We start from the raw sequence: 57671 nt of genomic DNA, 5'->3' as shown, positions 1-57671 counted from the left end.
TAAACAATTAAAATTATCAAAAATAATCATGTTACCTCTAGTTTGAATAACCATTATTGAACAATAAGTCATCAAGATTAGATAGGTAAGCAATAGTTATTTGGAATCGATTACATTTATGGTGAGTAAAGGTTTATCCACCAAATATGTTGCACTAATTCAACATCGAAATGACAAAATAGTTTGGTCAATAGAAGGCGGGCGAGTCAGTTTAATCGGAGCGATTTACTGGTCGGATAATTGTCGCTGTTGTTGTTAGTAAGACAAGGTTTAGTGTTTATCCTTTAAACATGATAGCTGTTTTTTGCTAAAACGTAGGGTAAATCTGAAACTTCTTGACAAGTTGGTAGGCGGTATTGGAATAATTTTTCAGGTTTTACGATAAGATAACTTGCTTTGTCATATATTACAGACGCACAAATCATCTTATCGTTACTGTTACTGATTATTGGTGATGTTTATTCGTTTTTCAAACTCTGCCCAAGGGTAATAACCGTCAGCATTTAAATTGGCATTTTTTAATTTCAATTCAAAGTGCGCTGGTGGATTATTGATATCGAGTGCTTGACCGGTATGCAGTTGTTCGAACGTTTGATAGACATATTCCGCTTTGAAATAGTATTGCCCGGTTTGACGATGACAGAAACGTTGAAAAATCACTTTACCGCCAATTGGGGTGGTTTCAAATTGATTCGGCAGACTATAACTTTCAAAATCTAATGCGCCTAATAAAGAAGCGATAGTACTATCATGTCCAACTAGCAAGCTTACTTGATATTGATCATTGGCAACTACCGAATTTATCATTTTAATCAATTTGTTGGCCGCACGGTCAGCTATCGTTTTGGTATGACAGATGAGATTAATGTATTGATTACGAATTTGGGTAATTTGTTGCCATTGTTCAAGACTGTCTATTCTTCCCCATGCGATTTGATCTTTGGGAAATGCGGAATAGTATTGCAGTAAAAATGAGTCAACAGCACAAATACCCACCGCTAAAGCCCCGAGTAGTGCCGGCTCTTGATGTTTTTCAAAATAGAGTGATTGGGGAATATCGGCTAGGGCACATTGATGAGTTGCATATAATTGCGAGTTTTTATAATCCAATATGTCCGATAAAATCTGATAAGCAGGCGCTAAATTTTTAAAAATGTCGTGGGTTTTGTCTTCCAGTTCAATATCGTTTAACACCGCTTGCTTAAATTCGGGCGAATTATCTTCTAAAGCTGGATCAAAGATAGGATCCATTTTTTCAATCGGGTATTTGTGATTGATTGTAATGTCATGACCAGCATAGGCACCCATAATTAAAAATTGGGCTGTTGCGACTGTTCTTTGCAAACTGTTGGCATAAACAAATAATTGCGGATTTTCTGGCGAAAATGAGATATTTTGTTGCTCAAGCCATTGTGATAGATAGTGACCAAAGTAGGTTTCGAGTGCGCCTCCGCGTGTGGTTAAATATCCATAAGGGTGATCCCATTTGGGCCATGTGAAAGATGTTGCTTGATCAAGAAACTCAAGCGTATTTTGCAAAGGTGTACGAATACCATGACGGCTTAAAATTACAACTTTGTCCAATTGGTAGTGATTGTTCCTCATTTTCTTATCCAGCCTTGTCTATGTAAATAATCTAAAATAAAATCTCGTTGTCCTTTAACGATTGTCTCAGCAATTTTGTCACTCCAGCCACCGCCTTTTTGGTTAGTATCACGATGCCCATAATAATCGTGCATCTGTTTATCATACTGTGTTAATAATGCACGGTCGATCGGTTGATAGCTATTTTCAAAAAAGATTAATTGTTTCGGTAATCTTGGTTTAATTTGTGGATCTTGCGCCGGATATCCCAGACATAGCCCAAACAGGGGCAGGACGTATTTAGGCAGTTCAAGTAATGCCGTGACTTTATCAATATTATTGCGTAAGCCACCGATATAAACCGTACCTAAACCTAAAGACTCAGCTGCAATAACGGCATTTTGTGCCATAAGTGCCGTGTCTATACAACCAACTAACAGTTGTTCGGCTTTTTCAAGGGGTATGCTGGGATCTATCTGAAAATGCCGGTTAAAGTCGGCACAAAAGACCCAAAATTCCGGCGCTTGAGTAACATAACTTTGATCACCAGCGTAGTGGGCGAGTTGTTTACGTTTATCGACATCGGTAATGCGGATAATTGTTCCGCACTGGAGAAAATTAGAACTGGAAGCCGATTGTGCAGCGCTAACAATTGCTGTGATTTGTGCTTGGGTCAAGGCTGTCGCTTGATAAGCACGGATTGAGCGATGATGACAAATTGTCTTTATTGTTTCGTTTTGCATAATGGCTCCTTAAGGTTACTATTTTCGGATAAATTGCAGATCCCACACGCCATGACCTAAATTTTGACCGCGTTTTTCAAATTTGGTAATCGGTCTATCTTCAGGTCTTGGTACATAGTCATTCGTCGGTGATAGGTTGGTAAATGCGTCGGCATTACTCAGCACTTCTAGCATATGTTCAGCATAATGCTGCCAATCGGTGGCTAAATGTAAAATGCCGCCAGATTTTAATTTTTGACTAATTAGATTAACAAATTCAGGCTGAATGATACGGCGTTTATTGTGCCTTGCTTTATGCCATGGATCGGGGAAAAATATTTGTACTTTATCCAGTGAGTTATCCGGAATCATATTTTCTAACACTTCCACTGCATCATGACACATCACTTTTAAGTTAGATAATTGATTGTCTTCAATTGCCATTAAACACGCACCCACTCCCGGTTTGTGCACTTCAATCCCTAAAAAATTTTTATTTGGTGCCGCTTTAGCCATTTCAACTAATGAAGCGCCCATTCCAAATCCGATTTCTAAAACTGTAGGTTGCGAGTGATTAAACTCAATGTTGGTGCCACTTTGGTAGTCAATGCCAAAAATTGGCCATAAATGGGTCAAAGCGTGCTCTTGCCCTTTGGTTAAACGACCTTGTCGTAGTACAAAGCTACGAATCGTTCTTTTAGGTTTGATTTGTTGATTATCAGTGGTGTTTATTTGTTCATTCATTAGGTTATCTACTTGTGTTTTAAAATTGATTGAAGTCAACGATTAATGATTCTCAGCAATTATTTTACTCGATTTTATCTTTACTTCACAAAATATATTATCGTTTGATTTTTCAATTTATTACGATTGTTGATAAAAAAAATTTTGATAAAATTTGATAAATTTTTATAATCTGGTTGAGCAAAATCTGTAAATGATTATATAATTATCACTCCGATTCAACCGATTACGATTTTTAAGTAATCATAATAACATGCTTGAGGTTTTCTCGTGCCTGATATGAAGCTTTTTGCTGGTAATGCCACACCCGAACTAGCAAAACGTATAGCTAATCGTCTTTACACATCTTTGGGTGATATTGTTGTAGGTCGTTTTAGCGATGGTGAAGTAAATGTCCAAATTAATGAAAATGTCCGTGGTGAAGACGTTTTTATTATCCAATCAACTTGTGCCCCTACTAATGATAATTTAATGGAATTACTGGTTATGATCGATGCAATGCGTCGGGCATCTGCTGGTCGTATTACTGCGGTTATTCCTTATTTTGGTTATGCAAGACAAGATCGTCGAGTGCGTTCTGCGCGGGTACCAATTACCGCTAAAGTTGTTGCTGACTTTTTATCTACAGTCGGTGTTGACCGTGTATTAACCGTTGATCTTCATGCTGAACAAATTCAAGGCTTTTTTGATGTTCCGGTGGATAACGTTTTCGGTAGCCCGGTTATTTTAGAAGATATGTTACAACGTGATTTTGAACGTCCGATTGTGGTATCTCCTGATATTGGTGGTGTGGTTCGAGCACGAGCAATTGCCAAACTGTTAAATGATACTGATATGGCTATCATCGATAAACGTCGCCAACGAGCTAATGAAGCTGAAGTGATGAACATTATTGGTGATGTTGCAGATAGAGATTGTATCTTAGTTGATGACATGATCGATACTGCCGGAACACTTTGCAAAGCCGCTGATGCCTTGAAAGCCAGAGGTGCTAAACGAGTTTTTGCTTATGCAACTCATCCAATTTTTTCTGGCAAAGCCGTTAGCAATATTAAAAGCTCGGCGATTGATGAAATAGTTGTTTGTGACACAATCCCATTAACTGCCGAAGTGAAGGCGTTAAAAAATGTCCGTCAATTAACATTATCAGGTATGCTTGCTGAAGCTATTCGTCGTATTAGTAACGAAGAATCAATTTCAGCAATGTTTCATCAATAACCTATTTTTAAATATTGATTCAAATGCCCCTTTATGGGGCATTTTTACAGATAAATTCTCATATACAGTTAATAGCAATCATGACAACGATAAAACTTATTGTAGGATTGGCCAATCCGGGAAATGAATACGCAGCAACTCGCCATAACGCTGGTGCATGGTATGTCGATCAATTAGCGGATCGATACAATCAACCATTAAAAAGCGAGCCAAAATTTTTTGGTTATACTTCACGTATTAATATTCAAGGGCATGATGTGCGCTTACTGGTACCAACCACTTTTATGAATTTAAGTGGGAAAGCTGTGCAAGCAATGGCTAACTTTTATCAGATAAAGCCAGAAGAAATTTTAGTTGCCCATGATGAACTTGACCTTAACCCCGGTGTGGCTAAATTAAAATTTGGTGGTAGTCATGGTGGGCATAATGGTTTAAAAGATATTGCCAATAAACTTGGCAATAACTTAAATTTTTATCGGCTCAGAATTGGGATCGGTCATCCCGGCGATAAAAATAAGGTGGTTGGTTTTGTATTAAATCAGCCGTCAAAACCGGAGCAAGAATTGATTGATAAAGCGATTGATGAAGCAGTTCGTTGCACTGATATCCTCTTATCTGACGGGGTTGAAAGTGCTATGAATCGGTTACATTCATTCAAAGCATAACTGAGCAATTTCGCTTAAGTCAATTCGACTGACAACAAACTTTTAATCCACCCTTATCACCTAGGTGGATTAAAAATTTGCTAATAATATTAGAACTAAGAAAATAGGTGTGTGACATTTCCGCCTTTTTCGGCAATTTTTTTCATCACTTCTTTAATAAGCCACATATTCATCGCAGCAGTATCATCAGTACTACCGGTATAGTTAAGCTCTTTAGCTAATTTTTTTCGTGCATCTAAACTATTATCAATGCCTAATAGTTTTAGTAGATCAACAATTGACGTTTTCCAATTAAGTTTTTCAGGAAACTTTTTCGCTAAATTATCCAAAATAGACATCACATCTACATTAGATATTGGTGCATTATTAGCGGAATTAGATTGATCTTGATTCTGATTTTGGTTTGCATTGGTTTGATTTTGATCTGAATGTGGTGAAAATATATCTTTCACTGAATTGGTTACTTTTCCGACTTGATCTTTAACCGCATCTGTTGCATTACCTACTGTGGCTTGTGCGCTTGGAAAGATTTTAGAAAAAATGTTATTTAAGATACCCACGTTACACCCCCTTAAGTTTAAACTGATTTATTAAAAAACGGCTAAACGATACAGATGTACAAAAAATATCCTTTCTAGTATAACGTTTAATCACTAAGAATGTCAAAACCGGAATAAAGTTCACCTCTTTTTATTTGTTTTTAAAATCAGGCTACCAATTAAGTATGGGTTTTATTTACTCTATATATCACCTTTTCAAATAGCATTTCTTATATCGATTTGAATATATTATATTTATTTTATTGATAATTAAATTGCTATTTTAAATCGACTGATTTGTTATACCAATATAGTATAAACTGTGATCACTTTCACAATTATGATCTAATTTGGAATACTGCAACCAAAATTAATTGTAATATTTGGTTTACCAATTTGAGGGGTTAATCAAATTTATGTTTTAGAGAATTAATTTACAATTAGAGGTTACTATGAATGCCATATTTAAATCAAAGGGTTATATCCGTTGGCTAATGATCATTTTATTTGCAACGGGTGTTATCCTTAACTATGTTGACCGCAACGCTTTGGGTATTATGGCGCAAGAAATTATCAATGATTTGCAAATCACACCTAAAGAGTACTCCTATATTACCGGCGCCTTTCAATTGGCTTACACTATCTTTCAACCGATTGTGGGTTGGTTTGTTGATGTCATTGGTTTGCGTGTCGGCTTTGCTATCATGGTCATCATATGGTCATTAATGTGCATGTTACACGCGGGCGCAGGCGCTTGGATTCACTTAGCCATTTTACGTTTTGTTATGGGGGGCGCCGAATCAGTTGTTGCGCCGGCTAATGCTAAAGTGATTAGTTCATGGTTTCCTAAAAAAGAGCGTGCGATTGCCAATGGCTGGAGTATGGTAGGCTTTTCGTTAGGTGCGATGATTGCACCGCCGTTAATTTATTTTATTCATCAATTTGGTGGCTGGCAGTTGGCGTTTTTAATTCCGGGCTCGATTGGTATTATATGGGCTGGGATTTGGCTCTACTTTTTTAGTGAACCAGCAAAAAGCCGTTTTGTTACTGATGCTGAAAGAAAATACATTCTGTCTGATCAAGATATCGGTCAAGCACAGCAAGATAAAAATGTTTGGCATGCTATTAAACAGGTTGTCACGCAAAAGAAATTTTATGGCATTGCCATACCGGCGTTTTTAGCTGAGCCGGCTTGGGCAGCGGTTAACTTTTGGGTGCCATTTTACTTATTATCAGAGCGTGGAATGCAATTAAAAGAAATGGCGATGTTTGTTTGGATCCCATTTTTAGCTGCCGATTTTGGCGGGTTATCTTCCGGTTATTTTTCTCGTATGCTCGATAAATATTTCGGTTTGTCTCGAATTAATGCTGCCTGCATCACCTATCTTGGCGCTGCTTTTTTCATGCTTTCAATGGTTTTTGCCTCTTTAGCCGAAAGTCCTTATTTAGCCATAGCGTTAATTGCAATAGGCGCATGGGGACACCAAATGTTATCAGCGATGTTGACCATTCAAGTTATTGAGAATTTTGACGGAAAAGAAGTATCTACCGTAAATGGTTTACGGGGTAGTTCGGCTTGGATTGCCAGTTTCTTATTTACCATTATCGTTGGGCAATTTGTTGAAAAAATTGGATTTAAGCCATTCTTTATTACGATGGGGTTTTTAGATATTATCGGGGCGATAATCATGTGCGCTTTACTATTTCAGCGTAAACCTAAAGGGAATTAAGGTTATTGTTTGTTAACTGGTAAAGTTAGAAAAACTGTTTTTAATAGCGTGCATGTCACGCTATTTTTAGATAAGTTTAAAATAAAAAGTGCATCTAATCAGCAAAGAAAATGCCCATATTCATGGGCATTTTCAATTGGATTGGGATGATTTAGCTAAAAAAAGCACGCTTTATGGCGTATTCTACGCCACGAATTTCAGCTAATCCTCTTAAGCGTCCAATGCCGGAATAACCCGGATTGGTTTTTTTCTTAAGGTCATCTAACATTTGGTGACCATGATCGGGGCGAACAGGAATCGGGCGTTTAATGCCTGCTTGTTTGCGTCGCTCCTCTTCAGTAACAAGTGCTTTGATAACCGCATACATATCCACATCACCGGCTAAATGGTCACCTTCGTGGAACGATAACGGGTTATCTTCACGTACGGTTGCACGTAAATGGATAAAGTGGATACGGTCAGCAAACTTTTCTGCCATGGTGGCTAAATCGTTATCGCTGCGCACGCCATAAGAGCCGGTACAGAAACAAAAACCGTTGTGAATGCTATCGACGGTATCTTTTATCCATTGCATATCTTCAATGGTTGAAACAATACGGGGTAGACCTAAAATGGGGCGAGGAGGATCATCGGGATGAACAGTTAATACTACGCCAACTTCTTGCGCTACCGGCACAATCGCTTTTAAAAAATAAGCATAATTTTCACGCAGTTTTTGTTTATCAATACCATCATAAGTGGCAAGGTGGGCACGGAACTGATCAAGTGAATACCCTTCTTCGGCGCCCGGTAAGCCGGCAATAATATTGGCAACTAATTTATCTTTATCCGCTTGGGTCATTTGTTCAAAATAGTTATTGGCGGCAATGACGTCTTGCGCTGAGTAATCCTGCTCGGCGTTAGGGCGCTTTAATAGATGAATATCAAACGCCGCAAAAGCGATTTGGTCAAAACGCAGCGCTTTTGAACCGTCTGGCAATTGGTAAGCAAGGTCAGTACGGGTCCAGTCTAAAACCGGCATAAAATTGTAACAAACAGTATCAATGCCGCATGCGGCTAAGTTGCGAATTGATTGTTGATAATTTGCGATGTGCTTAGCAACGTCACCTGAGTGGGTTTTAATCTCTTCATGTACAGGAATACTTTCGACTACAGACCAAATTAAGCCTTTTTCTTCAATGAGTTTTTTCCGTTTTTCGATCTCCTCAACTGTCCATACCTCACCATTTGGAATATGGTGCAAAGCTGTCACAATTCCTGTTGCTCCAGCTTGTCTGATATCGTCTAGTGATACGGGGTCATTTGGGCCAAACCAACGCATTGTTTGTTCCATATAAAATCTCCTCAATGATTTTTATTTTTTCAAATTTTCCTCAGTGAAAGAAACCGAAAACAATGCGCATTTTATATTATCTATTGGTTAACAATTGTCACCGGTATAGAGTCAAATAAATAACCATCAAAATTAGGATCTTCACTATCAGAAACAGTCATTAATGTTTGTTTAACATTTTCCAAATGTTGCCACATCGCATGGCGAGCAGCCATGGCATCTTTTACCTGTAAGGCTTGCAGAATTTTTTCATGATCATAAAGCCATTTTTTGCGATAACTATGATCAGTGATTCGGCTATGTAACTGGTCCCACATTTTACTGGCGTAACGTTTTTGCCATAGATCATTCAATAAGCCTTCAAGTATTGAGTTTTTGGTCGCTTTAGCTATGGCTATATGGAACATTTCATCAGCACTGTAATCATCTAAAATGCCTTGTTCTAATATTTTTCTTTCTTGTTCGAGTATCGCTCGAAGTTCGACAATATCTGACTTGACTATTTGTGAAGCAGCAAAAGCAGCAATATTGCTTTCAATTAATTGTCTGGCTTGCAACAATTCAAACGGGCCATAATCTTCTTCTTCCAGTTTTTTATCTTTTTCTGATAATTCATCATCCGGTAAACCAATTACATACACGCCAGAACCTTTTTTAACGGTCACTAAATTTTCCAGTTCAAGCATAATGAGCGCTTCGCGGACAACTGTTCGACTAACATTGAATGTTTCAGCAATATCTCGTTCAGGCGGTAATCGGTCACCAATTTTATAAGTGCCGCTTTTTAATAATGATTTAAGCTCATTACCAATTTCCCGATATAGCCGATTAACCGTTAGCATTAATTATTATCCTCATTCTAATCTCTTGTTTAATGAAAATAATTATACGCTACTTATCTGCTTTTTAGCCAATAATAATACATTACCGTTTATCGATTAATTGGAATACCAATATGACGTTGTATTATAGATGTTTTGCGACTTCTCCCTATAAAATAAACCAAAAAATGTGATTTTAATCACAAAAAATAAAAAATAGAGATGAAAAATTTATTAACAAGTGAAAATATGTCTAACCAATAAAGTCATTAACCTGTTAAGTGCGGTAAGCAAAATGTTAAATCTAAGCAATCTTCCTCAATCAATCGAACATAAACCTTTATACAACCGGCAAGATATGGTCGCCCGTATTGTTCATTTAGGCTTTGGTGCCTTTCATCGTGCGCATCAGGCGCTATTGACTGATCGGTTATTGAATAAAGGTGCTAGCGATTGGGGAATTTGTGAAGTCAACATTGTGGGGGGCGAAGCGCTTATCAATGATATTCGTCAGCAAGACCATTTATATACCGTACTTGAAAAAGGCGCCACATCAAAACAGGCTTTTATTATTGGCAGCGTCAAAGAATCACTGCTAGCGCCTATTGACGGGATCGAGGCAATTTTACAAAAAATGGCAGATCCTACCGTTGAGATTGTCTCTTTAACCGTGACCGAAAAAGGTTACTGTATGCTACCCGGTGGGGTGGGGCTTGATTTAAATAATCCTTTAATTAAAGCCGATTTAGCTAATCCCTCACAACCTTGTTCGGCACCGGGTGTGATTGTTGAAGCGTTGTATCGAAGGATGCAACGAGGGGTTTCATCCTTCACCGCCATGTCTTGTGACAACATGCCGGAAAATGGTTTAGTGCTTAAAAAAGCCATATTGGGTTTAGCCAATGCGCGCGATCCTAGTTTAGCTAAATGGATTGAAAACAACACCACTTTTCCATGCACTATGGTTGATCGCATCGTGCCTGCTGCTACGCTTGATACATTAAATGAGATTCAAGATAGCCTAGGTGGCATGTTTGACCCTTGCGGTATTGCCTGTGAGCCATTTATACAATGGGTTATAGAAGACAATTTTGTGACGAATCGACCCAATTGGGATGAAGTTGGCGCCGAATTTGTTGATGATGTTGTGCCGTATGAAGAGATGAAACTTAGAATGTTAAACGGTAGCCACTCTTTTCTGGCTTATTTGGGGTATTTAGCCGGTTATGAGCATATCAATGATTGTATGAATGATGCCAACTACAAAAATGCCACGTTAAATCTCATGATGCAACAACAAGCGCCAACGCTTCATGTTCCAGATCATGTCGATTTAACCCAATATGCCAACAAACTGATTGAGAGATTCAGCAATCCAGCCCTTAAACATCGAACTTGGCAAATTGCGATGGATGGCACACAAAAATTACCGCAACGTATGCTTGATTCCATTCGTTGGCATATTGAGCATAATTCTGATTTTTCATTACTTGCATTAGGTGTGGCGGGTTGGATGCGTTATGTGGGCGCAATAGATGATAATCATCATAAAATTGAAGTTTGTGATCCCATGTTAGAACAAATAGCGGCATTAGTCGGCGCAAGTAAAGACGGGGTTGAACGGGTCGAGGCGTTACTTAGCTTAAAAGCGGTATTTAATACCGATCTACCAAATAACCCTTTATTTAAACAAAAAGTGACTGAACATTATCTGACTTTAATGCAAAAAGGCGCTAAACAGACGATTAAAGAGCTTGCAATTGCGTTTTAGTTCTAACAGCTTGTCACTAAACGTGTTTTGACAATGCATGATTGGCAAAAAGTGACCACTATTTTTCGCCACTGTAAAATATAACTAGAATAAAAATAATCTAGATAATAGAGATGATATATAGGAAAGATATTTGATTTCGGTAGGCCGTGACTAAATATTTTGCCAAAGTAGATACTGATTTTGAGGTTATCGATGAAAACATTAAAAAAATGGAAGTTTAAACAGCAACAACATAATTGCATTGAGCTATTAATTGATGATAAATACCATTTTTGCTTATACGTGTTGGAACAAAAACTGTTTCGAGTGTTAATCAAACGTCATGATAGTTTATCATTAGACCGAACGTGGAGTATCGCACCAAATAAAGATGTACCGCTAGAAGGGCGTGATAGATTAAGTACTGAGGGATTTTCTTTACCTCATTACCAATTAACTCAAAATGATAACCAACTAATTGTCAGTACCGAACAATTACGCGTTACCGTAAATCAACCACTTTCGCTTACTTGGGAGTACAAAGATCAAGAAGGGCAATGGCAACTGTTGGTCGAGGATCGAAGTACCAGCGCTTACTTAATTAATCCACATGGTGATGGTATTGCGCATTATCAGCGCAGATATCAAGATGAACACTACTACGGATTGGGTGATAAAGCCGGTGATCTGAATCGTGCCGGCCGGCGATTTGAGATGCGAAACCTTGATGCTATGGGATACAATGCCAAACATACCGATCCGCTATATAAACATATTCCTTTTACTATCACGCATCGTAATAATGTCAGTTTTGGACTGTTTTACGATAATTTAAGCAGTTGTTGGATCGATCTGGGTACTGAGCATGATAACTATCATCTTCCTTATCGTCGTTATCAGGCTGAAGCGGGCGATATTGATTACTACTTCTTTGTCGGCCCTAAAATTATTGATGTGACCAAATCATTTGTCCAATTGACCGGCAAAACCTTTTTTGGCCCTAAATGGAGTTTAGGTTACAGTGGCTCTACCATGTTTTATACCGATGCCCCCGATGCCCAACAACAGATGCAACATTTTATTGATTTATGTAAAGAACATGGTATTGCCTGTGATTCATTTCAATTATCTTCCGGTTATACCTCTATCAATGGCAAGCGGTATGTATTTAATTGGAACTACGATAAGTTCCCCGATCCTAAAGCTTTTACCCAATCTTATCATGAAGCTGGGCTAAAAATAGCGGCGAATATTAAGCCGTGCCTGTTACAAGATCATCCCAAATATCAGCAAGTGGCTGAACAAGGTCTTTTTATTAAAGATTCGGAAAGTGATGATCCGGAACGTTCTATGTTTTGGGATGATGAAGGGTCGCATTTAGATATGACCAATCCAAAAACCTATAATTGGTGGAAGCAAAACGTCACAACACAACTTCTTGAAATGGGCATTGATGCTACATGGAATGATAATAATGAATTTGAAGTATGGGATAATCAGGCTCGTTGTCATGGTTTTGGAAAAGAAATTGCCATTAAGCATATTCGCCCGGTGATGCCATTACTAATGTGCCGTGCGTCGCTCGAAGCGCAACAAAGTTTTAATCCAAATATTCGTCCTTATTTAATTTCTCGTTCTGGCTGCGCCGGTATTCAACGTTATGTTCAAACCTGGTCTGGCGATAATCGAACCAGCTGGCAAACCCTTAAATACAATATTCGAATGGGATTAGGGATGAGTTTGTCCGGTCTTTATAATGTGGGGCATGATGTTGGCGGCTTTTCGGGCGATAAACCGGAGCCAGAGCTTTTTGTCCGTTGGGTACAAAATGGGATTATGCATCCTCGTTTTACCATTCATTCGTGGAATGATGATCATACCGTCAATGAACCATGGATGTATCCCCATGTCACGCCAATTATTCGTCAAATGATATGTCTTCGTTATCAATTATTGCCGTATTTTTACAACTTGCTCTGGCAAGCGCATTGCAATGATGAACCGATGTTAAGACCGACCTTTTTAGACCATGAGCATGATAAGAATACCTTTGCTGAAACTGATGATTTTATGATTGGTCAATATTTGCTTGTGGCTAATGTGGTAGAGCCGAATCAACGTGAGCGAGAGGTTTATCTACCTGATAATCAAACGGGTTGGTACTGTTTTTATACTCATCAATGGTTTGCCGGTAAACAATCCATTACATTACCTGCTCCATTGGAGTCTTTTCCGTTATTAGTTAAAGCCGGATCAATTATTCCGACATCTAATCGTATGGCTTATGTTGATCATAAACTGGATGAATATCGGGAATTTAACGTTTTTCCTGCTAAAGGTGTAAATGCAACAAGCGGTAGCTTTTTCGAAGATGATGGTGAAAGTTATGCTTATCAAGGCGGCAAAGGGCTGTGGATTGAATGGCAATTAAATTCAACTAATGAAAGGATTGATCTGCATTTGCAAGCTAAAGGTGAATATCAACCAGCCTGGCAAGAACTCGTTATCAGCTTGCCAAAAGGTGAAACGAGAGCGCTTTATATCAACAATCAACCTGCGCATAAAGTTCAGCTAAAAGCTATAAAATAGTTAGCTTCCTAGATATTTTACAGCGCAATATTTTTTGTGCTGTAAAATATTTTTTGTCGTCTTTTTCTGTTTATCAAGCTTCATTATCGAACGATATTAAAACCAATATAATGCTATTCACTTCCAGCAGTTTTATATCATATTATGGCTAATTTGTTGCAATAACGCATTGTTTTAGACTATTTATCAGAGAAAATAGGGCGCTTAGCTATTTATCAGTTGATAAGGATAGTTATCGGTAATAACCAATAGCTTATTGGCAAATATTAATCTTTATCTGTCTTTTTTCTGTGATTGATTAAGCCCTATTGGGGCGGTCAATGTTAAAATCACAATAAATTCATAATAAATTGTAAATAGCACTTTTAAACAGGACAATTAAAAATAAATAGGGTAAATTATTCTCAATTAAGTCGTACATTTTTTTGCAATAATAAGTTTATTAATTTTTTTAGAAGTAAGGGTAAACATCAATCATGCGATGCAATGAACCGCAAATGTTAACGTCTATTTTATCTGAAGGTACTTTACTCTCTCAGATCAAAGAACGCACATTTGCATTAGGTAAATTGGCTCAAGTTATCGATGAATTACTTCCTTCATTATTTAAGCAACATTATCGAATAGCTAATTACCGTCAAGGTGTGCTGGTACTTGAGGTGAGTTCAGCAAGTTGGTTAACTCGACTTAAATATGAACAAAGTAATTTATTATCCGGCATCCGTAGTAAGATTTTACCGTCTTTATCATCAATTCAATACAAGATTAATCCGGATATTTGTTCTGAAACATCACCTGTAATTGAGTGCTCGAAAAAAAATCATAGCAAAACAAGTACATTGACAGTAGCAAGTGCAACTTATTTGTATGCTATCGCTGAGAAGGCACCAGATAAGCTAAAAAAACAATTGATTAAACTTGCTAACCATGCAAAATAATTTAAAAAAATAGACTTTATAACTAAATAACGCGAAGATACAAGGAGTGCAATATGGACAAAGATATGATGACATACTTAGCCATTGGTTTGGTGATTGGCTTTGTTATCGGTATAATTTTCATGAACGTTATTAGTCCGAAAGGGCGTAAATATGCCAAAGCAAAACGAGAATTAGAACAAACTCAAGAAGAGCTTGCCACTCAAAAACAGATGATCGTCAAACACTTTTCCCACAGTGCTGAAATTTTAGATAACATGGCAAAAGAGTTCCGTCGCCTTTATCAACACATGGCGGAGAATTCCGGTAAATTTATCTCAAGTGAAGATATGCCTAAAATAGAACTCGATACCCAAAATGATTCAAATATTCATAACGAGTTAACCTTAGAAAAACAACCAAAAGACTATTCGGATAACCCTTCGGGTCTATTCAAAGCTGACGATATCAAATCCTAGGTAATAAAATCCTTTTTGCCAGAGCAATCTGGCAATATATATAACAATAAGTACTATTTTTTTAAGATGAGAGAGCTTTACAATGAATGATTCTTTACTAAAACCAAAAAAATTATTAAGTATAATTGCATTAAGCTTAGGGATAGGATTAGCAGCATTACCAAATGCTTATGCTAATTTACCTCCATTATCAAATAGTGATAATAGCCAATTACCGACATTAGCACCGATGTTAGAAACGGTGTTACCTTCAGTTGTCAGTATTAAGGTTGAAGGTACAGCTGAAATGCAAACTAATATGCCGGAAGAGTTCAGACGATTTTTTGGCTATCCTGATAGTCAATCAAGATCATTCACAGGTCAAGGCTCGGGCGTCATTATTGATGCTGAGAAAGGGTATGTGGTAACAAATAACCATGTTATTGATAATGCTGATGAAATCACCGTAATATTAAATGACGGCCGTGAATATAAAGCAAAACTCATTGGTAAAGATCCGCAAAGTGATATCGCTTTATTGAAAATAGATGATGCCAAAAAATTAGTTGCTATAAAATTAGCTGACTCAGACAAATTAAGAGTGGGTGATTATGCTGTTGCTATCGGTAATCCTTTTGGTATTGGTCAAACAGTTACTTCGGGGATTATTTCTGCGTTAGCACGTAGTGGATTGAATATGAATGGTTTTGAAAACTTTATTCAAACTGACGCATCAATCAATCGGGGTAATTCTGGTGGAGCATTAGTCAACTTAAATGGTGAATTAGTTGGGATCAATACTGCAATCATTGCACCGGGCGGTGGTAACGTGGGTATTGGCTTTGCCATTCCTAGTAATATGGTTAGAAGTTTATCTTCTCAATTAATTGAATATGGTGAAGTTAAACGTGGTGTATTAGGCATAAAAGGTAATGAATTGACCTCTGATATTGCTAAAGCATTTGATCTTGAAGTTCAAAAAGGTGCCTTTGTTAGTGAAGTCATTGATGATTCAGCGGCAAAAGAGGCTGGTATCAAATCAGGTGACGTTATCATTTCAATGGACGGTAAACCAGTTGATAGTTTTGCTGAGTTACGTGCCAAAATTGCCACTACCGGCGCCGGACGTACGGTGAAATTAGGACTGATTCGTGACGGTAAAGAAATGTCGGTTGATGTGAAATTGAAACAAAGCGATGAGTCTACAACTGAAGCCAAATCACTTCACCCAGCGCTTGACGGAGCGGTTTTCACTAATGGGGAAGTTAAGGGTCGTAAAGGCGTTATCATCGAAAGTATCGCCAAAAACTCTCCGGCATCGCGCTTAAGTTTAAAAGAAGGTGATCTCATTTTTGGCGTGAATAAAGAGCGTGTGAATAATATTGCTGACTTACGTAAAATTATTGACAGCAAACCTTCTGCAATTGCGTTAAACATAGTACGAGGCGACAGCCAACTTTATCTCATCTTACGCTAACTTAACCTGTTGGCTTAATTTCGTCGATGCTATGCATCGACGAAAACATCAATGTTATCCCGCTGTTAGATATGATAGAATCATATCAACCTTCATCATTTTCATAGTGATAATTATGCTCAAAAAGATTTTATGGCCAACATTGATTGGTTCAGTATTAGCGATAGTCTTACTTATTATCTTTCCTTCTTTAAGAAATGGGACACATTCAAGCTTTCCGCGTAATATTTTTTATGATGATCTAATGAGCTATTCTGATGCAGTTAAAATTGCAGCGCCGGCGGTGGTGAATATTTATAGTCGCTCAATTAACAAGGTTCCTCATCAATCTGAAGACAGCCCAATCACCCCTTTAGGTTCCGGTGTGATTATGAGTGATCTTGGATACATAGTGACTAATTATCATGTTGTTGACGGCGCAGAACAAATTATTGTTGCCCTGCAAGACGGTAGAATATTTGAAGCCTTGTCAGTTGGCTCAGATAAGTTAGTTGATATTGCAGTGTTAAAAATTGACGCAACGAATATACCAACCATTCCGATTAACCCTAATAGAGATCCAAAAATTGGCGATGTCGTATTGGCTATCGGCAATCCCTATAATATCGGGCAAACAATAACACAAGGTATTATAAGTGCAACCGGACGAGACGGCTTAAGCCCATATAGGCGGCAAAACTTTATCCAGACAGATGCTTCCATTAATCACGGTAATTCAGGAGGAGCACTGGTAAACTCAAAAGGTGAATTAGTTGGCATTAACACACTCACTTTTGCCAAAAATGTCGGAACAGATGTGCCGGAAGGTATTGGTTTTGCAATTCCAACCGCATTAGCGGTCAAAATAATGAATAAATTGATTCAAGATGGCAAAGTGATTCGTGGCTACATCGGAATCGACGGCTTAGAATTTGCACCAACTCAAAATCCAAGCGATCAACCGATTGTGTTAGGCATCTTAGTGACTAATGCCGAGGGCCCTTCATTGCAGGCTGGTGTTGAGCCGAATGATATTTTAATCATGGTGGATAATAAACCGGTAAAATCAATTGTTGGCACAATGGATCAGATTGCAGAGTTGAAACCGGGCACAATCGTCCCCATAATGGTATTGCGAAATGGAGAAAAGATTGAACTGCAAGTCACTATTGGTCAATTGCCAGTTTAATCACGCTTTTATTACTTGATTATCTCCTATAGAGGACGTATAATTCGCAACCTTATCATGTTTTTTAACACTCGTATGGTGTATAGATTTTGCTTACAGCCATTTATATAGCGATACGAATAAACTTTAGAGGCTTATTATGAAAGAAGGTATCCATCCAGAATATACTGCAATCACAGCGACTTGTTCATGTGGTAATGTAATCAAAACTCATTCAACTATTGGTCATGATATTCATCTTGACGTATGTGGTGAGTGCCACCCGTTCTATACTGGTAAACAACGTGATGTTGCAACTGGTGGACGTGTTGATAAATTCAAACAACGTTTTGCAATGGTTGGTGGAAAGAAATAATTTTTCCATATTGCAATTGGCAGTAATAAAAACTGCAATAAAAAAGGCGCTATCTATGCGCCTTTTTGCTTTTATGGAAAAGTATAAAATTATTTAGCCATTACTATTCATCGATAAGATCGGGATCAATACCTAAATTTCGCATCATCGTTTGAGCTTGCTGTGGTATACCGTCTTCACGATCTTTTTGTAAGTCTTCATCACAAGGTAAAGGCTGTCCGGTATAAGCATGTAAAAATGCTTCACATAATAATTCACTATTTGTTGCATGACGTAAATTATTAACTTGCCGTCTTGTTCGTTCGTCAGTTAAAATTTTTAATACTTTTAACGGAATTGATACTGTGATTTTCTTCACTTGCTCGCTTTTTTTGCCATGTTCAGCATAAGGGCTTATATACTCGCCGTTCCATTCCATCATATCTCTCACCAAATCACATCACAAATAATGTGGGTAATTTTAACTTTTTTTTTAGGTTGCCGCAATCTATACACCAAGATATTTAGACGTCTAGACATGTTGACGTCTTTGTTAATTGTGCTATTCTTATACAACTGATATTATTCGACAAATAAAGTTTTACATAGGGATGTTATTATGGCTAGTCAATCTAAAAAATTAAGCCAAAGCACGATTGCTGTTCGTGGTGGGCTAAATACAGATGATCAATACGGTAGTGTCGTTCCTGTCATTACCCCTTCAACATGTTATCGCTATCAGGAGTTTGCACAACCAAGAGAATTTGATTATGCCCGCAAATCCAATCCTAGCCGGCGACTAGTCGAACAAACCGTTGCTCAATTAGAAGGTGGCGCAGATGCAATTTTAACTAACTGCGGCATGTCAGCAATTCATCTCGTTAGTGTGGCTTTATTAACACCTAATGATCTGGTCGTTGCTCCACATGATTGCTACGGTGGGAGTTATCGTTTATTCAATAGTCTGAGTGAACGAGGTCATTTTAAAGCAAAATTTGTTGATCAATCTGATCCGGTTGCATTAAAAGAGGCACTAAGCTTACGGCCAAAATTGGTCTTGATTGAATCGCCAAGTAATCCTTTATTGCGAGTTGTCGATATTCAAGAAATCACTCGACAAGCTCATGAAGTGGGAGCAATTGTTTTAGTCGATAATACGTTTATGACGCCTGTATTACAAAATCCAATAGCATTAGGCGCTGACATTGTGACTCACTCTTGTACTAAATTTTTAAATGGTCACTCCGATTTATTAGCCGGTATTTTAGTTTTTAAAGATCAACAACTGGCAACCGATGTACTTTGGTGGGCAAATAATATTGGTACCCTCACTTCATCATTTGATAGCTATCTTTTATTACGTGGGTTAAGAACGCTATCGGCACGGGTAAGGCTACAACAAGACAGTGCACAAAAGGTTGTTGAGTTTTTAGTTAATCACCCTAAAATAGCCAAAGTATTTCATCCTTCACTACCAACCAATCTTGGTCACGATATCGCTAAAAAACAGCAAAAAGGCTTCGGCTCTCTATTAAGTTTTGAATTAGTCGGCGATGCTGATGTCATGCCAAAATTTTTAAAAGCACTGAATATCTTCACTTTAGCGCAATCATTAGGCGGCGTTGAAAGTCTGGTCTGTCATCCGGCAACAATGACCCACTCAGGAATAAGTGCGCAGGCACGTAAAACGGCCGGGATTTCAGATCAGTTATTACGTATTTCTGTAGGGCTGGAAGATGTTAATGATTTGATTGCGGATTTAGATCAAGCCTTAGCAACGATTTAAGTCATCGTTAATTATCGAGATTGGTGAGAGTTTACGGTACTTTCATCAATCTTCTTTAATATCTAAGAATGATAATTTTGTTATTGGCTTTTTAGGTAATCTTTTAATTTGTTTTCGATAACAGCAAAAATTTCATCGAGACTATGTTTTTTCGAGCGACTGCAATTTTTAGCATTATCTTGACAAATCAGACACTGTCTTGATTGTTCATCAAATACTGTTCTGGAAATACTGTGTTGGGTAATTGGGTCAATCACATCAATATCCCATAATCGACCTAATGGGTGATGATTTTCAATATCAATACAGAGTTGTTTTAGTTCATCTGCTTGATATTTTGCACTAATTATTGCTTCGCTACCGGTATTAGCATGAAAATATTGCTCATTACTGATAACGATACTTTTGCTGGCTAATGAGGATTTAATTGCCTTTATTGCTTCTTGAAATAATAAATTTGTACCACTACTTTTTTTAATGGGGCCGGGGATGACCAAACTTAAGCAAATAAGCGGATGATTAAACTGCTCTAAAGCCGCTTGTTGGTGTTTTACCCGCTGCTCTTTAGCAAATAACATTTGCTCAAGGGTAACAGGGATACCGTCATCAAATTTAATTATCATAGTATCTATCAAAAATAAGAGCATGGCATATTATCTGCCATGCTACTAATTGTTAATTAGTCTTTAACTTGACGAACAACATCAATGATTGAACCGTCACGATAATGAACAATACCAACGATTTTATCGTTAAATTCGATTGGTTTTGGTTCACCGGTTAACGATACCGCACGTTGATAAAGCTCTTCAATCGTCATGACCGGTAAATTAGCTGCTTTTAAGCGCTCAGCAATTTCCGGGCGAGCTGGGTTAACAGCGATACCATGGTCGGTAACAAGAACATCAACGCTTTCACCTGGTGTAACAACGGTTGTCACATTTTTAATTACTGTCGGGATACGGCTACGAATTAATGGCGCAACGATAATTGTTAAATTTGCACCAACTGCTGTATCACAGTGACCACCAGAGGCACCACGCATAACACCGTCAGAGCCGGTTAATACATTAACGTTAAAGTTAAGGTCAATTTCTAACGCACTTAAGATCACAATATCTAATTCATCAACGCTAGCCCCTTTCGATGCAGGGTTGGCGTAAACGTTGGTTGATACTTCGATGTGGTCTTTATTTTTACCTAAAGATTGTCCGGCTGCGCCGTCAAAGCTTTGGGTATCTAGTAAACGTTTAACTAAACCTTTTTCATGTAGATCAACGATGCTTGCTGTGATACCACCTAAAGCAAATGATGCGGTGATATTTTTAGCACGCATACGATTTTCTAAAAATCGAGTAGCTGCCGTTGATGATGCGCCGGAACCGGTTTGGATTGAGAATCCGTCTTCAAAATAACCTGAATGTTCAATTACATCGGCGGCATAACGGGCAATCATTAATTCACGTGGGTTACTGGTAATACGAGCAGCACCGACACTGATTTTAGTTGGATCGCCCACTTCATCAACTTTAACAATATAGTCAACTTGATCTTGGCGAATACTTGCTGGATTATTCGGGTAAGCGACGATATCTTCAGTCAGTAATACCACTTTTTTGGCAAATTGTGCATCAACCATAGCATAACCTAGCGCACCACATTGAGATTTACCCGATACGCCATTTGCGTTACCTTGTTCATCGGCAGTTGAAACCGCTAAAAATGCGATATCAATATTAATTTCGCCACTTTGAATCAGTTTAACACGGCCACCATGGGAGTGAATATGTACCGGGTTTTCCATTAAACCATGTGAAATAGCATCAGCTAACTTGCCACGTAAACCGGAGGTGTAGATTTTAGTAATAACGCCCGATTCAATATGTGGAATCAATGCAGAGTTACAGCTTAATAGTGAGCTTGAAGCAAGTGTTAAGTTTTTGATACCTAATTTGCTGATCGTTTCAACCACTTTATTGATAACTTTATCGCCTTCACGAAACGCATGGTGGAATGAAATTGTCATACCATCACGTAATTCACATTTATGAATTGCTTGTTCGATAGAATCACACAATTTACGTGTATATTTAGACTCATCTTTTAAGTAAGGTGTGGTTGCAGTTGCATCAACAAATGGTGTGATATTTTTAAGATCGGGATGCTGTTTTAGCAAATCGTCAATTTTTTTGTCTATAGAAGTTGTCATTTTTCAATCCTATCAAATTTCTTTACGTACACCGGAATATTTGGCTAGCTCGATGATTTTTCTTGCACGATCAATAATCGGTGCATCAATCATTTTGCCATTTAAAGAAACAACACCTAGCCCTTTTCTTTCGCCTTCTTCTGCTGCTTCAACCACTTTATGGGCGTTTTCAACTTCCGCTGCGGTTGGCGCATAAGCATTATGTAGCAGGTCAATTTGTCTAGGATTAATTAATGATTTACCGTTATAACCCAATTTTTTGATTAAACTTACTTCTTTTAAGAAGCCTTCATCATCATTAACATTAGAGTAGACAACATCAAAGGCATCAATACCGGCAACCCGTGCTGCATGTAATACTGCACAGCGAGCATAAAATAGCTCAGTACCGTCACCACGTTCAGTTTGCATATCAACTAAATAGTCAAATGCCGCAAGCGCAATACCAATTAGACGAGGTGATGATTTTGCAATTGAAACAGCGTTAACAACCGCAACAGCTGATTCGATTGCTGCCATAAGTTTGGTGCTACCGACTTCACGTCCGCACTCTTTTTCAATTCTTTCAACGTGCGCTTCTAATTCGTGAATATCTTCAGCTGAGTTGGTCATTGGTAAACGAACAACGTCAACACCAGCTCTAACTACAGCTTCTAAATCTTTTAAACCAAATGGAGTATTAAGTGCATTAATACGAACAACAGTTTCAATACCGTGCTCTTTATAGACTGGTAGGCGTAAAGTTTGTGCTACTAATAAACGTGCTGAATCTTTTTCTTTAATTGAAACGGCATCTTCAAGATCAAACATGATTGAATCGGGTTTATAAACAAAAGATGTCGATAACATCGCAGCGTTTGCGCCCGGAAGAAACAACATACTTCGACGTAATTTTTTCATAGTAATTTACTCCAATCTAAGTTCTCTTCTTCTGCACCGCGTAATACTGCACATTGCACTCTAGCTTTGATCGCACAATCGAGGGCACCTTTGTCATCGATAATAATTAAACCATCTGTTACGCCTAATGCGCTTAAGGTTTGATCGACAACAGCACGAATTTGATCGCCAAATTGTTTGTTAACATCACTGTTAATAACAACCTCGATTCCAGTGTTAGGCATGACTTTTACTAACAAATCGCTCGATTCGAGAGTTCCTGCCATGGCTTCTTTTTGTATTTTCATTTTGTTACCTTTAGAAACGAATTAAATTTTCAAATTATCCAAATGGGTAGAAAGATAATTCCATGTAGTTGCGGGTACTAACTTTTTCACCTCATCATAATTTTTCAACGATAGTAATTTTCGAACTAATGATGCTGAAATGATGTCTTCGCCTTCAATCTTGCGTTCAACTTCAACCACGGTTACCGTTGGAGAGTTGCTAACTGTTGCATCTTCAAGCCAATGGCACATCGCTTGATTATAAGCTTTAGTCACTTCGCTATAAGGCTCAGTGCCCACATAACGATGAGTAATATTCAAAGCGGGTGCTATATAGTTTCGGAAAATTAATAAATCGATGCCCATATAGGCATAATCGATTTTAGTTTTATCTTTTAAAAAATAGGTTGGGAACGTTGCTCTTGAAATAATATAGGATGAACTTGCATGTACCGTCACATTTTTGATGTGGGCAGAACCGTCTTTTACAAGCTGTAAACGGGTTTCGAATGAAAAGATCGATGCATCTTCATTGACCACAAAAACATGTAACCAATCACATTGGCTTGCTGCATATTCGATTAAATATTGATGCCCTTTGGTAAAAGGGTTGGCATTCATCACAATACTACCAATTTTAGAGCCAGAAACCGACTGCTCATGTAATTTTTTACAATACTGTTTAATACCAACAGGGGTATTTTCCATTAACACAACCAGATCTGATATCTCAACAATGGGATAAAAACCACATCCTCTAAAGAAATCTTTATTTTCAGGTTTGGTGTATAAAAACAGATGAAAATAACCCTGCTCGTTGGCATATTTAATGGTGTGATCCATTAAAGTAAGATTAAGTTGATTACCTCGATAATCAGAATCAATTGCAACACATTTAATAATATTACGATCAATTCCGGCACAAGCGATGATGTTGTTATCGATTCTCGCTACCATAAATAAAGTAACTTGCGAATCAATATCCAGATCAGAACGAGAAAGTAACTGTTTAATAGCTTGATAATCCTGCGCTGAATCAGCGATATTAACAACACTATAATCAACTAAATCGTACATACATTTACCTTTATTCTGCAACAACAAAGTTAGTCAGACGCCCAATATGGGTGATCTCAACTTCGATAACATCACCATCTTTCATAAATACTGGTGGATTACGTTTTTTACCCACCCCGCCAGGAGAACCGGTCAAAATGACATCACCCGGTGATAATTTAGTAAAAGTACTGATATAAGAAATTAATTCCGGTACGGTGTGAATTAAATTGCTAATTGAATCGTGTTGCATTTCTTGACCATTTAAATACGTGGTTAACGATAATGCTTTCGGATCCGGTATTTCATCGGTTGTAGTTAAACATGGACCAAATGCGCCGGTGCTTGGCCAGTTTTTACCTGCGGTAAACCAAGTATATTGCCAGTCACGTACTGAACCGTCCATGTAACAGCTGTAGCCAGCAACATGAGATAGTGCATCTTCTTGTTTGATGCGGAATCCTGCTTTACCAATTACAATGGCCAATTCGCCTTCGTAATCAAGTTCGTTAGTAATAGCGGGTTTGATAATATTTGTTTTATGTCCAGTTTGTGAATCAGGGAAACGGACAAACAGTGTAGGTGCTGAGCTGGTTTCATTAAATTCTGCTCGCTTTTCCGCATAATTCATGCCTACACATAAAATTTTATTTGGATTAGGAATTACAGGTAAATAGGTAATATCTTGTTCATCTATGTCACTTGGGGCATTAAGGTAAGTTTTGGCATTTGCTAAACCCGCTTCATCGGCAAGCAATGATTTTAAGTCGACATATTTGTCACCTAATTTGTTTTTTAAATCAATAATGCCGTTCTCAGTGAGAATACCAAAACTTGATTTGCCAGAGACCAGATAACTGACAAGCTTCATGAATACTCCTTAAAAGCTATTTAAGTTAATTGTTAAAACATCATAAAAGCGAACAACCTTAGTAGAACTAAGGTTGTTGTTTGAAATATAAATTTATACTAAGAAATTGCCGAGAATAAGTAATGACACTGACACGTTAATTGCACCACCGATACGAGTAGCAATTTGAGCAAATGGCATTAATTCCATACGTTCTGCTGCGGTTAAGATTGCAACGTCACCTGTTCCACCTTGACCACTTTGACAGCATGAAATAACAGCTGCATCAACAGGATACATACCTAATTTCTTAGCGACAAAAAAGCCAGTAGTAACGAGACTAACAACTGTACAAACAATGACAACCAAGTTTGTAATAGTGAATGCTGCAACGATTTTTTCCCAAGGTGTGATAGCAACACCTACAGCAAATAAAATAGGATAGGTTACAGATGTTTGGAAGAACTTATAAACTACTTGCGAACCACTTAATACTTTTGGTGAAACACCTGACACTAGTTTAACAAAAACTGCGGCAAATAGCATCCCTACTGGTGCAGGAATTCCGGTTAATTTGTGTCCAATCATACCAATCATGTAAAGAAGCGCTGCTAGTAAAACACCTGAAGCGAAAGTTGTTACATCAATAACGCCATCTGCTTTAGCTGCTTTTTTGGTTTCTAACGCATCTTCTTCAGATGCCGGTAATAAGCGACCATTACCAGTTAAGTGCGGGTAAGCTTTACCAATGCGGTTAAGGATACCACCACAAATAATACCGGTTAAACCACCTAACATAACAATAGGTAATACACGACCTAGCGCATCGCCTTGATCCATATGTAAAATAGCGGCATAACCAATTGAAAGCGGAATCGCCCCTTCACCAACACCACCGGCCATAATAGGTAATACAAGGAAGAAGAATGTTTCAAAAGGAGTTAAACCAAGTAAATAGCCAACGCCAACACCAACTAACATACCGACAATTTCACCGCATACCATTGGTACGAAAATTTTCAAGAAACCTTGAATTAAGGTCTTTTTGTCCATATTCATAATACTACCAACGATGATACAACAAATGTATAGGTATAGAATATGGGTATCTTTATAGAACTTAGTTGTAGCGGCAACAACAGGTTGTGGCAAAATACCATAGTAAACTAATGCCGATGGAATGAACGTTGCACAAATTGCGGCTGCGCCCATTTTACCAACGATTGGTAAACGTTTACCAATTTCGCCACATAAGAAACCGAAGAAAGCACAAGTTACCACCATAACGACAATTTCGCTTGGTAACTTACCGGTAACTAATACTTCTGTAAATATTAGAATACCTGCTATAATAAACAACGGAAGCGGGATAACACCAATTTTGTAGTCATCCATAAGTTTCCACCAGCCATAAGGCCAAAAGCCTTTCGGCTGTTCTTCGGTAATTTTCTTAGTTTCGGCTGTATTATTCTGCGTCTTTCCAATTGAATTGAAATCCACCATATTTTTTTTATCTCCAAAATGATTTTTTAGCTTTGTTTGAATGGCGCATATAGTGACAAATATTTATTTTCAATTTTGTGATATAAATCATAAATTAAGTGTGGTTTTTATGGTTTTAAAGGCTCTATGTTTTTTAATGCTGTGTTACACTCCTAAACGTTATGTTAAGAAATGTTAAGTATAAAAATGCGAAATAAAATACAATTTTCTTTTACCAACAAATTGTTTTTATCTCTTTTACTATTTTCGTTAATTGTGTTGGCGCTTTTACAAAGTTATATTTGGAATGTAACCGAAGCGTCTTTATATCGAAGTTTAGGAGATAAAGCGCAAATTCAAGCTCGAGAGCTAGCTGTCATTCCGAGTTTGATCCAATATGTTGAACAAAAAGATACCAACAAAATATCTGAATTAGTATCTGATATTTTCCAACAAAGTGATGCAAGTTATATTGTTATTGGCGATGCTAAGGCTTATCGTCTGTTTCATACTGCCAATAACGACATCTATTCACCCATGGTTGGTAATGATAATGAAGAAGTATTAAATGGTAATAGTAGTACCACAATCAGCCGTGGTTCTTTAGGTCTCGCATTGCGAGGTAAAGCCCCGATTATTAATAAAGGCAAAGTTATCGGTATTGTTTCAGTGGGCTATATGATTGATGATATCTATGCTTTACATAAAAAGCAATTTATTCCGTTTATTATTTTTTGCTCATTGTTGTTTATTGCGTTATTTATTTTTTCGCTCTGTTTTGCCCGGGCGATCAAAAAACAGATGTTTAATTTAGAGCCAAAAGAGATTGCATTACTGGTCAAAAGCCAAAAATCGATTATGGAATCAATCTTTGAAGGTATTATAGCCATTGACCTTAATTATAAAATTATCAATATTAATCAGTCAGCTCGAATAATGCTTGGTATTAATATTAGTGATGAACAGCTACTAAATCATGATTTATGTGATTTTATCAAATCCAGTGATTTTATTTATGGAAAAGATAATCAACTCAAAGATATACATGATCAAATATGCTACTTTAATAATATTAATGTTATTGCTAACCGAATTCGCATAATTGTTGATGATAATATTCAAGGTTGGGTGATTACTTTTCGTAATTTTAATGATATTAATGTTTTGAGTATGCAATTAACGCAAGTTACTCAATACGTTGATAATTTAAGAGCTATCCGACATGAGCACTTAAACTGGATGGCGACGTTGTCAGGATTGATTTATATGGAACGTTATGAAGAAGCGCAATCATTCATAGCATTACACTCAGCGGATAACCAATATAACTTAGATTTTATAACTAAGCATTTTCAAGTACCGGCGGTGTGCGGTTTATTAATTGGTAAATATTCTAAAGCGCATGAAATTGGCTTAAAACTGGTGTTCGACCCTGCCTGTCAATTAAAAACGTTACCAGATATGATAACCGAAACGGAATTTATGTCGATATTAGGTAACTTACTTGATAATGCCTTTAATGCAGCGCTAAAAAACCCGAATGGAAATAAAACAATTCATCTATATTTGAGTGATGCAACCGATGAGGTTGTTATAGAGGTGAGCGATCAAGGCTGTGGCGTTGATGAAAACATGCGAGATTCGATATTCGAACCCGGTGTGACTTCACAAGATGCGAGCGAACATGGTATCGGATTACACCTTGTTTCAACGTATGTCAAAAAAGCAAATGGTTACATCACCTTTGAGGATAATCAACCTTATGGCACCATTTTTTCAGTTTTTATACCCAAGTAGTAAAGAGGAGAGATTATGCATGAGATAAAAGAAAATACCATTAAAGTTCTTATTGTAGAAGATGAGCCTATTTTAGCAGAATTAAATGCCGAATTTATTCAGAGAGATACAAAAGTTCAAGTCATTGGGATTGCTTCTAATTTGCAAGAGGCAAAAATTATGGTCGAAAAGTTAAAACCGACCTTAATTTTGCTCGATAATTATTTGCCGGACGGCAAAGGTATTGATCTGTTTGAATATATTATCAATAACAATCTTGATAGTTATGTCATTTTTATTACAGCGGCAAGTGATATGGATACGTGTAGTAAAGCGATTCGCTTTGGCGCATTTGATTATTTAATTAAACCGGTATCATACCAACGGTTAAAACATTCATTAGAGCGGTTTGAGCTTTTTTTATATCGCCAAAGTCTACAAAAACATGTTAATCAAAGACGAATTGACGAGTTATTTAATTTGCAAACTAAAGATTTTGTCGATGTTAATCGTCATTCAAAAGGTATTGAAGAGATTACCTTACAAAAAGTAAAAGATCTGTTTTTAAAAACTGATAAAGCATTAACGGTTGATGATATTGTTGCAAATGCTCAAATAAGTAAAACAACGGCCAGACGATATTTAGAATATTGTGTACAAACTAAGTTGTTAACTGTAGAACTTAACCATGGAAAAATTGGTCGCCCGGAAAGGTTGTATAAACGTCTGGGGAAATAATCATTTCGATTTAACGCTGTTTTTATAGTTGTAAATCCTACTATAGATATAATTGATAATTATATAAATATGCTTATTTGTTATTTTATCCACTAAATATTTGATGCTAGATTGAACTTATCCGATGTGGGATAAATCAAATTTGTAGTAGCAAATAGAAGGGGTAAAAATATGTCTATAGCAATAGGAAAAGTAGTAACAACTGAAAATAACGAAATCAGTAAAGATGGCGCTTTTGTTCGTCAAACTAACCGCTTTAATACTCCTTTTGGTAATGAGCCTGGCATGCTACCGGTGGAAGCTGGGCGTTATCGTTTAATTTGGGCTGCAATTTGTCCTTGGGCACATCGTCAGATGATAGCTATCAAATTGTTGGGGCTGGAAGATGTTATCAGTGTCGGTAAAGTCAACCCGGTAAGAACGGAAAATGGTTGGGAGTTTTCGTTAGATAAAAATGGTGTTGATCCGGTGCTCGGTATCCGATTTCTACCCGAAATATATGCCAAAACCGATCCAGAATATAATGGACGAGCGACCGTGCCAACGGTTGTCGATGTCAAAACAGGCAAAGTGGTTAACAACGATTATTTTAATCTAACCTACTATTGGGAAACCCAATTTAAACCCTTTCATAAAGCTGGCGCCCCGGATCTCTATCCGGAAAAATTGCGAGCTGATATTGATGCATTAAATAATGTTATATTTCATGAAGTGAATAATGGCGTTTATAAAGCCGGGTTTGCCCGTTCCCAAAAAGCCTATGAAGAGGCTTATCACCTCGTATTTAATCAGCTTGATAAACTCGAACAACGTTTAAGCCAATCACGCTATCTGTTTGGCGATCAAATTACCGATGCCGATATTCGGTTATATGTGACATTGGCCAGATTTGATGTGGCCTACTATAGTGCATTTAAAACCAATCGGAATCGAATCATTGATTTTCCAAATTTATGGGCTTACGCCAGAGATCTTTATCAGATCCCAGCCTTTGGTGAAACAACCGATTTTCACGCAATTAAACAGGGCTATTTCTTAAGTAACAATGCGCATAACCCTTACGATATTTTACCTTTGGGGCCCGATGTCAGTAATTGGCACACACCACATAACAGAGATAAGATTTTTACTTCAAACAGATAAATTTTACTGGGGTAGTGATGATGCCAAATATTTTAGATTTTGGATTAATATTCACCCAAATTCCAACGTTACTGGCATATTTGCCGGTAACCTTGTTTATAACCGTGTTTTCGATGTTATTCGGTGTCATATTGGGGCTGGTTGTTGCTGTCATTAAGATGCATAAAATACCGGTATTATCGCAATTGGCGGCGATTTTTGTTTCGTTCATCCGTGGCACGCCTTTGTTAGTCCAGCTCTATTTGAGCTTTTACGGTATTCCTGTTTTATTAAGGTATGTTAATTATCTATATGATACTAATTACAATGTCAATGGCATATCGCCGATGATATTTGTACTTATTGCCTTCTCGTTAAACGAGGCCGCTTATAATTCCGAAACGATTCGAGCCGCATTACAATCGGTCAATAAAGGACAAATTGAAGCAGCACAATCGCTAGGCATGACCTATAGCCAGTTACTGCGCCGAATTGTTATTCCCGAAGCGTTTCTTGTTGCTTTACCAAATTTAGGTAACACGTTGATTGGTTTACTCAAAGGGACTTCATTGGCGTTTGTTTGCTCTGTCACTGAAATGACCGGTAGGGGCAAAACGCTTGCCGGGCATAGTTATCGATATTTTGAAGTCTATATTTCATTAGCCTTAATTTATTGGGGATTGACTATTATTATTGAGTTAATGGTTAAGTATTTAGAAAAGCGCTTAACCATTTCCGATAGTGCCAATACTCCGAGTTATCGTCGAGGGAAATTATTATGATTGAGGTAAAAGATCTTACATTATCATTTGCGCAAAACCTCATTTTGGATCATCTTAATTTTCAGATTAAACCTCATGAAATTGTCGCTATTATCGGTGCTTCCGGTGCCGGTAAATCAACTTTATTACGCTGTTTAAACTTATTAGAAAAACCGCAGCAAGGTTACATTGAGATTGATAATGTCGGGTTGGACGTTAGCCAGATAAAACGGCGTGATATAGTTAAATTTCGTCAGCAAACGGCTATGGTATTTCAACAATTCAATCTGTTTCAGCAAAAAAATGCCTTAGAGAATGTAATGGAAGGTTTAATTATTGTTAAAAAATTACCGAAAGCTCAAGCTCAACAGATAGCGTATGAAAAATTGGTTGAAGTTGGATTAAAAGAGCGCATTTATCATTACCCTAAGCAGTTATCAGGCGGACAACAACAACGGGTTGCTATTGCCCGCGCATTAGCCATGGATCCCAAAGTTTTATTGCTTGATGAGCCAACTTCGGCCTTAGATCCCGAATTGGTCGGTGAAGTGCTGGCGACAATCAAAATGGCGGCCAAATCAGGCATTACCATGATTTTAGTCTCACACGAAATGAGCTTTGTGCATGATATTGCCACCCGGGTACTGTTTTTAGATAAAGGACAAATTATTGAAGATAGTTCACCCCAGCAAATGTTTTCTAATCCTAAACAACTCAGAACCAAAGCTTTTTTAGCCAGATATTATTCTTCAATACAAGTTGATTATGAAATTTAAGGAGCGAAAGGAGTAACAATGAATATTGTGATTCAACAACATTGTCAAGCAATCAACTGGCAAGAGGTTGCTGATTTGCTTGCTTTTTATGGTTTAAGTTCGCTTGATGCTAACACGCAAGAGCAAGTATTTAAGCGAAGTTATGCCGTAGTTTTTTTACTGGAAAATGGGCAAGTTGTTGGTGTTGGACGGGCATTATCTGACGGCATTTGTCAGGCGGCAATTTATAACGTAGCGTTAGCCAAACATCTGCATGGGCAAAAGTATGGTCGGTTGATTATTGAAAAGTTGGTAGAGCAAGTAAAACACTGCAATATCATCCTTTACACTCATCCCCAAACCGTCGAATTTTATCGTAATTTAGGGTTTGATTTAATGAAAACCGGCATGGCACGTTATCAAGCCGATCATCGAACAGAAATGAAAAATATGGGCTTTATATAGTTGAAAGATTGTTTTAACAACTTTCAGAAAATTAATCTAGTTGTGCGAGGGAATTATTTATGTGCTACAAGAAATGGTATGGTTTATTGCTATTGGGCGTATTGTCATTAGTCGGTTGTGACAATCAAACTTCAACAACCGCAGCCACAGGTAAACAAAAGATTGTTATTGGCACCTCGGGTGCACCTAGCCCCTTTACCACGGTAGATGATAAAGGCGAGCTAGTTGGCTATGATATTGATGTGGTAAAAGCGGTATTTGCTCAGCTACCGCAATACGAGATTAGTTTTGAAATCACTGAATTTCCTTCCGTTTTGGCTGGGTTAGATTCGCAACGTTATCAAGTGGGTGCCAATAACTACGCAATGAATGAAAAACGTAAAGAAAAGTATTTCTATTCTGATCCGATTTTCAAAAATCAATATGTGATTGCTGTAGCAAAAAACAATCAACAGATTAACGGATTTAGTGATCTAAAAGGCAAATCAACCGAAGTTTCACCGGGGTTAAATTATGCCACTGCCTTAGAGTCTTATAATGAACAAAATCCAAATAATCCGGTCAAAATTGTTTATAGTGAAGCCGAGTTATTGCCGGTATTGCAACATGTTGAAAGCGGGCAGTATGATTTTCAATTAATCGATAAAGTCATGTTGGCGCAATATATCAATGAACATCAACTGAATCTTAAAACGATTGAACTAAGCAAAGAAGATGCTGAACGTATCGCATCCCCATACAGTTATTTGCTTATCAGTAAAGGGGCACAAGGGCAGCAGTTAACTCAGGATATTAATCAAGCCATACAAAAGATAATCCAAAATGGCGAATTATCAAAAATTAGCCAACACTATTTTGGTGCTGATTATTCACCTAAGTAAGTTTTTCGATAACAATTTGTTGAGTTAGGCTAGGGAAAGATAGCCGGTTTTAATCTGAAAGATTTTAGCTTAATAAAGATGACGCTTTTAAAGCGTCATCTGACAATAAAATCGCTCTTTAGTTAATAACTAGTCGATAATGCCATTGTCCTTAATCACTTTTTGATACCAATAAAAACTATCTTTTTTGATACGATTAAGGGTTTTTAAATCATGGTCATCTCGATCAACATAAACAAAGCCATACCGCTTTTTAAAGCCTTGATGAGAGCTTAATAAGTCGATCACTGACCATGGGCAATAGCCAAACAATTCAACACCGTCTTCAATGGCATCATGGCAGGCTAAAATATGGGCTTTGATATAATCGATCCGATAATCGTCGTGGACTTTATTATCAGCGGTTAATACATCGGGTGTACCTAAACCATTTTCTGTAATAATCATGGGTAAACGGTATTGTCGATAATATTCATTAAGCACTAAACGTAATCCCATAGGATCGATTTGTGCGCCATAAGTTGACGCCGTTAAATTTGGATTTTTCTCGATTTTAAAATAGCCATAAAGGTTAAAATCGATATCATTCTCTTTAGTACCAAATGGATGCGCTTCATCTTCCGGTAAATAGCTGGCAACTAACGTACGATAATAGTTAACCGCAATAAAATCGGGTTTTGCCTGTTTTAAAATTTCGGCATCTTCCGCTTGCGTGATAGGATAGATACCACAGCGGTTAAGATAGTTTTTATAATAACCGGGATAATCACCAAAACAGTACATTTCAAGGGCATAATTGGTTTTGAAATTGTCATTCATTTTCGCTGCCCAAACATCTTTAGGCTTATTACTGGCCGGATAAGTCATCGTTGAGGAAACAGCCGGTCCTACTTTACTGCCCGGGATCAAATCATGGCAATCATTGGTTGCCATAGCATGAGCAACGAACATATGATAATCCATTTGCGCTCTGACTTTTTCAGCATCTTGAGGCGCAATGTGATACATATTCATTCTTTCGTTAACCCGAATCATTAGATTTTGTTCATTATTAATCTGCCAATGTTTGACCCGATCGCCAAACGCTTGATAACAGATTTGCGCATAACGTCTAAACGCATCAACACAGCGGCGATCTTGCCAACCGTTATATTTTTCGACTAAAGCAAAAGGCAAGTCAAAATGATAAAGTGTAATAAAAGGTAAGATATCATTTTTTAAAAGCTCGTTGATCACTCGATTATAAAAATCGATACCAGCTTGATTAATTTGTCCGTCACCGTCCGGAATGATTCTTGCCCATGAGATTGAAAAGCGATAGGTTTTGAGTCCTAATTGTTTAAATAAAGCGATGTCACTTTCTACATGATGATAAAAATCACTGGCGACTTTGCTATCGGCTTGTATAGCTGAACGTTGGAAGGAATTATAATCTGCAACAGTCATTCCTTTACCGTCAGCATCCCAGCCACCTTCAATTTGAAATGCCGAAGACGATGCTCCCCACCAAAAATCCTTAGCAAACGTTTTCATATGTTAACCTCTAAACTTGAATAAATAATAAATTGTCTTGATAACTCACTTCACTTTGTTGCGTAGTTTCAACGCTTTTATATTGTTGTGAATCGACGATGATAATCGATGTTGTTAAATCATAATTTTTCTGTTCAATGCGATGAATATCAAACGACACGATTTTACTGCCTTTAGTAATATGCTCACCCGCTTTAACATGCGCTGTGAAATATTCGCCTTGTAGATTAACCGTATCAATACCGATATGAATTAAAAGTTCAACCCCATTATCGAGTTTTAAACCTATCGCATGTAAAGTAGGATAAAGCACCGTCACAGTACAATCAGCCGGTGCGATAACTTCGCCTGTTTGTGGGTATATTGCAACCCCTAATCCCATTGAGCCGGAGGCAAACACTTCATCTTTGACCTCGTTTAATGGCACAACCCGCCCTTCGATTGGCGCAGCAATGGCATCATCGGTTGTTAAGTTATTTTTAGTATTAGGCGCTGTTTTTATTGAATCTTCATCGTTTGGAATATCGTTAAAACCAATCATCATTGTCATTAGGCAAGAACCAAAAAAAGCAAAAGCAATGCCGATTAAGTAGCATAAAAATGCTTTACTGCCCGCTTCAGCATAGACCGGAATAGTTAATACGCCTTGATTGGCAAAAGCGGTACCATAAGAGCCACCCCAGCCCATAAATCCGCCAGCAATAGCACCGCAAATGACGGCGCAGATCATCGGTTTTTTCAGTCTTAAATTAGCGCCATAAATCGCCGGCTCAGTAATGCCAAACAGGGCGGTAATGGTAGCGGATGCGGCAACAGTCTTTAGGTTTTTATTCTTCGTTTTAAAAAATACCCCTAAGGCTGCGCCAGCCTGTGAAAAGTTCGCCGCACCGGCAAAGGCTAATAGGTTTTGCCTGCCAGTTTGCGCAACATCATTGATGCCAATTGGTACAATTGCACGATGCGCACCAAAAATAACTAAGATACACCAAATACCGCCAATAAAGGCACCTAATAAAATAGGGCTCACTTCCATAATGTAGTAATAGATCCAGTTAATAAATTCGCCGATATAGATTCCAATAGGACCAAAAATTAGCAATGTTGCAGGTATCATGATCAACAAAGAAAATGTTGGAACCATAATTATTTTTAAGACTTCCGGGATGATATATTCTAAGAATCTTTGCACATAACTTAAAATAAACACCGCTAAAATAATTGGAATAACGCTTGAAGTATAACTGGCTTTAGTTAGTTCGATAGCAAATAAAGTCACCTCATTTTTGCTTGCCATTAAGCTCACGATTGAAGGGTAACATAGTGTTGCCCCTATAATCATGGAGATAAATTCGTGCGCTTTAAACACTTTAGCGGCGGTATAGCCTAATATTATCGGCATGAAATAAAAAACAGCATCCGATGCCGCATGTAAAATGGTATAGGTGCTATAGGTTTTAATATCGGTTTGATAGTAGTATTGACCAATCATTACAGCAACGGCCAAAATGCCTTTCAACATGCCCGATGCCGCAATAGCGGGAATAATTGGCGTAAAAATGGCAGCAAATGCATTGAGTATCTTTACCCCAATTGAGACTTTAGGGGCAGGTTGATGATGTTTTGTTGATTTGTCGATTAACGGTGTGAGCGCATCATAAATGTGTGTGACTTTGTTGCCTAGCACAATCTGATATTGTCCACTGCTTTCAACCACCGATATCACCCCTTCGGTTTGCAGTAACTTTTCACGATCTGCCTTGTTATTATCATTTAATACAAAGCGTAAACGCGTAAAACAGTGGGTCACACTAACGACGTTTTGTTCGCCACCCACGAGCTTTAATATTTGTAGCGCAATTTTTTGATAATCCATTATTTTCTCCATTGCTAAAAGAATGGTTAAACACTAATAAAAGACAAAATAGACTAAATGTTGGTAACAAGTAATATCAGTTATCGTATGATGTCTGAAATTATTGATGTTTTTTAGTAAAAATTAACTTTTATCGTTTGACTAACTGACTCCACGCTAGCATAGTTTAAAAATTTAGACAAGGTCGAATTGGTAGTTGCTAAATAGCTAATTTAGATATATTTTTATACAACTAGTTGCCATGAAATTGTCTACAAATGAGATCTGCCAAAAAAAAGTCCTATTTACTTTTAACAATTGTGTTTTTCTTCTGGTATGCCCAATATATCTATATTCCTTATCAAACGCCTTATCTGGCTGCGATAAGCTTGTCGACGCAATTTATTGGTATCGTGATCAGTGCTTACGGCATTTCACAATTAGTGTTACGTCTTCCGGTGGGCTTAATCGCTAATGTTAAAGAGAAGCATAAAGCGTTTATTATCGTGGGATGTTTCTTAGCCGGTTTTGCCTCAGTTATTCGCATAATACAGCCCAATGGCATGGGATTTTTAATCGGTAATATTATTTCTGGCTTTGCCAGTGCTATGTGGATTTCATTTATGGTGCTGTTTTTAGGATTCTATCCCAAATCCAAAAGGGGGTATGCCACCAGTTTAATTATTATGGTAAACAATTTAGGGATCTTCCTGGCCTTTTTAACCGGTATGCTATTTTTTGATTTTTGCGGCATGAAATTTATCTGTTTACTCAGTTGTTTAAGCGGTTTAATTGCTTTTATATTAGCAACCCAACTTAAATACCCTGAAAAAATACATCATCATTTTCAATATCACCATTTATTTAAAGTCTTTTTTAATTCTAAGTTACTCTTTTTTTCGTTATTGGCGCTTATTCAGCAGGGTATACAAATGTCTACTACCATGTCTTTTACTAATCAGATATTGAGTGAACTGGGCGCAAACTCTGCAATGATTGGTCTGTCTGCCATTATTTATATGTTATCTTCGGTCTTATTTGCCAAACTCGGCGCCAGTAAGTGGATCGATCGATTAAGTGTATCGGTTTGGATTATGCTCGCTTTTCTGCTTTTGGCGCTGTATTGCGCTTTAGTTCCTATTGTGGCATCGAGTTATTTAATTTTACTGCTCCAGATCATTCCCGGTATGGCAACAGGTATTTTGTTCTCATTGTTAACTTTTGAAGCGATGAGCGATATTCCGGCAGATGTTCGCTCGGCGGCAATGGGCTTATTTCAAGCAATTTATGCCTTAGGGATGACGCTATTTCCGGTGATTGTTGGTTATGTCAGCTTGCAATATTCAATGACTTTAGCTTATTTTATTTTAGCCATAAGCGCAGTGTTGGGCGCGGTTTTGTACTGTTTTTACGTTAAAAGACAACCAGCAAAATAGGGAATGGCAAAAGCGGCTAAACTGCAAGCAACCAATTATGCTCTTATTCTATCAACGGATATTTACGATGATTTAAGCATTTGGGTATTGAGATAATAACCACGTAATAGCAATCAAATCGGCCGAACCGCCAGGGCTTAAATTGCGTTTTATTAGCTCAAGATCGAGTTTATATAGGTTTTCTCGCCCATGATGATCAACCATTCCACCTTGATCAATCAAAGTTTTAGCGTGTTGTTGAACATAGTTTAATCCTTCAAGCCCGCCACGAGAGACAAGATTGGTGTCTTGGTTAAAAGCTAGTAAATATAATAAAGCTTGTAATAAGCTAGTCTCTTCATCGTAACCGCGGTTTATCATCTGTTGATATATTGGCAGTGATACTTGTCGAACTGTGGCATAACCTGATTCAGCTTCTCCGCGGGCACCGGCTAAATTGTGGCGTTTAAACAGCTTTTCACCGACGGAATGTGTCGGGTTGTTTTGTTTAAGTTCGTTATTGACGATACCTTGACAGATAGTGGCGACTTGCTCACAGATACTTTGTGCATTAAGTGGCAAGCCTTGCTGTTCAATTCGACCAATAGCACCGAGTAATAAACCAAAAGCGAAGATGCCTCCTTTGTGGGTATTGACTTGATGCGTTGCGTCCAACATCGCTTTTTCACATTGTAATCCAATCGGTCTAATGCCCGATAAAAATTGGTTAACTGGCCTATTAGCGGTGTTTTTTCCGTATTGGTAAAACTGTTCAAACCAATGTGTAATGGCTTGAATACTGAAAATGAAGGTTTGAAAATCCATATCCCGATGTGCGCCATTATTGTTCATATCCACCAGACCGGGTTTAGGTGACAGGCAAATTTCTTTGATTAACGCCTTAATCGCAAGCTGTGTCGCCGGGCTTAAATTTTTATTATCAATTATTTTGGCTTCCAATAAAGCCACTTGCTGTGAGTAATCACTCATTGTCTGTGTTACCTTGGGGGTTTTAATGCCTTGCTGTGCAAAATTAACGATTTTCAATTAATTTAAGCTAACAGCAAAGTTTGGTTACCCTAGTTAATATATTTGCGGGTTATTACCTTCAAGCTTGCCAGCTTATTAGATACTCATAAGCTGGCGTTATCACTTTAAAAATCGTGTTGTGATTGGGTTGCTAAAACTTCACGATTACCATTATGACTAGGCGGACTAATAATGCCTTCCAGCTCCATTTGCTCAACTATGCGAGCCGCTCGATTATAGCCGATTCTAAATTTTCGTTGAACGCTAGAAATTGACGCCCGACGTGTTTCAACAACGAAAGCCACAACCTGATCAAATAATGGATCGAGCTCTTCATCAATACCGTCTAAGCTGCCACTTTCACTGTCATCGGTTGAAACGGTCACGTTTTCAATATATTTTGGTGTGCCACGTGCTTTCCAATCTTGTACAACGGCATGAACTTCTTCATCACGGACAAACGCACCATGAACACGAATTGGTATAGAGCTATTGGGTGCCAAATAAAGCATATCCCCCATACCAAGCAAGGATTCGGCGCCCATTTGATCTAAAATCGTGCGTGAGTCAATTTTACTCGAAACGGTAAAAGCAATACGAGTTGGAATGTTAGCTTTAATTAAACCGGTAATGACATCAACCGACGGTCGCTGGGTGGCTAAGACAAGGTGAATACCTGCCGCCCGTGCTTTTTGTGCCAGTCTTGCGATTAACTCTTCGACTTTTTTACCTACTGCCATAATTAAGTCAGCAAACTCATCAACCATAACAACGATATACGGTAATTTTTCCAATGTCGGCATGTTCAGATCCATGCTGTCGGTTGGTTTCCATAATGGATCGGGGATTGGTCGACCCATTTCTTCAGCCAGTTTGATTTTTTCGTTGTAACCGGCAATGTTACGTACCCCTAAAAATGACATTAAGCGATAACGTCTTTCCATTTCATTGACACACCAATTTAGCGCATTGGCCGCATCTTTCATATCGGTAACCACTTGAGTGAGTAAGTGAGGGATGCCTTCATAAATAGACAGCTCAAGCATTTTAGGGTCAATCATGATAAAGCGAACATCTTCCGGCTGTGATTTATATAAAATACTTAAAATCATCGCATTAACGCCGACTGATTTACCGGATCCGGTGGTACCTGCCACTAACAGATGTGGCATTTTTGCCAAATCCGCCACTACCGATTGTCCGGCGATATCTTTACCCAGCACAACAGTTAGTGGTGATTGGGCATTTTTAAATTGTGGGCTATCAAGCACTTCCCTAAAATAGACGGTTTGACGGTTTTTATTCGGTAGTTCGATACCGACATAAGGTTTGCCGGGAATCACTTCAACCACACGCACCGACGGCATTGACAAAGAGCGAGCCAGATCACGATCCAACGTCGAAATACGGGCAGCTTTAATCCCCGGCGCCAGTTCGATTTCAAAACGAGTGATGACCGGACCCGGCATATAATCAACCACTTTGGCTTTAACACGATAGTCAGCTAAGCTTTTTTCAATTAATTCAGCCATGGCATTTAAGGCAGCATGGTCAACTTCAATTCGAGTCGTTGGCGGTGCGGTCAATAAATTCAAAGACGGCAATGGTGTGGTTGGTTTTGCCCGTGGCGTATCATCCCGCCTGAGTAATGGATGAATTAAGCTATCTTGCTCATCGTCCGCTATCGGCTCAAACGTCTGAACTTTTTCATCGGTGGTTTCGACTTGATAAATATCTTCAATAACCGGATTTTCTTTTTTCAGTAAATCTATATCAACCTCGGTGGCTGGTATCCGCTCAGGTAGCTCAACATCCGTCATGATTTGAGGCGTGATGAATAGTGGCTCAGGCTCGTCGGCTGAGAGTTCGACGATAGGATCAAATGCACTCTGTTCATTCTCTTTGTCAATCTCACTATCATGCTGTAATGTGATGGACGGTTGATTATCATTCATGATAAACAAAGGTTTACTTGGCGCATCAGAAATAGTGTATTTGTCGTGCTCAAAAGGGTCTACCGTTGCTGATTTGTTTAGTTGAATTTGTTCAACTAACGATTTTACTGAATCAGAATCACGTTCTTTCATATTTTGTAAAATCGATTCAATGCGAGTTAAGATATCATCAGATTCTAGTTGGTTTTGCATTTTATTTGAACTATCTTCAGCAGCAGCTAGCGATCTGGCATTAAGCTCTTGCAGCGCCTTGACTAACTCCATTGTTGTTTGTTTAAGTTTGTCATCTTCCGTTTTAGGCGATAAGGTTGCTTCGGTTTGAGGTTGTTTATCAATCTTAATTGCAGCCTCAGTTTGCTGATCATCAACCTTGATATTAAGAGGGGCAGTTTGTTGGATATTGACCGCATCATGATCAAACGGGATAGTAAACTGAGGATCCTGCTCTTGTTCGGCTGACTGTGGGTTTTCTGGCGCATCATTTTCATCGTCAGCAACGTGTCTTGTTTTACGTAATGAAAATAACCATCTAATTGGTGATAACAACAGCATAACCAGCGCACCTAATTTTTCTATTAGATACAACCATGAAAGCCCGGTTAATAGTGTGACACAGGCAAAGCTGGTTGCCAGTAAAACCAGTGAGGTGACAAGGTTGCTCATCACCGGTAACAGACTTTCAATAACGATTGAACCTAAATAACCGCCGGCTTCAAATTGTTCGGCATCTTGAATATTTAAGGCAAAAAAACCAGTGGAACTGAAAATAAACGCTAAAATACCAATAATTCGAAATGAGACACTAAAATAGTTAATCGGATCATTGGCATGCCGATAAAAATAGTGCATTAATTGCAGACAAAAGAAAATAAAAATAACGGGTATGCTAAAAGCCACAAAGCCCAAAAATTGGAATAACACATCGGAAACATAAGCACCGAGATAACCGCCAAAATTGCTTATCGGTGTATGCCAAGCGGTGCGAGACCAGCCCGGATCAGAGGGATTGTAAGTAAACAGCGATAAAAATAAGCAAACGGATAACCCTATTATCGTTAATAGAATCAGTTGCGCTATAATCTGCCTTCTCGTAATTTTTGACTTTTTCAAACACGTACCTAAATAGCGATTTTCAGTTAAAATTATTGGCATTTTACCATATATTGCGCCCTCTGAGAGAGGGAATAAAACATAAAAACGAATTTATTATTGGACTAATTGGTCATCGCAACTAAAGTTTGTTTAAACCGTTTGCCATTTTCGACGTATCTGTTGGCATTTTCAATATTGGCTTGAATTTCGGCATCGGTCAATTTGCGGATAATTTTAGCCGGCGAGCCCATGATAAGACAACCTTCTTCATAAGGTAGACTGTGGGTAACAAGTGAGCCGGCTCCAACCAGACAATTTTTAGCAATTTTAGCATTGTTTAAAATGGTGCTGCCCATACCAATTAAGGCATTATCTTCGATAATGCAACTATGCAAAATCACATTATGCCCAATAGTGACATTTTCACCGACAACACAAGCAATATCTGTTTCAATATGAATCGTTGTATTATCTTGAACATTGCTATTTTTACCAATATAAATTGCGGCGATATCGCCACGCAAAACAGCATTAAACCAAATCGATACGCCGGATGCTATTTCGACATTACCGATAATATCGGCCGATTTTGCGATAAAACAGTCGGAGGCAATGTTAGGGCGTAAATTATCGAGTTGATAGATCATGATTCTTTCCTTTTGATGTTTTTCACCGTCAAGTATAAACCAACTGCTAAAAAGTTACATATCACCATTGAGCCAACCATGAGCCATTCACTCATATTATCATTCACCGCAACACTATTATGCGTTGAAACTAAGCTCGAAAGGATGACGCCGATTGCGCCGGCAACCGCAAAACGAAGCGTGCCGGCCAGTGATGAGGCGGTTCCTGCGATATGTGAGTAAAGGTCTAAGATAACCGCCATGCTATTGCCACCAATGGTTGACATGCAGCCAATATAACCGGCAACACAAATCACTAAACAGACAAAGCCTAAATTACATAAGGTAATAATTGCCAGTCCAATTGCCATAATAAATTGGATTAATAACCCTAACTGCATCATCTTAATGGCGCCTACACGTTTTACTAAACGGCTATTGAGGGTATTCATAAATACCATAACTAAAATATTGAGCGCAAAATAGTAACCAAAATTGATTGCTGCAACGCCATGTAAGTTCATATACACAAAAGGCCCTAAACTTAAAAATGAAAACAGGCCAGCGCCGGAAAATGCACCAATCATCATATAAGTAAATACTTGCCTATGACGGAATAGGGTAATGAAGTTACTCAATATACGCCTTAAGCTAAATTTACTGCGTTTAACTTTAGGTAGTGTTTCGGGAATGGTTGTGAATACTAAAATGATTGACACAAGGGCGATGAAACTTAAGCTATAAAAGTTAGCCTGCCAATTGAACCAATACAAAATAAAACCGCCAATAATCGGGGCGAGTAGTGGGGCAACATTGGAGATTAACATCACAAACGACATCATTTTGGAAAATTCATCACGATCACGAAAGATATCTTTCATTAAGGCATTTACTACAATAGCAATTGCCGCAGCCGCAATACCATGGAAGAAGCGAGCCGTAATTAACTGATGAATCGTTGCGGCTATCGCACAGCAAAACGCCGCCACAAAGAAGATAGTTAATCCGGCAATTAACACCTTACGGCGGCCATAACTGTCGGTCAGTGGACCAAATAATAGCTGCCCGACTGAGAAGCCTAATAAATAGCAACTAATCGTTAACTGCACCGTTGCATCAGCAACATTAAACCGCTGGGCGATAGTTGGCATACTGGGTAAGTACATATCTATCGAAAGCGGCATTAACATAGACAGTAATCCAAGAATAAAAATGAGTGCGCTTTTCGAAATCTTAATTGTTACGGGTTGATTAGTATTTTGCACGTACTTTTTCCTTTATGGATTTTAATTTACAACATTATTTAAATACCATTAATTAATCGTAAGCGCTTATTGGTTTCGCATAACAATTTTATTAATAGGTTTTATTGATTAATAATATGATTCGATATTAACTAAATGAATTGATTTCATCTTGTGTTAGTAAGCGATATTCGCCTTCGGGTATATCAAGAATGATATTGCCAATTTGCTTGCGATGCAATGCAATCACATGATTATTTACAGCCGCAAACATCCGTTTAACTTGATGATAGCGGCCTTCGCTAATCGTCAATTCGGCATGATAATCATCAATAATCATTAACTGCGCCGGTTTAGTTAGTGACTTCTCACTTTTTAACTTAATACCCTTTGCAAATAGTTCAATCAGATCAGGGCTTAGCGGCTGTTCGACGGTAACTTCATACACTTTTTGGCAATGGTGTTTAGGTGAGGTGATACGGTGTGACCACTTACCATCATCGGTTAACAATACAAGTCCGGTTGTATCAAGATCTAATCGACCCGCTGCATGCAGTTTTTCCGGCATGGGTTCATCAATAAAATAGAGTATGGTTGGATGATCCGGATCATCAGTTGAACAGACATAGCCTTGAGGCTTATTGAGCATAAAATAACGATTTTCGGTAACCGGGGTAATGATATAGCCGTCATACTCAACTTGTTGCTGTGGAGTAAGCTGATAGGCACCGGATTTAATAATTTCACCGTCAACGGTGACTTTTTTGGCTTTTAATTCTTTACCAACAATGGTACGGCTAATGCCTAAATGGTGAGCGAGAAATTTATCTAATCGCATAATTTTTTATCATTCCTATAATGCACTAACAGGGGTATATATATCAAACCGGTGGTTTTTGGTTTTAATCTCAGCGGTAGGTTTTTCATTAGCTAAAAAGGGCGCATAGTCCGGTCTTTTTACTACAACCCGTTTTTGAGCCAGTCGCCTTGCCGGTTCAAGTAAACTATCAGCATCACTATCGCTGCCCACTAATTGCTGAAAAACGCGCATCTCTTTTTTGACCAGCGCACTTTTTTGCCGATGCGGAAACATTGGATCAAGATAAACGACATCGGGCTTATCGGTATAACAATCAAGGCCGCCGATACTCGAGTGATAGATAAGCTGTAAATGCTGTGCCAGCCACTGACCTATAGTTGGGTCTTGATAGGCACGCTTTAAACCGTCTGCCAACAGGGCGGCAACGACCGGATGCCTTTCAAACATTGTCACATGACAGCCGATTGATGCTAATACAAATGCATCACGACCAAGCCCGGCTGTTGCATCAATCACTTTCGGAAGATAACTGCCTTTAACCCCCACCGCTTTGGCAATGGCTTCGCCCCGACCTCCACCAAATTGACGACGATGGGCCATTGCGCCTGACACAAAATCAACCGTAATGGCACTGAGTTTTGGCTCGTCAGTTTTTTTTAACGCAAGTTGCTGATTTTGATACGTCAGTGCGAATGGCAGATCGGTATGGTGAGATAACCACTGCTCAGCTAATGGGATTAGCTGAGCTAAATTCGAACTAGGAGATACCATAATGATGTAGTAGTGCCTCTAGCTGTGGCTCACGTCCACGGAAGTTTTTAAACAGTGTCATCGGTTCATCACTGCCACCTTGTGACAAGATATGATCAAGGAAAGCATTACCGGTTTTGGTATTAAAGATGCCTTCTTCTTCGAAGCGTGAAAAAGCATCGGCAGATAGCACTTCAGCCCATAAGTAACTGTAATAACCTGCTGCATAACCACCGGCAAAAATGTGACTAAATGCATGTGGGAATCGTCCCCAGTCAACTGTTGGCACAACCGCCACTTGTTGTCTAACTTGTGCCAATGTGTCAAGTATGTCGGCGTCTTTCTGTGAGTGTAATTTGAAGTCAAATAGCCCGAACTCTAACTGACGTAAAATAAACAGTGCCGCTTGATAATTTTTGGCATCTAACATTTTTTCAAGCATTTGCGTTGGTAACGGTTCACCGGTTTGATAATGACCGGAGATAAATGCCAATGCTTGCGGTTGCCAGCACCAGTTTTCTAAAAATTGACTCGGCAATTCTACCGCATCCCATGGCACACCATTTATACCGGCCACCGATGATACATCAATTTCGGTTAGCATATGGTGAAGACCGTGACCAAACTCATGGAATAAGGTTGTTACTTCATTATGGGTAAAGAGTGCCGGTTTATCACCGACCGGGCGATTAAAATTACAGGTTAAATAAGCAACCGGTTTTTGTACATGACCGTCCGCAAAACGCATCCGACCAATACAATCATCCATCCAAGCGCCGCCACGTTTATGCTCACGAGCATATAAATCTAAGTAAAAGCTACCTTTCAACTCACCGTTGGCATCATAAAGATCGTAGAATTTGACTTGCGGATCCCACACTTCAACGCCATGACGCTCTTTGGCAGTAATACCGAAGATGCGATGAACAACTTCAAATAAGCCGTTAATGACACGTTGCTCCGGAAAATAGGGGCGCAATTGTTCGTCATCGATCGAGTATAAATACTGTTTTTGCTTTTCGCTGTAATATGCAATATCCCATGGTTGAATATCACTTGCGCCAAAAAATTCATAAGCGTAACGTTTTAAATCGGCCAGCTCTCTTTCGCCTTGCGGTTTGGCTTTGTTAGCAAGATCGGTTAAAAACGCCATAACTTGCGAGGTTGATTGTGCCATTTTAGTGGCTAAGGATTTATCGGCATAAGTGTCAAAACCGAGTAATTTAGCCAATTCATCACGTAATGCTAAAATCTGTTTGATGATTTGGGTGTTATCCCATTTGCCGGCATTTGGACCTTGGTCAGAAGCACGAGTATTATAGGCTTGATAAAATTCAAAACGTAAATCTCGATTATCACAATAGGTCATGACAGGTATGTAACTAGGCATATCAAGGGTTAATAACCAGCCTTCTTGTCCTTTCGCTGTCGCTTGCTGCTTAGCTGCACTAAGCGCACTTTCCGGTAAGCCCGCTAGCTGATTAATATCGGTAATTAATTTTGACCAACCCATAGTGGCATCAAGCACATTATTACTATATTGTGATGAAAGTTCGGAAAGTTTCGCAACAATTTCACCGTAGCGTTTTTGCTTATCATCCGGTAATCCGATTCCCGATAGATCAAAATCACGCAAGGCATTGTCGATCACTTTTTTTTGTGCTTTAGAAAGGGTGTTGTAGTGCTCGCTTTGTTTGAGCTGTTTATAGGCTTGGTAAAGCGGTTTGTGTTGACCAACCCAGGTACTGTATTGTGAAAGCAGTGGTAAGCAAGCTTCATAAGCTTGACGTAGCTCAGGACTGTTTTTCACTGAATTGAGATGACTAACAGGAGACCATGCCCGGCCAAATTTTTCGTCCATTTCATCAATCGGTTGAATTAAATTGTCCCATGTATATTCACTATTTTGTTTAAGTACTGTCTCAATGGTATTGCGACAATTGTCTAAAGTCTGTTTTATGGCTGGTAATACGTGTTCAGGCTTAATCTGTGAAAATAGCGGAAGAGGTGCATCTGTTAGTAATGGGTTTGTCATGTTGCGATACCTTATGCATTGATTTCGTCTATAGATAGAACGTAATTTAATGGCAAAAAAGGGCTATTGAAGTCTATTCTAATCATCGAATAACTTATAAGCCCATTAGTTTTCTTTCACGTTGCCATTCAGTGGGTGTATAAGTTTTAATTGATAATGCATGAATACGATTATCGTTAATAAACTCAGCTAATGGCGCATAAATTGCTTGTTGTTTTTTTACCCTGCTTAATTGCCCAAAAAAGTCGGCAACAGCAATAACCTGAAAATGACTTCCGTCAGTTGTCATGACATGAAGATCATCAAGATTAAGTGAACTGTTTAATTTATCAATGATTTGTTGTTTATCCATTATTAAAACTCATTGTTGTTAATGATTATAGTGACGTGCTGTCAAGATCTTTCAGAAATTGTATACGTTTAAGTAAAAACCTAATTTAATCGGCAATAACCGGCTGCAAATCATACAGCGCAATTAAGGTTTGTAGCTGAGGGTTTATGCCGATTAGTTTCGTTCCATACTTAATGCAAAAGTAGACGAGTGTCGCAAGTCCCGAAGAGTCAACTCGACTAAGTTGTGCTACGTCGATACTGTCAGTACCAATAAAGAGCGAATCTGGCTTTGACCACAAATCATTTAATGAGTGAGCATCGAGCTCACCAATTAAATGTAATACTGTTTGTTGCTTTTCTACTTGAATTTGCGACATGTTCAACTAACCTTTTGGTTTGGCGTTAGGATCGATTTTACGATTGGATAGGTCGATTAACTGTTTTGTTAACGCATCGATACCTTCCTGACGTAAAGTGGTAGACCATTCGTTTTGCTTAGTGGTAATCATACTGACCCCTTCAGCAATCAAATCATAAGCTTGCCATTGACCGGTAACGGTGTTTTTGCGCCATTGGAAATCGATACGAATCGGTTGTTGGCTCTTATCCGGTTGAATAAGTAATACACGAATCGATATCAAGTTTTTACCGGTTAAATCTTTTGCGGATTCAACTTCATACTGTTGACCATTGTATAGGGTTAATGCTTGGGCAAAAGCTTGCACTAAGTAGCCTTCAAATGCATCAAAATAAGCTGTACGTTGAGCGTCGGTTGCTGATTTGTAGTAGTTACCTAAAATCAATGCACCAGCATATCTTACTTGGACATAAGGTAATAAATCTGTTCGTACAATATCTTTTAATTTATCCGGATTGGCTTTTAAGGTTGCCGCTTGTGCTTTCATTGTGCCGAAGATTTTATCAGCGGCTACTTGCATATCTTGATACGGATTGTTTTCAGCCAGTACTAGGCTACTAAATAATAAAGCGAAGACTAATACAATGGCTTGCTTAAATTTGGTTAACATGTGAACTCCTTACTTGTTATTTGTTTTCTGTATTTTCTGTATTTTCGGTTTTATTTTTGTCAGATGAACCAACTGAGTAAAGGAATTTTCCGATTAAATCCTCGATGACCATAGCCGGTATTGTGTTATGTATTACAAAACCTTCTTCGAAATAAGGGGGTTGTTTGTCTTTACTCGGGTTAACCGGTGTAGAATTATTTGCAGAATAGGAATCGATATCAAATACGGTTTGATTATCAAAACTTAAATTGATATCGATGTATTGCTCACCTAAAAGACCGGATGTTTTTATTGATAGTGAGCTTGAACTAGGGATTTTGTCATATGATGTATCAATATCCATTGTGACATAAGGTTTATATTGTTCAGCATCGGTTGATTGTAATGTAATGTTACTTACTCGCCCAATCACCACGCCACCAATTTTTATCGGTGATTTGACTTTTAATCCGCCAATATTATCAAATATCGCATAGACACGATAAGAGTTATGACTGACAAATGATGTCGGGTCAGTGACTCTAAAGCATAAAAATAATACTGATGCAATGACCAGTAGCATAAATAATCCAACTGTAATTTCAACTTTACGACTCATGTTTAATGACCTCAATGACTAAACATTAATGCGGTTAGAATAAAATCTAACCCCAAAATAACTAATGATGAATAGACAACAGTATTGGTTGTTGCCCGACTAATTCCTTCTGATGTTGGTACACAGTCATAACCATTAAAAAGTGCAATCCAAGTACTGGCAATTGCAAATGCAAAGCTTTTAACAAAACAGTTACCTAAATCATGCCACCAATCAACGTTGTTTTGAATCGATGACCAAAAAAATCCAGAATCAATACCTTTCCATTCAACACCCACTAGCACGCCGCCCAGTATTCCGACGGTGACAAATATAGCGGTTAAAAAAGGCATGCTAAAAAATCCAGCCCAAAAACGTGGTGCAATAATCCGTCTTAGGGGGTCAATTGCCATCATTTCCATACTTGATAACTGTTCTGTGGCTTTCATTAAGCCAATTTCAGCGGTTAACGCTGAACCGGCTCGCCCGGCAAACAGTAATCCGGCAACCACAGGTCCTAACTCACGAAGTAGCGCAAGGGCTACCATCATCCCGAGGCTAGCTTCTGCACCAAATGTGGTAAGGATAAAATAACCTTGTAACGCCAACACCATGCCAATAAATAGGCCAGATACAATAATAATTGTCAGTGATTGTACGCCGACAAAATAGAATTGTTTGATCAGCAGTGGGAATTGCTTTTTAAATTGTGGACGACCAATGAGCGCACCAAATAGCATCACACCTGAACGACCCAGCATTGCGATAGTATTAATGACTGATTGCCCCAGTTTCGCAATTAAATTCAACATTATTTTGCACCTCTGCTTAGGTCTAATTTGTAATCATCTGCTGGATAATGGAATGGCACAGGGCCGTCAGCTAAGCCTTCAAGAAACTGTTTCACACGTAGATCAGGGTTGTCTCGAAGTTGCTGTGATGTTCCACCGGCAATGATATGTTGTTCTGCAATAATATAGGCATAATCAGCTATACTTAGTACTTCTTTAACATCATGGCTTACCACAATGCAGGTTAAGCCTAGTGATTGGTTGATTTCGGCGATGAGTTTGACTATCACGCCCATTGAGATAGGGTCTTGACCGGCAAAAGGTTCGTCGAACATGATTAAGTCGGGGTCAAGCGCAATTGCTCTGGCTAGCGCTGCACGCCGAGCCATACCGCCGGATAATTCCGAAGGCATCATATGCGCTGCGCCTCGTAGTCCGACCGCTTGTAATTTCATCAGAACTAAATTATGCAATACCGGTTCGGGCAAGTTGAGATGTTCACGCAATGGGTAAGCCACATTATCAAAGACATTGAGATCGGTAAATAATGCGCCCGATTGAAATAACATACTCATGCGTTTACGCACTTCATATAATCTTGAACGTGACATACTGGGAATATCTTCACCGTCAAATAAGATTTGACCGGATTGTGGTTTAAGCTGACCACCAATAAGCCTGAGTAGTGTTGTTTTACCAATTCCGGATGGACCCATAATGGCAGTCACTTTGCCTTTTGGCACATTCAGGCTCATATTTTTATAAATAGGTCTTGTTCCCCGATAAAAGGACATATCGTGAATTTCGACTATATTTTGCTGTAATGTGTTTGTCACTATGATTTCCTACACTACCATGATTAAATTTGAAGTTATTTTACTTGATATTTTAGAATAATGAAATCTATTAAACATATAGTTGATTTAACTGACATTTTAGCCAATTTGTCGATATTTTTTGGTAAGTTAGCTTATTTTATCAGCAGTTCCATGCTTTATCACTATTGGTTGGAAATAGTGTTCATTACTATCCTTTATTTTCCCATTATTTTATTAGGGAAAAGTGCTTTTAGCTGGCTTTTCCCTGTTATGTGAATAATGTACGCAATGATTTAGGTTATTCGTGGCGAGCTTTACGTGCTAAATAGTTTCCTAAACTTTGGACAATTTGAATGACGATAACTAAAATGACCACGCAAATATAGGTCACGGTGGTATCAAAGCGTTGATAACCGTATGATACCGCCAAATCGCCAATACCACCGGCACCGATAGCGCCCGCCATGGCGGTGGCACCAATTAAACCGATTGTGGCAGTTGTTAGGGTTAAAATTAAGGAGCTGAACGCTTCGGGTAAAATAAAATACCAAATAACTTGTACCGGTGTTGCGCCCATAGATTGCGCCGCTTCAATAATCCCACTGTCGACTTCGAGCAGTGAATTTTCAACCAGCCTTGAAATATAAGGCGCTACATAGCATGTTAAAGGCACAATGGCCGCCGTTGTACCAATTGAGCTACCGACAATCAATTTCGTTAACGGAACAATGGCGACTAATAGAATAATAAAAGGCAGTGAGCGCACCAGATTAATGATTGGATTAATAATGCGATAGACCCGACTATTTTCCAACAGCCCGCCCGGACGAGTTGTCACTAAACAGATGCCAAGGGATATGCCAATTAGCGATCCCAATAATAATGCAAAAAAAACCATATAAAAGGTATCGTAAGTGGCTTGAATAAACTGATCGACGGTCACTGATGTTGAGAAATTAGTTTTCAGGTAATCACAAATGTTAGTTAATATTTCCATTTAGTTTATCTCCCAATGTTTAATTTCAGTGACTTGTACGCCGTTTTCACGTAAGTAATGCACTGATTGTTCGATGTTTGTTTCACTGCCTTTTAGTTGTACAAACATGCTGCCTAATACCGTTTTTTCAATTTCAGACATATGGGCAAACAGGATATTGACGACAACTTTTTGTTGTAATATCAATGAGTTCATGACCGGCTCAGAAGCAGATCGCCCTAAAAATTCCAGTTTGAATAGTTTGATATTCTCTTTTTTGCCTTCTATCTCTAACAGATTTTCAACGACCCCTGTTGGGATCTGATCGTTAATGACCGAACTGACAAAGTTGCGGGTCGTTTGATGTTTAGGGTGTCCAAACACATCAAGCACATTACCATGTTCAATGATCTGGCCTTTTTCCATCACCGCCACTTTATTGCAAATTTGTTCAATAACATGCATTTCATGGGTAATTAAAACAACGGTTATTTTATACTTTTCGTTGATCTGTTTGATGATGTTTAAAATAGCTTGAGTGGTTTGCGGATCGAGCGCAGAAGTGGCTTCATCACAAAGTAAAATAGTTGGGTCGTTGGCTAAAGCTCTGGCAATACCGATGCGCTGTTTTTGCCCGCCGGATAGCTCTTTGGGATAGCTATTGGCTTTATCACTTAATCCAACAAATTCCAGCAGTTCATGGACTTTTTGTTTGATTGTTTGCTTATTTTTTTTATTTAAGATAAGTGGAATTGCCACGTTGTCATATACGGTTTTTGATTCAAGTAAATTGAAGTGTTGGAAGATCATGCCGATTTTTCGTCTGACTTGACGTAATTCACTGTTAGATAGTTGATTTAACAGTTGGTTTTCAATAATAACTTCGCCTTGAGTGGGTTTTTCAAGAAAATTGATCAATCGCACTAAGGTGCTTTTACCGGCGCCGCTATAACCGATGATGCCGTAAATATCGCCTTTATCGATAGTTAAATTGATATTGTTCAATGCTTGAGTGGTGATGCCGTTGCGTTCATATTGCTTAGAGACGTTTTCAAATCTTATCATTATTTCGTTCCTATCGATTCTGTGCTAATTGTATAAGTGCTTGCTGCGCCAATTGGGATAAATAGTTAGCTGCGGGCATTATCATGTCTTGATTTATTTGGAATTTTGGATGATGAAGCGAATAAGAACTTTGTGAACCAAGATTGATAAATGCACCCGGCAAATGATGTAAATAGTGGGCAAAATCTTCACCGCCAAGTTGTGGTTTGAAATCAATAATATCATAACCAACTTGTTTGGCAACTTTTTGAGCAAATTCAACCCATTCGGCCACATTGATAATGGAAGGCGGGCCGTCAAACCACCTTAATTCGGCTTTACCGCCCATGGCAATGGCGATATTTTCAATAATAGTCGCCAACTGTTGTTTTACTTTGGCACGAATTTCAGGGGTTAATGTTCTGACAGTACCTTCCATTTCAACTTTTTCAGGTATGACATTCCAAGTATTTCCGCCTTGAAATTTGGTAATGCTGACAATGACCGCATCTAATCCACTGACCGTACGGCTGGAAATAGTCTGTATTGCGCTGATAATTTGTGCGCCAATGACAATCGGGTCAACGCCCGATTCAGGCCTTGCCGCATGCGCACCGACGCCAGTTACGGTGATTTCGATTCGATCAACATTAGCGGAAAATGCGCCGGCTCGTGATGCCATTTGATTAATCGTTAAGTTGGGATTATTGTGCAGCCCTAAGATAGCATCCACCCCATTTAGGGCGCCAATGTCGATAAATTGCAAGGCGCCGGTGAAGTTCTCTTCTGCCGGTTGAAACAGTAAGCGAACAGTGCCTTTTAAGTGTTTTTCTTGCTGTTTTAATAAATAAGCTGCGCCCATTAAAATGGTGGCATGCACATCGTGTCCACAGGCATGCATGACATCGGATGTTTTAGAGCGGTAGGCGCAATTGGTTTGCTCATTAATCGGTAACGCATCAATATCTGCCCGCAGTGCAAGCACCGGCGAGCCGCTACCAATTTCGGCAATAACGCCGGTTTTAGCGCCTAATTCTAAGATGCGGATGTGTGCTTTTTCCAAATAGGCGCGTAGTGTTTTTGTTGTTTCAAACTCTTGATTGGATAATTCAGGATGTTGATGCAACGTGGTAAAAAGCTCTCTAAGCGTATCTGCAAGTGACGAATTCATGTTATACCCAACGCTAATTAATTATTGATAGTTTTTACAGTAACATAGCTTAATTTGTCACCCTAATAATCGTTTTTTATATCTTATTCCTAAAAGTTATAAGTTAGAAGAACATGGAATAACTGAATGGTTTTTTCTATGTTAGAGTGTGTTTATGTTTTTAGACTGTTGAGGGTTGTTCAAATGAAAGCGGGATTTATCAAACAAACATTTATTAAGCGTGCAGCCGTGGTCGCTTTATTTAGTACAATATTTTTAATCAGTGCATGTGATAACTCATCGGGAAAAGCCGATAATCAAACGAAAAAAGAGATCAGTATGGGCGTCTCACCCGGTCCTTATAATGATCTTTTTAAAGATGCCGTCAAACCGATCCTTGAATCTGAAGGATATAAAGTAAAATTGGTTAACTTTCCGCATTTGTTAGAGTCAGATGTTGCCTTAAGTGAAGGAAGTATCGATCTAACTGTGGCACAACACACCGCCTATATGAATGTGTTTAATGCACAGCGTAAAGCGAATTTAAAACCTGTTGTGCATGTTCCTTCTGTGCCGGCAGCGATATTTTCTAATAAATATACTTCGTTAAATCAGGTTTTTGCCGGCGCTAAAGTGGCTATACCACAAGATGCATCGAATGCCGCCCGCTCTTATAATTTGCTTGAAAAAGCCGGTTGGATAAAGTTGAAACCGAACAGTAATCCGATTATTGTCAGTAAAAATGATGTGGCGGAAAATATTGCCGGTATTGAAATTATTGAAATGGATTCGGCGAATATTCCACGGGTTCTTAATGAAATCGATTTTGCGGTTATACCCGGCAGTATTGTCTATTCAGCCAATATTGATTCAAAAACCGCATTATTATCAGAAACCATTATTCCGGATTTAGAAATCATGGTTGTGGTAAATGGCGGTAATGAAAATAGCCAGTGGGCTCAAGATGTGAAGCGTATTTATCAATCGCAACAATTTAAAGATTATATGAAAACCCATAATCAAAACGGTTATTGGGTAATGCCACAAGAATAGTCAAGTTAAAGCCCGTTGTCGAACGGGCGTTTTAATATCTTGGCATCAGCTGATCAACGGTTAACGCCCACGCATCGATCCCACCACTTAGATTGTAAAGGTGTTGAGTTTCAAAACCATTCTCAGCTAAATAGTTGGCAACATTCAGGCTTCTTACACCATGATGACAATAGATCACAATATCAATTTCGTCGGGGATTTGATCAAGATAAAGTGGAATTAAATTCATCGGAATATGAGTTGCCCCCGCAATTGCGCAGATCGCAACTTCGTTAGGCTCGCGTACATCAAGTAAAAATAACGGAGTTTTCTGATTTAGTTTTTCAGAAAGCTCGGTAGCTGTTAGGGTGTTTATATTATTCATTATGTCAAACTCATTATAATTCTTGTTAAGAAGTTTCAGAAAATACCTATGTTTAAGTATAAAACACAATAGCTTCTGTTACTGCACCAATAATACTATCTTTCTATTTTAATTCAGCTAAAAGCCCTGTCGGTGTTAGGCTTTTGTCTAAATGATTGGGTTAAATTCATTTTAATTCTTGTTAAGAAGTTTCAGAAAAAACCTATGTTTAAGTAAAAACACAATAGCTTTTGTGACTGCACCAATAATACTTATCTTTCTATTTTTATTCAGTTAAAAGCCCTGTCGGTGTTGGGCTTTTGTCTTAATTATTGGGTTAAATTCCTTTTAATTCTTGTCAAGAAGTTTCAGAAAATACCCATGTTTAAGTAAAAAATACAATAGCTTTTATTACTGTACCAATAATACTATCTTTCTATTTTAATTCAGCTAAAAGCCCTGTTAGTGTTAGGCTTTTGCCTTAATTATTGGGTTAAATTCATTTTAATTCTTGTCAAGAAGTTTCAGAAAATACCTATGTTTAAGTAAAAAATACAATAGCTTTTATTACTGTACCAATAATACTATCTTTCTATTTTAATTCAGCTAAAAGCCCTGTCAGCGTTAGGCTTTTGTCTAAATTATTGGGTTAAATTCAATTTAATTCTTGTCAAGAAGTTTCAGAAAATACCTATGTTTAAGTAAAAACACAATAGCTTTTGTGACTGCACCAATAATACTTATCTTTCTATTTTAACTCAGCTAAAAGCCCTGTCAGTGTTGGGCTTTTGTCTTAATTATTGGGGTAAATTCATTTTAATTCTTGTCAAGAAGTTTCAGAAAATACCTATGTTTAAGTAAAAAATACAATAGCTTTTATTACTGTACCAATAATACTTATCTTTCTATTTTAATTCAGTTAAAAGCCCTGTCGGTGTTGGGCTTTTGTCTTAATTATTGGGTTAAATTCATTTTAATTCTTGTTAAGAAGTTTCAGAAAATACCTATGTTTTAGTATAAAGCCCTGGTTTTACACGCCATGATCTCATCATGCTAAAGCATTAACATGATGAGATAGGGGGGATTATGCCGCTAGCGCTTTGCTGATTTTCTCAAATAAATCTTTTGATAGATTGTCCAGTTTTAGCAATGATTCCAGTGCGTTGCGCATTTGTTGTTGGCGTTGTTGGTCATAACGTTTCAATCTGATTAATGGATCGATTAGTCTTGCTGCAACTTGTGGATTTTTTTGATTTAGTTCTGTCAAAATTTCAACTAAAAATTGATAACCACTACCGTCAGTCGCATGGAATGCAACCGGATTATTATTCACAAAAGCACCGATGAGTGAACGAATCCGGTTTGGATTGCTGAGCGTGAACGAGCGATGGGTAAGCAGTTTTTTAACCGTTGACAGGACATGTTTGTCCGGACTGGTTGCGTTTAACGATAACCATTTATCCATAACCAAACCATCTTGGTGCCATTTATTGTCAAAATCGGCTAAAAGTTCTTGCCGGCAATCAAGCTGCGCTTTGACCGCAGTCGATAGTGCGGCAATTGAATCGGTCATATTATTAGCCTGATAATATTGTTGGCTAACTAACTGATTGACTTGTGCGCGCTCATTTGAATAAGCGAGTAGCATTAAACAGGCATTTTTTAGAGATCGTTTAGCGATATCGTTATGCTCTATTCGATAATTGTCGAGTTTATTATGGCGGTAAACGGCTGTTAATTCGTCATATAACGCATTGCCAAAACGAGCCAATAAAAACTGGCGGACTTGGTAAATAGCAATTGGGTCAACGATGTTAAACAGATTCGCCAGTTCGTTTTCTGAAGGTAGTGTAATGATTTGAGCAATTAACGCCGGATCGGTTGATTCAGACAAGAGCGTCGCTCTGAAAGCATCAACGACCGCATCAGGTAGGGTTAGCGCTCTATTTTGTTGGTAATTTTCAACATTGGTTTGTACATATTTATTTAACAACATTTGTGCTGCATCATAACGACTAAATGCATTGGTTGCATGTTGCATCAAGAAAATTAAGTCATTATCTTGATAATCATAGTGCATTTTAACCGGTGCGGAAAAATCTCGGAGT

54 protein-coding genes (1 of these 54 cut by a window edge) are annotated in these 57671 nt (G+C 38.3%); 20 read left to right on the top strand and 34 right to left on the bottom strand.

What is annotated here, in order from left to right:
- Positions 1-438: 438 nt before the first annotated feature.
- The 3 genes from J3U74_RS05055 to trmB are packed head-to-tail and all read right to left on the bottom strand — an operon-like array spanning position 439 to position 3050.
- On the bottom strand, positions 439-1605 hold the full coding sequence (locus J3U74_RS05055) for a histidine-type phosphatase (protein ID WP_267328648.1): 1167 nt from the start codon (positions 1603-1605) through the stop codon (positions 439-441).
- A complete protein-coding gene (gene nfsA / locus J3U74_RS05050; protein WP_267328647.1) occupies positions 1602-2327 on the bottom strand; it encodes an oxygen-insensitive NADPH nitroreductase in 726 nt (241 codons plus the stop codon). The genes J3U74_RS05055 and nfsA overlap by 4 nt, the downstream gene beginning before the upstream one ends.
- An 18-nt stretch (positions 2328-2345) precedes the next feature.
- Positions 2346-3050, bottom strand: a complete 705-nt coding sequence (trmB, locus tag J3U74_RS05045; protein ID WP_267328646.1) for a tRNA (guanosine(46)-N7)-methyltransferase TrmB — start codon at positions 3048-3050, stop codon at positions 2346-2348.
- A 270-nt stretch (positions 3051-3320) separates the two neighbouring features.
- Between trmB and J3U74_RS05040 the strand changes: the two genes are divergently transcribed.
- On the top strand, positions 3321-4268 hold the full coding sequence (locus tag J3U74_RS05040; RefSeq protein ID WP_220218958.1) for a ribose-phosphate pyrophosphokinase: 948 nt from the start codon (positions 3321-3323) through the stop codon (positions 4266-4268).
- Between the two features lie 80 nt (positions 4269-4348).
- Positions 4349-4933, top strand: coding sequence for an aminoacyl-tRNA hydrolase (gene pth, locus J3U74_RS05035; protein WP_324099744.1), 585 nt, complete (start codon positions 4349-4351; stop codon positions 4931-4933).
- A 95-nt stretch (positions 4934-5028) separates the two neighbouring features.
- On the opposite strand, the gene J3U74_RS05030 is transcribed toward pth, so the two are convergent.
- Positions 5029-5493, bottom strand: a complete 465-nt coding sequence (locus J3U74_RS05030; RefSeq protein WP_220218959.1) for a DUF3597 domain-containing protein — start codon at positions 5491-5493, stop codon at positions 5029-5031.
- A 431-nt stretch (positions 5494-5924) separates the two neighbouring features.
- Between J3U74_RS05030 and J3U74_RS05025 the strand changes: the two genes are divergently transcribed.
- Positions 5925-7202 carry an MFS transporter gene (locus tag J3U74_RS05025; RefSeq protein WP_267328645.1) on the top strand — a complete coding sequence of 426 codons (1278 nt, stop codon included), beginning with the start codon at positions 5925-5927 and terminating at the stop codon, positions 7200-7202.
- Between the two features lie 151 nt (positions 7203-7353).
- On the opposite strand, the gene uxuA is transcribed toward J3U74_RS05025, so the two are convergent.
- Together uxuA and J3U74_RS05015 are read right to left on the bottom strand one after the other, a co-directional pair.
- Entirely contained in the window at positions 7354-8535 is a 1182-nt protein-coding gene (gene uxuA, locus J3U74_RS05020; protein WP_267328644.1) for a mannonate dehydratase, read from the bottom strand.
- Between the two features lie 80 nt (positions 8536-8615).
- Positions 8616-9377: a GntR family transcriptional regulator gene (locus tag J3U74_RS05015; RefSeq protein WP_220218962.1), complete on the bottom strand. Its 762-nt coding sequence runs from the start codon at positions 9375-9377 to the stop codon at positions 8616-8618.
- A 274-nt stretch (positions 9378-9651) separates the two neighbouring features.
- Here J3U74_RS05015 and J3U74_RS05010 point away from each other — a divergent pair, with 274 nt between their 5' ends.
- The 7 genes from J3U74_RS05010 (at position 9652) to rpmE (ending at position 18073) form a co-directional block, all read left to right on the top strand.
- Positions 9652-11127, top strand: coding sequence for a mannitol dehydrogenase family protein (locus J3U74_RS05010; RefSeq protein WP_267328643.1), 1476 nt, complete (start codon positions 9652-9654; stop codon positions 11125-11127).
- Between the two features lie 195 nt (positions 11128-11322).
- Positions 11323-13698: a glycoside hydrolase family 31 protein gene (locus tag J3U74_RS05005; protein WP_267328642.1), complete on the top strand. Its 2376-nt coding sequence runs from the start codon at positions 11323-11325 to the stop codon at positions 13696-13698.
- Positions 13699-14195: 497 nt separating this feature from the next.
- Entirely contained in the window at positions 14196-14636 is a 441-nt protein-coding gene (locus J3U74_RS05000) for a DUF721 domain-containing protein (RefSeq protein ID WP_220218965.1), read from the top strand.
- A gap of 53 nt (positions 14637-14689) precedes the next feature.
- Positions 14690-15094 carry a YhcB family protein gene (locus J3U74_RS04995; RefSeq protein WP_220218966.1) on the top strand — a complete coding sequence of 135 codons (405 nt, stop codon included), beginning with the start codon at positions 14690-14692 and terminating at the stop codon, positions 15092-15094.
- An 82-nt stretch (positions 15095-15176) separates the two neighbouring features.
- Positions 15177-16550, top strand: a complete 1374-nt coding sequence (locus J3U74_RS04990; RefSeq protein ID WP_220218967.1) for a Do family serine endopeptidase — start codon at positions 15177-15179, stop codon at positions 16548-16550.
- Between the two features lie 115 nt (positions 16551-16665).
- Complete coding sequence (gene degS, locus J3U74_RS04985; RefSeq protein ID WP_220218968.1) at positions 16666-17718, top strand: outer membrane-stress sensor serine endopeptidase DegS; 1053 nt, start codon at positions 16666-16668, stop codon at positions 17716-17718.
- Between the two features lie 139 nt (positions 17719-17857).
- Positions 17858-18073, top strand: coding sequence for a 50S ribosomal protein L31 (gene rpmE, locus J3U74_RS04980; RefSeq protein WP_065557564.1), 216 nt, complete (start codon positions 17858-17860; stop codon positions 18071-18073).
- 103 nt (positions 18074-18176) lie between these two features.
- Here the strand turns inward: rpmE and metJ are convergent, their stop codons facing one another.
- Complete coding sequence (gene metJ / locus J3U74_RS04975) at positions 18177-18494, bottom strand: met regulon transcriptional regulator MetJ (RefSeq protein ID WP_267328641.1); 318 nt, start codon at positions 18492-18494, stop codon at positions 18177-18179.
- Positions 18495-18671: 177 nt separating this feature from the next.
- On the opposite strand from metJ, the gene metB reads away from it, so the two are divergent.
- Entirely contained in the window at positions 18672-19838 is a 1167-nt protein-coding gene (gene metB, locus J3U74_RS04970; protein ID WP_220218970.1) for a cystathionine gamma-synthase, read from the top strand.
- 80 nt (positions 19839-19918) lie between these two features.
- On the opposite strand, the gene citX is transcribed toward metB, so the two are convergent.
- From citX to J3U74_RS04935, 7 genes are all read right to left on the bottom strand, one after another.
- Positions 19919-20461, bottom strand: a complete 543-nt coding sequence (gene citX, locus J3U74_RS04965; RefSeq protein WP_267328640.1) for a citrate lyase holo-[acyl-carrier protein] synthase — start codon at positions 20459-20461, stop codon at positions 19919-19921.
- A 56-nt stretch (positions 20462-20517) separates the two neighbouring features.
- A complete protein-coding gene (gene citF / locus J3U74_RS04960; protein ID WP_220218972.1) occupies positions 20518-22047 on the bottom strand; it encodes a citrate lyase subunit alpha in 1530 nt (509 codons plus the stop codon).
- A gap of 12 nt (positions 22048-22059) precedes the next feature.
- Positions 22060-22947 carry a citrate (pro-3S)-lyase subunit beta gene (gene citE, locus J3U74_RS04955; RefSeq protein WP_220218973.1) on the bottom strand — a complete coding sequence of 296 codons (888 nt, stop codon included), beginning with the start codon at positions 22945-22947 and terminating at the stop codon, positions 22060-22062.
- The gene (gene citD, locus J3U74_RS04950; RefSeq protein WP_220218974.1) at positions 22944-23234 is read right to left on the bottom strand and encodes a citrate lyase acyl carrier protein; all 291 of its coding nucleotides are present in this window, start codon (positions 23232-23234) and stop codon (positions 22944-22946) included. Before citD ends, citE begins: the two co-directional genes overlap by 4 nt.
- 21 nt (positions 23235-23255) lie before the next feature.
- Positions 23256-24290 carry a [citrate (pro-3S)-lyase] ligase gene (citC, locus tag J3U74_RS04945; RefSeq protein ID WP_220218975.1) on the bottom strand — a complete coding sequence of 345 codons (1035 nt, stop codon included), beginning with the start codon at positions 24288-24290 and terminating at the stop codon, positions 23256-23258.
- A 10-nt stretch (positions 24291-24300) separates the two neighbouring features.
- Entirely contained in the window at positions 24301-25140 is an 840-nt protein-coding gene (locus J3U74_RS04940) for a fumarylacetoacetate hydrolase family protein (RefSeq protein WP_220218976.1), read from the bottom strand.
- Positions 25141-25233: 93 nt separating this feature from the next.
- On the bottom strand, positions 25234-26622 hold the full coding sequence (locus J3U74_RS04935; protein ID WP_267328639.1) for a 2-hydroxycarboxylate transporter family protein: 1389 nt from the start codon (positions 26620-26622) through the stop codon (positions 25234-25236).
- Between the two features lie 186 nt (positions 26623-26808).
- Here J3U74_RS04935 and J3U74_RS04930 point away from each other — a divergent pair, with 186 nt between their 5' ends.
- The 7 genes from J3U74_RS04930 (at position 26809) to J3U74_RS04900 (ending at position 33099) form a co-directional block, all read left to right on the top strand.
- Positions 26809-28398, top strand: a complete 1590-nt coding sequence (locus J3U74_RS04930; RefSeq protein ID WP_267328638.1) for an ATP-binding protein — start codon at positions 26809-26811, stop codon at positions 28396-28398.
- Positions 28399-28422: 24 nt separating this feature from the next.
- Complete coding sequence (locus J3U74_RS04925) at positions 28423-29115, top strand: response regulator (RefSeq protein WP_370634049.1); 693 nt, start codon at positions 28423-28425, stop codon at positions 29113-29115.
- Between the two features lie 171 nt (positions 29116-29286).
- Positions 29287-30258, top strand: coding sequence for a glutathione S-transferase family protein (locus J3U74_RS04920; RefSeq protein WP_220218980.1), 972 nt, complete (start codon positions 29287-29289; stop codon positions 30256-30258).
- A gap of 20 nt (positions 30259-30278) precedes the next feature.
- Positions 30279-31019, top strand: coding sequence for an amino acid ABC transporter permease (locus J3U74_RS04915; protein WP_267328637.1), 741 nt, complete (start codon positions 30279-30281; stop codon positions 31017-31019).
- Complete coding sequence (locus tag J3U74_RS04910) at positions 31016-31774, top strand: amino acid ABC transporter ATP-binding protein (protein WP_220218982.1); 759 nt, start codon at positions 31016-31018, stop codon at positions 31772-31774. The genes J3U74_RS04915 and J3U74_RS04910 overlap by 4 nt, the downstream gene beginning before the upstream one ends.
- An 18-nt stretch (positions 31775-31792) precedes the next feature.
- Complete coding sequence (locus J3U74_RS04905) at positions 31793-32218, top strand: GNAT family N-acetyltransferase (RefSeq protein WP_267328636.1); 426 nt, start codon at positions 31793-31795, stop codon at positions 32216-32218.
- Between the two features lie 59 nt (positions 32219-32277).
- On the top strand, positions 32278-33099 hold the full coding sequence (locus tag J3U74_RS04900; RefSeq protein ID WP_267328635.1) for a transporter substrate-binding domain-containing protein: 822 nt from the start codon (positions 32278-32280) through the stop codon (positions 33097-33099).
- 129 nt (positions 33100-33228) lie between these two features.
- Here J3U74_RS04900 and J3U74_RS04895 read toward each other — a convergent pair whose 3' ends face one another.
- Positions 33229-34632, bottom strand: a complete 1404-nt coding sequence (locus tag J3U74_RS04895; RefSeq protein WP_220218985.1) for a glycoside hydrolase family 1 protein — start codon at positions 34630-34632, stop codon at positions 33229-33231.
- A gap of 10 nt (positions 34633-34642) precedes the next feature.
- Positions 34643-36505: a beta-glucoside-specific PTS transporter subunit IIABC gene (locus J3U74_RS04890; protein ID WP_267328634.1), complete on the bottom strand. Its 1863-nt coding sequence runs from the start codon at positions 36503-36505 to the stop codon at positions 34643-34645.
- Between the two features lie 257 nt (positions 36506-36762).
- Between J3U74_RS04890 and J3U74_RS04885 the strand changes: the two genes are divergently transcribed.
- Positions 36763-37920 (top strand): MFS transporter, encoded by a 1158-nt coding sequence (locus J3U74_RS04885; RefSeq protein WP_220218987.1) that lies wholly within the window; start codon positions 36763-36765, stop codon positions 37918-37920.
- Between the two features lie 72 nt (positions 37921-37992).
- Here the strand turns inward: J3U74_RS04885 and citG are convergent, their stop codons facing one another.
- The 16 genes from citG to J3U74_RS04800 all read right to left on the bottom strand — a co-directional run bounded on the left by citG (position 37993) and on the right by J3U74_RS04800 (position 54188).
- On the bottom strand, positions 37993-38889 hold the full coding sequence (gene citG / locus J3U74_RS04880) for a triphosphoribosyl-dephospho-CoA synthase CitG (protein ID WP_267328633.1): 897 nt from the start codon (positions 38887-38889) through the stop codon (positions 37993-37995).
- Positions 38890-39053: 164 nt separating this feature from the next.
- Positions 39054-41993, bottom strand: coding sequence for a DNA translocase FtsK 4TM domain-containing protein (locus tag J3U74_RS12530; RefSeq protein ID WP_416379753.1), 2940 nt, complete (start codon positions 41991-41993; stop codon positions 39054-39056).
- A 104-nt stretch (positions 41994-42097) separates the two neighbouring features.
- Positions 42098-42622, bottom strand: coding sequence for a gamma carbonic anhydrase family protein (locus J3U74_RS04865; protein ID WP_267328632.1), 525 nt, complete (start codon positions 42620-42622; stop codon positions 42098-42100).
- Positions 42619-43866: a Bcr/CflA family multidrug efflux MFS transporter gene (locus tag J3U74_RS04860; protein ID WP_267328631.1), complete on the bottom strand. Its 1248-nt coding sequence runs from the start codon at positions 43864-43866 to the stop codon at positions 42619-42621. Before J3U74_RS04860 ends, J3U74_RS04865 begins: the two co-directional genes overlap by 4 nt.
- Before the next feature lie 127 nt (positions 43867-43993).
- Positions 43994-44683 (bottom strand): 16S rRNA pseudouridine(516) synthase RsuA, encoded by a 690-nt coding sequence (gene rsuA, locus J3U74_RS04855; RefSeq protein WP_267328630.1) that lies wholly within the window; start codon positions 44681-44683, stop codon positions 43994-43996.
- 15 nt (positions 44684-44698) lie between these two features.
- Positions 44699-45436 (bottom strand): class I SAM-dependent methyltransferase, encoded by a 738-nt coding sequence (locus J3U74_RS04850; RefSeq protein WP_267328629.1) that lies wholly within the window; start codon positions 45434-45436, stop codon positions 44699-44701.
- On the bottom strand, positions 45423-47450 hold the full coding sequence (gene prlC, locus J3U74_RS04845) for an oligopeptidase A (RefSeq protein ID WP_267328628.1): 2028 nt from the start codon (positions 47448-47450) through the stop codon (positions 45423-45425). Before prlC ends, J3U74_RS04850 begins: the two co-directional genes overlap by 14 nt.
- 94 nt (positions 47451-47544) lie before the next feature.
- Positions 47545-47802, bottom strand: coding sequence for a BolA family protein (locus J3U74_RS04840; protein WP_267328627.1), 258 nt, complete (start codon positions 47800-47802; stop codon positions 47545-47547).
- Between the two features lie 85 nt (positions 47803-47887).
- Complete coding sequence (locus J3U74_RS04835) at positions 47888-48160, bottom strand: STAS domain-containing protein (protein ID WP_220218996.1); 273 nt, start codon at positions 48158-48160, stop codon at positions 47888-47890.
- Positions 48161-48166: 6 nt separating this feature from the next.
- Positions 48167-48811, bottom strand: coding sequence for a phospholipid-binding protein MlaC (gene mlaC, locus J3U74_RS04830; RefSeq protein ID WP_220218997.1), 645 nt, complete (start codon positions 48809-48811; stop codon positions 48167-48169).
- 16 nt (positions 48812-48827) lie between these two features.
- On the bottom strand, positions 48828-49409 hold the full coding sequence (gene mlaD / locus J3U74_RS04825; RefSeq protein ID WP_267328626.1) for an outer membrane lipid asymmetry maintenance protein MlaD: 582 nt from the start codon (positions 49407-49409) through the stop codon (positions 48828-48830).
- An 11-nt stretch (positions 49410-49420) separates the two neighbouring features.
- Positions 49421-50200 (bottom strand): lipid asymmetry maintenance ABC transporter permease subunit MlaE, encoded by a 780-nt coding sequence (gene mlaE / locus J3U74_RS04820; RefSeq protein ID WP_220218999.1) that lies wholly within the window; start codon positions 50198-50200, stop codon positions 49421-49423.
- Positions 50200-51015 (bottom strand): phospholipid ABC transporter ATP-binding protein MlaF, encoded by an 816-nt coding sequence (mlaF, locus tag J3U74_RS04815; protein ID WP_220219000.1) that lies wholly within the window; start codon positions 51013-51015, stop codon positions 50200-50202. The genes mlaE and mlaF overlap by 1 nt, the downstream gene beginning before the upstream one ends.
- Positions 51016-51295: 280 nt before the next feature.
- A complete protein-coding gene (locus J3U74_RS04810) occupies positions 51296-51994 on the bottom strand; it encodes a methionine ABC transporter permease (RefSeq protein ID WP_220219001.1) in 699 nt (232 codons plus the stop codon).
- Positions 51995-53038 (bottom strand): methionine ABC transporter ATP-binding protein, encoded by a 1044-nt coding sequence (locus tag J3U74_RS04805; protein WP_220219002.1) that lies wholly within the window; start codon positions 53036-53038, stop codon positions 51995-51997.
- A gap of 10 nt (positions 53039-53048) precedes the next feature.
- Complete coding sequence (locus J3U74_RS04800; RefSeq protein WP_267328625.1) at positions 53049-54188, bottom strand: amidohydrolase; 1140 nt, start codon at positions 54186-54188, stop codon at positions 53049-53051.
- Positions 54189-54371: 183 nt separating this feature from the next.
- Between J3U74_RS04800 and J3U74_RS04795 the strand changes: the two genes are divergently transcribed.
- Positions 54372-55220, top strand: coding sequence for a MetQ/NlpA family ABC transporter substrate-binding protein (locus J3U74_RS04795; protein ID WP_220219004.1), 849 nt, complete (start codon positions 54372-54374; stop codon positions 55218-55220).
- A gap of 31 nt (positions 55221-55251) precedes the next feature.
- Here the strand turns inward: J3U74_RS04795 and J3U74_RS04790 are convergent, their stop codons facing one another.
- Both J3U74_RS04790 and pepN read right to left on the bottom strand, forming a co-directional pair.
- Positions 55252-55584 carry a rhodanese-like domain-containing protein gene (locus J3U74_RS04790; protein ID WP_267328624.1) on the bottom strand — a complete coding sequence of 111 codons (333 nt, stop codon included), beginning with the start codon at positions 55582-55584 and terminating at the stop codon, positions 55252-55254.
- Between the two features lie 1063 nt (positions 55585-56647).
- Positions 56648-57671, bottom strand: partial view of an aminopeptidase N gene (pepN, locus tag J3U74_RS04785; RefSeq protein ID WP_267328623.1) — the 3' portion only. It continues 1613 nt past the right edge of the window; only the last 1024 of its 2637 coding nucleotides appear in the window; the start codon falls outside the window, past its right edge; its stop codon occupies positions 56648-56650.

This window comes from Gilliamella sp. B3892 (genome assembly GCF_026536305.1).
Lineage (GTDB): Bacteria > Pseudomonadota > Gammaproteobacteria > Enterobacterales > Orbaceae > Gilliamella.
Note: the sequence above shows the minus strand (reverse complement) of the source record. Positions and strands in the feature narration are given on the sequence as shown.

Coding starts and splice junctions, on each gene's coding strand:
- J3U74_RS04790 (WP_267328624.1), bottom strand. CDS start 55,584: ATGAATAATATAAACACCCTAACAGCTACCGAGCTTTCTGAAAAACTA.
- J3U74_RS05015 (WP_220218962.1), bottom strand. CDS start 9,377: ATGCTAACGGTTAATCGGCTATATCGGGAAATTGGTAATGAGCTTAAA.
- uxuA (WP_267328644.1), bottom strand. CDS start 8,535: ATGGAACAAACAATGCGTTGGTTTGGCCCAAATGACCCCGTATCACTA.
- pth (WP_324099744.1), top strand. CDS start 4,349: ATGACAACGATAAAACTTATTGTAGGATTGGCCAATCCGGGAAATGAA.
- J3U74_RS04905 (WP_267328636.1), top strand. CDS start 31,793: ATGAATATTGTGATTCAACAACATTGTCAAGCAATCAACTGGCAAGAG.
- J3U74_RS04795 (WP_220219004.1), top strand. CDS start 54,372: ATGAAAGCGGGATTTATCAAACAAACATTTATTAAGCGTGCAGCCGTG.
- trmB (WP_267328646.1), bottom strand. CDS start 3,050: ATGAATGAACAAATAAACACCACTGATAATCAACAAATCAAACCTAAA.
- J3U74_RS04990 (WP_220218967.1), top strand. CDS start 15,177: ATGAATGATTCTTTACTAAAACCAAAAAAATTATTAAGTATAATTGCA.
- J3U74_RS04810 (WP_220219001.1), bottom strand. CDS start 51,994: ATGGAAATATTAACTAACATTTGTGATTACCTGAAAACTAATTTCTCA.
- J3U74_RS04930 (WP_267328638.1), top strand. CDS start 26,809: ATGCGAAATAAAATACAATTTTCTTTTACCAACAAATTGTTTTTATCT.
- J3U74_RS04840 (WP_267328627.1), bottom strand. CDS start 47,802: ATGGATAAACAACAAATCATTGATAAATTAAACAGTTCACTTAATCTT.
- citE (WP_220218973.1), bottom strand. CDS start 22,947: ATGAAAAAATTACGTCGAAGTATGTTGTTTCTTCCGGGCGCAAACGCT.
- J3U74_RS04935 (WP_267328639.1), bottom strand. CDS start 26,622: ATGGTGGATTTCAATTCAATTGGAAAGACGCAGAATAATACAGCCGAA.
- J3U74_RS04920 (WP_220218980.1), top strand. CDS start 29,287: ATGTCTATAGCAATAGGAAAAGTAGTAACAACTGAAAATAACGAAATC.
- mlaD (WP_267328626.1), bottom strand. CDS start 49,409: ATGAGTCGTAAAGTTGAAATTACAGTTGGATTATTTATGCTACTGGTC.
- J3U74_RS04850 (WP_267328629.1), bottom strand. CDS start 45,436: ATGGTATCTCCTAGTTCGAATTTAGCTCAGCTAATCCCATTAGCTGAG.
- citD (WP_220218974.1), bottom strand. CDS start 23,234: ATGAAAATACAAAAAGAAGCCATGGCAGGAACTCTCGAATCGAGCGAT.
- metB (WP_220218970.1), top strand. CDS start 18,672: ATGGCTAGTCAATCTAAAAAATTAAGCCAAAGCACGATTGCTGTTCGT.
- J3U74_RS05010 (WP_267328643.1), top strand. CDS start 9,652: ATGTTAAATCTAAGCAATCTTCCTCAATCAATCGAACATAAACCTTTA.
- J3U74_RS05055 (WP_267328648.1), bottom strand. CDS start 1,605: ATGAGGAACAATCACTACCAATTGGACAAAGTTGTAATTTTAAGCCGT.
- J3U74_RS05005 (WP_267328642.1), top strand. CDS start 11,323: ATGAAAACATTAAAAAAATGGAAGTTTAAACAGCAACAACATAATTGC.
- rpmE (WP_065557564.1), top strand. CDS start 17,858: ATGAAAGAAGGTATCCATCCAGAATATACTGCAATCACAGCGACTTGT.
- J3U74_RS05025 (WP_267328645.1), top strand. CDS start 5,925: ATGAATGCCATATTTAAATCAAAGGGTTATATCCGTTGGCTAATGATC.
- J3U74_RS04915 (WP_267328637.1), top strand. CDS start 30,279: ATGCCAAATATTTTAGATTTTGGATTAATATTCACCCAAATTCCAACG.
- J3U74_RS04995 (WP_220218966.1), top strand. CDS start 14,690: ATGGACAAAGATATGATGACATACTTAGCCATTGGTTTGGTGATTGGC.
- J3U74_RS04890 (WP_267328634.1), bottom strand. CDS start 36,505: ATGGATTATCAAAAAATTGCGCTACAAATATTAAAGCTCGTGGGTGGC.
- J3U74_RS04800 (WP_267328625.1), bottom strand. CDS start 54,188: ATGAATTCGTCACTTGCAGATACGCTTAGAGAGCTTTTTACCACGTTG.
- citF (WP_220218972.1), bottom strand. CDS start 22,047: ATGACAACTTCTATAGACAAAAAAATTGACGATTTGCTAAAACAGCAT.
- J3U74_RS04900 (WP_267328635.1), top strand. CDS start 32,278: ATGTGCTACAAGAAATGGTATGGTTTATTGCTATTGGGCGTATTGTCA.
- citC (WP_220218975.1), bottom strand. CDS start 24,290: ATGTACGATTTAGTTGATTATAGTGTTGTTAATATCGCTGATTCAGCG.
- J3U74_RS05000 (WP_220218965.1), top strand. CDS start 14,196: ATGTTAACGTCTATTTTATCTGAAGGTACTTTACTCTCTCAGATCAAA.
- J3U74_RS04940 (WP_220218976.1), bottom strand. CDS start 25,140: ATGAAGCTTGTCAGTTATCTGGTCTCTGGCAAATCAAGTTTTGGTATT.
- prlC (WP_267328628.1), bottom strand. CDS start 47,450: ATGACAAACCCATTACTAACAGATGCACCTCTTCCGCTATTTTCACAG.
- J3U74_RS04885 (WP_220218987.1), top strand. CDS start 36,763: ATGAGATCTGCCAAAAAAAAGTCCTATTTACTTTTAACAATTGTGTTT.
- mlaE (WP_220218999.1), bottom strand. CDS start 50,200: ATGTTGAATTTAATTGCGAAACTGGGGCAATCAGTCATTAATACTATC.
- J3U74_RS04910 (WP_220218982.1), top strand. CDS start 31,016: ATGATTGAGGTAAAAGATCTTACATTATCATTTGCGCAAAACCTCATT.
- nfsA (WP_267328647.1), bottom strand. CDS start 2,327: ATGCAAAACGAAACAATAAAGACAATTTGTCATCATCGCTCAATCCGT.
- J3U74_RS04835 (WP_220218996.1), bottom strand. CDS start 48,160: ATGTCGCAAATTCAAGTAGAAAAGCAACAAACAGTATTACATTTAATT.
- J3U74_RS04895 (WP_220218985.1), bottom strand. CDS start 34,632: ATGAAAACGTTTGCTAAGGATTTTTGGTGGGGAGCATCGTCTTCGGCA.
- J3U74_RS04805 (WP_220219002.1), bottom strand. CDS start 53,038: ATGATAAGATTTGAAAACGTCTCTAAGCAATATGAACGCAACGGCATC.
- mlaC (WP_220218997.1), bottom strand. CDS start 48,811: ATGTTAACCAAATTTAAGCAAGCCATTGTATTAGTCTTCGCTTTATTA.
- degS (WP_220218968.1), top strand. CDS start 16,666: ATGCTCAAAAAGATTTTATGGCCAACATTGATTGGTTCAGTATTAGCG.
- metJ (WP_267328641.1), bottom strand. CDS start 18,494: ATGATGGAATGGAACGGCGAGTATATAAGCCCTTATGCTGAACATGGC.
- citG (WP_267328633.1), bottom strand. CDS start 38,889: ATGAGTGATTACTCACAGCAAGTGGCTTTATTGGAAGCCAAAATAATT.
- J3U74_RS04865 (WP_267328632.1), bottom strand. CDS start 42,622: ATGATCTATCAACTCGATAATTTACGCCCTAACATTGCCTCCGACTGT.
- rsuA (WP_267328630.1), bottom strand. CDS start 44,683: ATGCGATTAGATAAATTTCTCGCTCACCATTTAGGCATTAGCCGTACC.
- citX (WP_267328640.1), bottom strand. CDS start 20,461: ATGATAATTAAATTTGATGACGGTATCCCTGTTACCCTTGAGCAAATG.